This window comes from Pseudomonas sp. GW821-FHT02H09, assembly GCF_059421425.1.
Genome location: NZ_JBWKVA010000002.1, coordinates 56,996 through 111,236 on the forward strand (window position 1 = coordinate 56,996; position 54,241 = coordinate 111,236).

Genomic DNA, 54,241 nt, shown 5'->3' on the forward strand with positions numbered 1-54,241 from the left:
CTCGAACTGCTAATTACCCGGGTCGAGCAACTAAAGAGCCAAAACGGACTCCTATTAGCTCAGGAAAAGACCTGGCGCGAGGAACGCGCGCACCTCATTGAAAAAAACGAAATCGCCCGGCGTAAGGTCGAATCGATGATTTCGCGCCTGAAGGCCCTGGAGCAAGACTCATGAGTTCAAGCAATAGCGTTACCGTGCAGATCCTCGACAAAGAATATTCAATCATCTGCCCCCAGGAAGAGCGCAGCAATCTGGTGAGTGCCGCCCGTTATCTGGACGGCAAAATGCGCGAAATCCGCAGCAGCGGCAAAGTCATCGGTGCCGACCGCATTGCCGTGATGGCCGCGCTGAACATCACCCATGACCTGCTGCATAAACAGCAGCGCCCTGAAGTGCAGGTCAGCGGTTCGACCCGCGAACAGGTGCGCGACCTGCTCGATCGCGTCGATCTGGTGCTCGCCACCGATCCGGATGTCAGCAAGGGCTGATTCCTGAAGGTGGTTGCGCTATACTCGCGCCACTCCCTGGGGTGCTTGCCAGTTGGCGATGTCCCTGAGCCGATTCGCACTACCCTGGAGGTTGCACGTTGGGCCGGTGTGCATGTCCGCTAGACGGAAAGCCTTAAGGTCTACTGCATCTTCCACCTTGAACTTTCGGGTTCAAGGGCTAAGTCGACAGCGGTTCATCCGGGGAGCCTGAATTCCAGTCCAATGCCAGTTTCTTCAAACTGGCATTGGTTTTTTACGAGTGCGCCATCCTGCCGCGCTCGATCCTGATCAGCCAGAATCCATGACCGAACCTGCGCCGCTATCCCGCCCGCAACTTCGACGCATGCTGCGCAAAGCCCGCCGCGAACTCACACCCAGTGAACAACGCGAGGCGGCCCGCGGACTTTATCGCCAACTGGCACAGCACCCGCTGTTTCGCCGGGCCAGACATATCTCTCTTTATCTACCCACCGACGGTGAAATCGATCCGCGCTTGCTGCTGCGTGCCGCTCAGCGTCGGGGTAAGGCCACCTATCTGCCGGTACTCAGCGCCTGGCCGCGCACCAAAATGGTGTTCCAGCGCATTCGCCCCGGGGAAAAGTTGCAGCCCAACCGCTTCGGCATTCTCGAGCCACGGATCAACGCGGCCCGGCAACGCAAGGTCTGGGCGCTGGATCTGGTGTTGTTACCGCTGGTTGGCTTTGATGAGTTTGGCGGACGTCTGGGGATGGGCGGCGGTTTCTACGACCGCAGCCTGGCGTATCTGGCGCGTCGCAAAACCTGGCGCAAGCCGACACTGTTGGGGCTGGCCCATGAATGTCAGAAAGTCGAACGACTGGCTCAGGCGAGCTGGGATGTACCGATGCAAGGAACGGTCACGGACAGGAAGTGGTATATCGCCGGGTAGACGCCACTTGAGTCAGCGGCGCCCGGTGAACACTATCAGCGCTTGAAGGGTTTTTGCTGAGCGACTTCAATCGGTGCATTGGCCTGGTTCGACCACAGGCTCTGCGCATAACCCGTGGTCACGACGCCCAAACCGAACAAAATAACCAAAATCCAGAGTAAATCCGGTTTGCGTTTCATCGATTGCCCCCCTTCAGGCATATCACACACGATGACAGCAACGGTTTCCGATATAGGCCGTGCAGCAGCGTCAAGCTTAAAAGCCCGGCATTTTGCGGTAACGTGAACCGACACGCAAACGGTGGCGTCAACCGACTGTCGGTTAGTCATAAAGTTGCCCGACAACGTGCCCAACCCCACTCCAGGAGCAAAAAAGATGGCCTATTGGCTAATGAAATCCGAGCCGCAAGAGCTCTCGATCAAGGGCCTGGAGAAGCTCGTTGAAGCGCGCTGGGACGGCGTGCGCAATTACCAGGCGCGTAACTTCTTGCGGGCGATGGCGGTGGGCGATGAGTTTTTCTTTTATCACTCCAGCTGCCCTGAACCAGGCATTGCCGGGATCGGGCGAATCGCCGAAGCGGCGTACCCGGACCCCACGGCCCTGGAGCCGGAAAGCGTGTATTTCGACCCGAAAGCCAACGCTGAGAAAAACCCCTGGAGCGCGATCAACGTCGCTCATGTCCAGACCTTCCCCAAAGTGCTCGGGCTGGGTTACCTGAAACAACAAACAGCACTGGCTGAGTTGCCGCTGGTTCAAAGAGGCAGTCGCCTGTCGGTGATGCCGGTAACCGCCGAGCAATGGGCAGCGGTTATGGCGCTTCGTTGATCGCGGCGCGGAGCACGGCTTGTCGGGGACCACGCCTTTTGTAGGAGCACGGCTTGCCGGCGATGGCGGTCTGAAGGCCACGCACGTTGTAGGAGCACGGCTTGCCGGCGATGGCGGTCTTGGGGCCGCTATCGCGAGCAAGCTCGGCTCCTACAGGATCCAGCATTACTGGATAATCAAATTGTTGAACAACAGGTCATCAACCATCGGCTTGCCGGTTTCGTCGTTCATCACTTGCTGTGTCTGCTTCAAGGCTTCCTGGCGGAGCTTTTCCTTGGCTTCGACGTTACTCATGCTCTCGGTGGTTTGCTGGGAAAACAGCGCCACCAACTGATTACGGATCAACGGTTCGTTGGCCTTCACCGCTTGTGCCGCTTCATCGCCCGTCACACGCAAGGCCACGTCAGCTTTGAATACCTTGAGTTTCGGACTGCCATCCAGACCATAGTTGCCAACGAATGGCGGAGTCAGGCTGATGTAGCTGACTTTCGGTGCTGCACCCTCTTTGGCTTCTTCGGCCATCGCTGCCATTGGCAGAGACAGGGCCAGCATCAACATGATCCACGCTTTCACAATTCGCTCCTTATCCGGTTTGCAGTCTAGTGGCCAGTATGGCCACCAGGATACTGACCCGCCTGCCCGAGCCCAAGCACAAAGCTTATGGCTGACTATCAGGGCGGGGCATGCTCGTTGACCGCTTGATTCACACACCTACACTTATCGGCCATCACTCCCAAAGGAATAGCCCTGATGAAAGCCGTGCTGTGCAAAGCCTTCGGCCCCGCCGAAACGCTGGTGCTGGAAGAAGTCGCCAGTCCTCAAGCAAAGAAAAACGAAATCCTGCTGGACGTGCACGCGGCCGGAGTGAATTTCCCGGACACGCTGATCATCGAGGGCAAGTACCAGTTCAAGCCACCCTTCCCGTTTTCACCCGGTGGAGAAGCGGCCGGCGTGGTCAGCGCGGTGGGCGAAAAGGTCAGCCACCTCAAGGTCGGCGATCGGGTAATGGCGCTGACGGGCTGGGGCAGCTTCGCCGAGCAGGTCGCGGTGCCTGGCTACAATGTATTGCCGATTCCAGCGGCCATGGACTTCAACACCGCCGCCGCGTTCAGCATGACCTATGGCACCTCGATGCACGCGCTCAAACAACGCGGCAATCTGCAACCCGGCGAAACCCTGTTGGTACTCGGAGCATCCGGCGGCGTCGGCCTCGCCGCCGTGGAAATCGGTAAAGCCATGGGCGCCCGCGTCATCGCCGCCGCCAGCAGCGCCGAGAAACTCGCCGTCGCCAAGGCCGCCGGGGCCGATGAACTGATCAACTACACCGAAACCAATCTGAAAGACGAAATCAAACGCCTGACCGACGGTCAGGGCGCCGACGTCATCTACGACCCGGTCGGCGGCGACCTGTTCGACCAGGCCATTCGCGCCATCGCCTGGAACGGCCGCCTGCTGGTAGTCGGCTTTGCCAGCGGACGCATCCCCGAATTGCCGGTCAACCTTGCGCTACTTAAAGGCGCCGCCGTAGTCGGCGTGTTCTGGGGTTCGTTCGCCCAGCGCCAACCGCAGGACAACGCGGCGAACTTCCAGCAGTTGTTCAGGTGGTTTGCAGAGAGCAAGTTGAAGCCATTGGTGTCGCAGGTTTATCCATTGGCGCAAGCGGCAAATGCCATTAATGATCTTGGCCAGCGCAAGGCAGTTGGGAAGGTTGTTGTTCAAATTCGGTAAGTACAGGAATGATTACCCGAAAGGCTACGATGCCAGCCATGAAGACGAATTCAGCGCCAAGGCAATTTTCGTCAAATACGTGCTGCGCAACAAAATGCTCTGGTACGTGGCCATGGCCAACGTCTTCGTCTATCTGCTGCGTTATGGCGTACCGGACTGGGCACCGACCTTGTGGCACACAAGCCGCCAGTCAGGGCCGCGAAGCGCTCGCTTAATGCGAGCCTGATCTACAGCGCTTGAGCCGCGCCTCCAGATTCCGGTCTGGCATGGCGTGGCTACGCAGGGCGTTGACGGTCTGCTCGACATAGTCGCGAGTGGTGCCGTAACGCCCGCAAGCGCTCTCGAACACCTGGCTCAGTACATGGTCCGGCAAGTTGCCGGCATAGCTGGGCAGGTGCCGCTCCAGCACAAATCCCAGGGCCTGTACCTGGCTTCCGTCTTCGAGACGGCAGCTGAGCCAGTGTGGGCGATAGGAGGGATAGGGCATTTCGCGTTGCCACAAGGCATACAGCGAGGCTTCCAACTGTTCGTCCGGCAGCCGATAAGCAAAGCCGCTGCAAGAGCCGCCGCGATCCAGGCCGAACACCAGCCCCGGCATTTCCGGCGTGCCACGGTGCTCGTGGGACCACAGGTACAAGCCGCGATGGTAACCATGCACTCGCCCGCGCATCCGCTCGACCGCCGTGCACTCAGGGCGCCAGATCAACGAGCCATATGCAAACAGCCAGACTGGCCCACCCTTGTGCCGGGCCATGGTGGCCTGCATTGAGCTGAGCAATTGCTCGTGAGTCAGCTGCACGCCCAGATCAAGCCGCGGAGGGTAAGCCAGATTCAAAAAAGCAGATTCAATGGCTGTCATGGCAAATGGTGTTCGGCCCCACAAGTATTACAAGATGTAAGTAACTTTAGCCTAATAGAACATATAGCAGTAACCATAAAACGGAAAGTGCTAAAGGACGTATGACCCCGATACATCACGGCAGAGGCTAAACTCTGCACATCAATGCCCTGCGTATATAGCCTAATACCCTTTGATAATTATCTTAAATACCAGAATGAAATATGCATAAGCATTGCGCCCGTTTAGGATAAAGGACCATTGAGCAGCATTTTCCCCGCCTATTACCGGGATACCCTGCTTATCTGCTCTTCGGACGCCCGCGTACGACGGCCTCCCACAGGCGCAAGCCTATCTGTTTAATAGCGGCCACATGATGAAAAACCTATGGTTTTACGGTCTGCTGTCAATGACCCAGGCCTCCCACGCCCTTGCACTGGATAACTCAACGCCAGAAGACAAAGGCTTCTGGTACGTGCAGACCAGCATCTACACCAAACACTATTCGCCAGACCCCGATCACAATGACAACCAGGACCTGCTCGGCCTTGAACGCAATGACGCTAGCGGCTGGGTATTTGGCGCGGCGACCTTCCGTAACTCGTTCAGCCAGCGCTCGTACTACGCCTATGCAGGCAAGCGTTACGAAAGTGCTAACTATCCGGTGTATATCAAACTGACCGGTGGATTACTCGAAGGTTACAGCGGCCAGCATCAGGACAAGATTCCCCTCAACCGCTTCGGCGTGGCGCCAGTGATCATCCCGTCGCTGGGCGCCCACTACGGCCCGGTGGCCACCGAGCTGGTGTTGCTCGGCGCCAATGCCGCGATGATCACCACCGGCGTACGCTTCTAGGCTGGATCAACCGGTCAAGGCCGGGGCGCGTAGGCAAACACGTCGGCGCGCATCTGATGTGCATCCATCCCGGCCTCCACCAGCGCATCGAGCGTGGCGTAGATCATTGCCGGCGAACCGCTGGCGTAGACGTACACGGCGGACAGGTCGCTGATATCTTCACAGACGGCTTCATGCAGCATGCCGCAACGCCCCTCCCAGCCGCAGAGATCGCTGACCACTTTGTGCAGATAGAGGTTGGGCGTTTGCTGCCATTGCTCCCAATGTTCGATCTGGTAAAAATCTTCCGGCCGACGCACGCCCCAGTACAGATGCACCGGATGCTTGAAGCCCCTGGCCCGGCAATGCTCGATCAAGCTGTGCATTTGCGCCATGCCGGTACCGGCGGCGATCAGCACCAGCGGCCCGTCGGGTAGTTCACACAGATGAGTGTCGCCAAAGGGCAACTCGACCCGCACCATCGGGCTGCGCTGCAGTTGCTCGAGCAGGGCTTGAGCACTGGTTTCTCGAACCAGTACGTGCAGCTCCAGATCACGCCCGGAATGCGGTGCGGAGGCCAGCGAAAATGCGGCTTTTTCGCCGCTATCACGCTCCAGCATCAAGTATTGGCCCGCATGATAACGCGGCGGTTTACCCGCCGGCGCCCGCAGCCGGACCCGCCAGACATCGCCGCCGACTTCAACACATTCACTCACCTGACACGACAGGCTGCGCACCGGCAGTTCTCCCAGCGCAAGGACGCCATCCCAGAGCACGATGCAGTCTTCCAGCGGCTCTGCAATGCAAGTGTAGAACTCACCGTGATCACGAACATCACCCGCCTGTTCGACCCGGCCCTCGACCAGCAGCGCACCACACACATGGCAATTGCCGTTGCGACAGCTCTGCGGGCATTCATAGCCCAGGCGTCGCGCCCCATCGAGAATCCGCTCGCCGGGCAATATCTCAAGCACTGCTCCGGACGGCTGCAAGGTTACACGCATCAATCTATTCCTAACTGATTCCAGATGGCATCGACCCGGCGGGTGACCGCCTCATCCTTGACGATAACCCGGCCCCACTCACGAGTGGTCTCACCGGGCCATTTATGCGTGGCATCGAGTCCCATTTTCGACCCCAGGCCGGAAACCGGCGAGGCGAAGTCGAGGTAGTCGATTGGCGTGTTGTCGATCATCACCGTGTCGCGCTTGGGATCCATGCGCGTGGTAATGGCCCAGATCACGTCGTTCCAGTCGCGTGCGTTGATATCGTCGTCAGTGACGATAACGAACTTGGTGTACATGAACTGTCGCAAAAACGACCAGACACCCAGCATTACCCGCTTGGCATGGCCGGGGTACTGCTTCTTCATGGTCACCACCGCCATGCGGTACGAACAACCTTCGGGCGGAAGGTAGAAGTCGGTGATCTCCGGAAACTGCTTCTGCAGGATCGGCACGAAGACTTCGTTCAGCGCCACGCCGAGAATCGCCGGCTCATCGGGCGGACGACCGGTGTAGGTGCTGTGGTAGATCGGTTTGATGCGATGGGTGATGCGTTCGACGGTGAACACAGGGAAGCTGTCGACTTCGTTGTAGTAGCCGGTATGGTCGCCGTAAGGACCTTCGTCGGCCATCTCGCCTGGGTGAATCACGCCTTCAAGGATGATCTCGGCAGTCGCCGGAACTTGCAGGTCATTGCCACGGCACTTCACCAGCTCGGTACGGTTGCCGCGCAGCAGGCCTGCGAAAGCATATTCGGAGAGGCTGTCCGGCACCGGCGTGACCGCACCGAGAATGGTCGCTGGATCCGCACCCAGCGCCACGGACACCGGGAACGGCTGTCCCGGATGCTTCTCGCACCACTCACGGTAGTCCAGCGCGCCGCCTCGATGACTCAACCAGCGCATGATGACTTTATTGCGGCCGATGACCTGCTGGCGGTAAATGCCGAGGTTCTGCCGGTCCTTGTTCGGGCCTTTGGTAACCGTCAGGCCCCAGGTGATCAGCGGACCGACATCGCCAGGCCAGCAGGTCTGCACTGGCAACATGGCCAGATCGACGTCATCACCTTCGATGACCACTTCCTGGCAGACCGCGTCTTTGACGACTTTCGGCGCCATGGCAATGATCTTGCGAAAGATCGGCAGCTTCGACCAGGCGTCCTTCAAACCTTTTGGTGGCTCTGGCTCTTTCAGAAACGCCAACAGTTTGCCGATCTCCCGCAACTCGCTGACTGCCTCGGCGCCCATGCCCAGCGCTACGCGCTCAGGGGTACCGAACAGGTTGCCGAGCACCGGAATGTCATAACCGGTAGGGTTTTCGAAGAGCAGGGCCGGGCCTTTGGCACGCAAGGTGCGGTCGCAGACCTCGGTCATTTCCAGCACTGGGGACACCGGAACCTGGATGCGCTTGAGTTCGCCGCGCTTTTCCAGGCCGCTGATAAAGTCGCGCAAGTCGCGATACTGCATGCGTGAGCCTCGTTGTGGCCGTGGCGTTCGGGGGCCTGAGTTTAGCGCCGAACCCACCTGTTCAGAATAGTGACCTGCCAGATCATCAATGGTCAGATAGCAAAAAGCCGGGTTTCCCCGGCTTTTGCTGACTTCCGCGATTTACTTGCGCTTCATCGACAGGAAGAACTCATCGTTGGTCTTGGTCTGCTTGAGCTTGTCGACCAGGAACTCGATGGCCGCGACTTCGTCCATCGGGTGCAGCAGCTTGCGCAGGATCCACATGCGCTGCAACTCGTCGTCAGCGGTCAACAACTCTTCACGGCGGGTGCCGGAACGGTTGATGTTGATCGCCGGGAAGACGCGTTTTTCAGCGATCTTGCGATCCAGAGGCAGCTCCATGTTGCCGGTGCCTTTGAATTCTTCGTAGATCACTTCGTCCATCTTCGAGCCGGTTTCAACCAGCGCGGTGGCGATGATGGTCAGCGAACCGCCTTCTTCGATGTTTCGCGCGGCACCGAAGAAACGTTTCGGTTTCTCCAGGGCGTGAGCATCGACACCACCGGTCAGGACCTTGCCGGAGCTCGGGATCACGGTGTTGTAGGCGCGAGCCAGACGAGTGATGGAGTCGAGCAGGATCACCACGTCTTTCTTGTGTTCGACCAGGCGCTTGGCCTTCTCGATCACCATTTCGGCAACCTGCACGTGGCGGGTTGGTGGTTCGTCGAACGTCGAGGCAACCACTTCGCCGCGCACGGTGCGCTGCATTTCGGTGACTTCTTCCGGACGCTCGTCGATCAGCAGAACGATCAGATGAACTTCCGGGTTGTTACGGGCAATGTTCGCTGCGATGTTTTGCAGCATGATCGTTTTACCGGCTTTCGGCGGCGCGACGATCAGGCCGCGCTGGCCTTTACCGATCGGCGCGCACAGGTCGATCACACGGCCGGTGAGGTCTTCAGTGGAACCGTTGCCGGCTTCCATCTTCATCCGCACGGTCGGGAACAGCGGGGTCAGGTTCTCGAAGAGAATCTTGTTCTTCGCGTTCTCTGGACGATCGAAGTTGATCGTATCGACCTTCAGCAGGGCGAAATAACGCTCGCCTTCCTTCGGAGGGCGGATCTTGCCGACGATGGTGTCACCGGTGCGCAAGTTGAAGCGACGGATCTGACTCGGCGAGACGTAGATATCGTCTGGGCCGGCGAGATAGGACGCGTCTGCAGAGCGGAGGAAGCCGAAGCCGTCCTGGAGAATCTCCAGCACGCCATCACCGGAGATTTCCTCGCCGCTTTTAGCGTGCTTTTTGAGCAGAGAGAAAATCACGTCCTGCTTGCGCGAACGGGCCATATTTTCTATGCCCATCTGTTCGGCCAATTCGAGCAGTTCGGTAATCGGCTTTTGCTTGAGTTCAGTCAGATTCATATAGGAATGACGTAATCATTTATGGAGGGGGGAAATTAAGCTTTTGGCTTAATGAGGCCGCGCCGCAGAGAAGGCGACAGGATCGCGTACTAATCGAAAAGGAGAGCGTCGGCGACGGCTTGCAGGGGGCAATGGAGAAACCAGTGCGGGGCCGAATGTACCACCTGAGTTTCAGAGCGTCTAGCCCTCTTTCATTAAAAAGCCCCGCGATTTGCGGGGCTTTTTATTAGGCAACTTGCAACGACACTCAGATGTTGGCGTCGAGGAATGCAGCCAGTTGCGACTTCGACAGTGCGCCGACCTTGGTGGCTTCGACGTTGCCGTTCTTGAACAGCATCAGCGTCGGGATACCGCGCACGCCGTGCTTGGCCGGAGTTTCCTGGTTTTCGTCGATGTTCAGCTTGGCGACGGTCAGTTTGCCAGCGTAGGTGCCAGCGATTTCGTCCAGAACCGGGGCGATCATTTTGCAAGGGCCGCACCACTCAGCCCAGTAGTCAACGAGCACTGGGCCAGCAGCCTGAAGTACTTCTGCTTCGAAGGTAGCGTCGGTGACGTGCTTGATAAGATCGCTGCTCATGGATGTCTCCGGGGGTTGTAAGCAAAAAAAAACGTTGCCCATCATAGCCGCCCTTCCCCCGTTCAGGAAGCCGCAGGTGATTGACTCTAACTATGGTGACGCATGAGTTTGGGTATAGCTCAACTCAGGACGTCGTGGGGGTCACGATGGCAATCCCGGTGCGCAGGGCTGCATTACGCACGTGCTCCTGCATGGCCTTCTGCGCGGCACCGGACGCACGACGAGCCAAGGCACGGAGGATCTTGCGGTGCTCCTGCCAGGTTTCCATAGCGCGTTCGGGCCGGATGAACGGTAACTTCTGACTCTCCAGAAACATCTCGGCACTGGTACTGAGAATGCTCAGCATCGCCTGATTACCACAGGCCAGCAGGATGCGCCGGTGAAACTCGAAGTCCAGCCGCGCCGCCGCGTCGAAATCTTCGGCGCGCAATTGGTTGCGCATCGCCTCGACATTGTCCTGCAACGCATCCAGCTCATCCGCCGTCAGTGTCACCGCCGCCAGACCCGCCGCAAAACCTTCCAGGGCATAGCGCAACTGGAAGATATCCACAGGCGACGCCTGGGCCGCGAAGGGCCAAAGTATCCCCGACTCGCTACGGGGCAGGTCGATGAGCGACTGCACGAACACCCCTTTTCCCGGCTGCACACTGATCACCCCCAGCGCGCTCAAGGACGACAACGCCTCACGCAACGACGCCCGGCTGACACCCAGTTGCAACGCCAGATCCCGTTGCGAGGGCAGCATATCCCCCGGCCCGAAGCCTTGTTCGGCGATCAGTTTTCGAATGGCTTGCAAGGCCACTTCAGGTACGGCGCGGGAGATCGAATTCATGGTTTTTTTTGAGGAATCAGGCCTGAGACCGGCTAGTTGTAAAGCTATTGACGACGCACGGCAAGTCACGCCCCAAGCGGGTTCAGGCGTGCCGATGGACGCTCGATAACGGGGCAAAAAGCACTTCAACTGTTCAGACCAGTAAGACCGACAAACCCCAGATAAACCCTGCCTTCCAAAGCATTTAGAGGCTGCTGGCATGGGCTGTGCACTGTCCGAACGCAGAAATCACTTCCCTGGATTCGGAGAGTTGCCATGACCAAGCGTTACAGCGCCCTGCTCACCGCCCTGTTTGCCAGCCTGATGCTGAGCCAGGCGCCCGCCCATGCCGACGGCCTGGACGATGTCGTCAAACGCGGCACCCTCAAAGTCGCCGTGCCGCAGGACTTCCCCCCCTTCGGTTCGATCGGGCCAGACATGAAACCCCGAGGCCTGGACATCGACACCGCTGCGCTGTTGGCCAAGCAACTCAAGGTCAAACTCGAGCTGACCCCGGTCAACAGCACCAACCGGATTCCATTTCTGACCACCGGCAAGGTCGATCTGGTGATTTCCAGCCTCGGCAAAAACCCTGAGCGCGAAAAAGTCATCGACTTCTCCCGCGCCTACGCGCCCTTCTATCTCGCGGTGTTCGGCCCGCCCGATGCGGCCATCAACACCCTGGATGACCTCAAAGGCAAAACCATCAGCGTCACCCGTGGCGCCATCGAAGACATCGAGCTGACCGCCGTGGCTCCGCAAGGCGCGACCATCAAACGCTTCGAAGACAACAACTCGACCATCGCCGCCTACCTGGCCGGCCAGGTGGATCTGATCGCCAGCGGCAACGTAGTGATGGTCACCATCAGCGAACGCAATCCCAAGCGCACTCCTGTCCTGAAAGTGAAACTCAAGGATTCGCCAGTCTACGTCGGCGTAAACAAGAACGAGCCGGCGCTGCTGGAGAAGGTGAATCAGATCCTGGCCAGCGCTAAAACCGACGGCAGCCTGGAAAAAAATTCGCAGCTGTGGCTCAAGCAGCCACTGCCGGCTGATCTCTGATCGCTGTCACGGAGGTTAGCCATGGCTTATCAGTTCGACTTTTTACCGGTGCTGGACAACACCGGCCTGCTGCTTCGCGGTGCGCTGTTCACCCTTGAGCTGACAGCCATCGGCGCGGTACTCGGGGTCAGCCTGGGGACCGTCGGCGCGGTGGTTCGGGCCTGGCAGATCAAGCCATTTGCAGCGATATTCGGGGTATATGTCGAGTTGATCCGCAATACGCCGTTTCTGGTGCAGCTGTTTTTCATTTTCTTTGGCCTGCCGTCACTCGGCGTACAGATTTCCGAATGGCAGGCCGCCGTGCTGGCGATGGTGGTCAACCTCGGCGCCTACTCCACGGAAATCATTCGCGCGGGCATTCAAGCGATTCCGCGCGGCCAGCTGGAAGCGTCGGCGGCTCTAGCGATGACTCGCTTCGAAGCCTTGCGTCATGTGGTGCTGCTGCCGGCGCTGGGTAAAGTCTGGCCGGCGCTGAGCAGCCAGATCATCATCGTCATGCTCGGCTCGGCGGTGTGTTCGCAAATTGCCACCGAAGAGCTGAGCTTCGCCGCCAACTTCATTCAATCGCGCAACTTCCGTGCCTTCGAAACCTATGCCCTGACCACCATGGTTTACCTGTGCATGGCGCTGATGATCCGCCAATTGCTGAACTGGATCGGCCGCCGGTATATAGCAAGAAGCAGCGCGAGGAACAGCCGATGAGCGATTTCACATTCCTGGACATCGTGCGCAACCTGCTCACCGGCCTGCAGTGGACGCTGGCGCTGTCGCTGGTGGCATTCATTGGCGGCGGACTGATCGGCTTGCTGGTCATGATTCTGCGAATTTCCGACAAGGCGTTCCCCAGTGCATTCGCCCGCACTTACATCGAACTGTTCCAGGGCACGCCGTTGTTGATGCAGCTGTTTCTGGTGTTCTTCGGCATCGCGCTGCTCGGCATCGACATTTCGCCATGGCTGGCGGCCGCGATCGCGTTGACGCTGTTCACCAGTGCTTACCTGGCGGAGATCTGGCGCGGCTGCGTCGAATCGATTCCCCATGGTCAGTGGGAGGCCTCATCGAGCCTGGCACTGACTCCACTTGAACAACTGCGCTACGTGATCCTGCCGCAAGCCTTGCGTATTGCCGTGGCGCCGACCGTGGGCTTCTCGGTGCAAGTGGTCAAAGGCACTGCCGTGACATCGATCATTGGCTTCACCGAACTGACCAAGACCGGCGGCATGCTCGCCAACGCCACCTTCGAGCCCTTCATGGTCTATGGCCTGGTGGCGCTCGGTTACTTCCTGCTCTGCTACCCCTTGTCCCTCAGTGCGCGCTACCTGGAAAGGAGACTGCATGCCTCTGCTTAGAATTTCCGCCCTGCATAAATATTACGGCGACCACCATGTGCTCAAAGGCATCGATCTGAGTATCGACGAAGGCCAGGTCGTCGCGATCATTGGTCGTAGTGGCTCGGGCAAAAGCACCCTGCTGCGAACCTTGAACGGCCTGGAGTCGATCAACGACGGGGTGATCGAAGTCGACGGCGAATACCTGGACGCCACTCGCGCCGACTTGCGCAGCCTGCGGCAAAAGGTCGGGATGGTGTTCCAGCAGTTCAACCTGTTCCCTCACCTGACCGTCGGCGAAAACGTGATGCTCGCGCCGCAGGTGGTGCAGAAAGTGCCGAAAGCCAGGGCTGCCGAACTGGCGCGGCAGATGCTTGAACGGGTCGGCCTCGGGGAAAAGTTCGATGCCTTCCCGGAACGCCTGTCCGGCGGCCAGCAACAGCGTGTGGCGATTGCCCGGGCGCTGGCCATGTCGCCAAAAGTGTTGCTCTGCGACGAGATCACCTCGGCGCTGGACCCGGAACTGGTCAACGAGGTGCTCAGCGTGGTCCGGCAACTGGCCAGGGATGGCATGACGCTGATCATGGTCACCCACGAAATGCGCTTCGCCCGGGAGGTTGGCGACAAACTGGTGTTCATGCACCAGGGCAAGGTGCATGAGGTCGGGGATCCGAAGATTTTGTTCGCCAATCCGCAGACGGCGGAACTGGCAAATTTTATCGGGACGGCTGAACACACGGTCTGAAGCAGACGATCGTTCCCACGCTCCCGCGTGGGAATGCAGCCCGTGACACTCCGCGTCACTGCCCAAGCGGGACGCAGAGCGTCCAGTGAGGCATTCCCACGCAGAACGTGGGAACGATCAACAGGCTCTTGTGTAGGAATGATCAATCAAAAGATCGCAGTCTTCTACAGCGCCTACGCGTTGGCGGCAGCGGTTGATCGTGGCAGGATGACAAGGTTATCGACCGAGACCCTTTGACCATGCCGCAATCCCAAGCCATTAATCTTTCGCTGATCGCCGCTATCGACCTGGGCTCCAACAGCTTCCACATGGTCGTGGCCAAGACCCAGAACGACGAAGTACGCCTTCTGGAGCGGCTCGGCGAGAAGGTTCAGCTGGCCGCCGGGATCGACGAGGAGCGTCAACTCTCCGAAGAATCCATGCAGCGCGGGCTCGATTGCCTGAAACGTTTCGCTCAACTGATCAACGGCATGCCCCCGGGCGCGGTGCGTATCGTGGGCACCAACGCCCTGCGCGAGGCGCGCAATCGTGGCGAATTCATCCGCCGCGCCGAAGAAATTCTTGGCCACCCGGTAGAGGTCATCTCCGGTCGTGAAGAAGCACGCCTGATCTACCTCGGCGTCTCCCACACCCTTGCGGACACTCCGGGCAAGCGCCTGGTGGCCGATATCGGCGGCGGCAGTACCGAATTCATCATCGGCCAGCGCTTCGAACCGCTGCTGCGTGAAAGCCTGCAAATGGGCTGCGTCAGTTATACCCAGCGCTATTTCCGCGACGGCAAGATCACCCCGGCCCGTTACGCCCAGGCTTACACGGCGGCGCGACTGGAGATCATGAGCATCGAACATGCCCTGCATCGCCTGACCTGGGATGAAGCTATCGGCTCCTCAGGCACCATCCGCGCCATTGGCCTGGCGCTCAAGGCCGGCGGTTACGGTACTGGCGAGGTCAACGCCGAAGGCCTGGCCTGGCTCAAACGCAGACTTTTCAAGCTTGGCGACATCGAGAAAATCGACTTCGAAGGCATCAAACCCGATCGCCGGGCGATCTTTCCGGCGGGTCTGGCGATTCTTGAAGCAATTTTCGATGCCCTCGAACTGCAACGCATGGACCACTGTGAAGGCGCCCTGCGCGAAGGCGTGCTCTATGACCTGCTGGGACGTCATCATCACGAAGACGTCCGTGAGCGCACTCTCAGCTCGCTGATGGAGCGTTACCACGTCGATCTGGAACAAGCGGCCCGGGTTGAGCGCAAGGCGCTGCATGCCTTCGATCAGGTCGCTATGGATTGGGATCTGGATGACGGAGTCTGGCGCGAACTACTGAGCTGGGCAGCCAAAGTCCACGAAGTCGGGCTGGACATCGCCCATTACCAATACCACAAGCACGGCGCCTACCTGATCGAGCACTCCGATCTGGTCGGCTTCTCCCGCGAAGACCAGCAAATGCTGGCGCTACTGGTGCGCGGCCACCGGCGCAATATTCCCAAGGACAAGTTCGCCGAATTTGGCGATGACGGCATGAAGCTGATTCGCCTGTGCGTGTTGCTACGCTTTGCGATTCTGTTCCACCACATCCGCGGCACCCAGGAAATGCCTCAGGTGGTGCTGCACGCCAACGGCGACAGCCTGGATGTGCTGTTCCCACAGGATTGGCTGGACGAGAACCAGCTGACCCAGGCTGACTTCGCCCTGGAAGCCGAGTGGCTGACCCGCGTAGGCATCGTGCTTAACGTTCGCTGAAAACAAAATGGCGATCCGCAAGGATCGCCATTTTTTTACGTCTCTCAACCCTCGCCGGCGTTATCGAACGCTCAGCACTGGATTGCTCAAGCGCTCCAGCAATGTTGCCTGGGCGCTGCGCGGGTTCTGGTTACCGGTCGGTGTGTTGCGAATGTATCGACCGTCCGACTGCAGGCTCCAGCTATGGGTGTTATCGGTGAGATAACTTTCCAGCTCTTTCTTGACCCGCAGAATCAATTTCTTGCCCTCGACCGGGAAGCAAGTCTCGACGCGCTTGTCGAGGTTGCGCTCCATCCAGTCGGCGCTGGACAGGAACATCTGCTCTTCGCCACCGTTGAGGAAGTAGAACACCCGCGTGTGCTCCAGGAAGCGACCGATGATCGAGCGCACATGGATATTGTGCGAAACCCCGGCGATACCCGGCCGCAGGCAGCACATGCCACGTATCACCAGATCAATGCGCACCCCGGACTGACTGGCCTTGTACAGCGCGCGGATGATCTTCGGATCGGTCAGCGAGTTGAACTTGGCAATGATGTGCGCCGGTTTGCCGTCGAGGGCGAACTGGGTTTCCCGGGCAATCATGTCGAGCATGCCCTTCTTTAGGGTGAACGGCGCATGCAGCAGCTTTTTCATACGCAGGGTCTTGCCCATGCCGATCAACTGACTGAACAGCTTGCCGACGTCTTCGCACAAGGCATCGTCTGAAGTCAGCAGACTGTAGTCGGTGTAAAGACGGGCGTTGGCGGCGTGATAGTTGCCGGTACCCAGGTGGGCGTAGCGGACGATTTCCCCGGCTTCACGACGCAGGATCAGCATCATCTTGGCGTGGGTCTTGAAGCCGACCACGCCATAGATCACCACCGCACCGGCCGCTTGCAGACGGCTGGCCAGTTGCAGGTTGGATTCCTCATCGAAACGCGCACGCAACTCGATCACCGCAGTGACCTCTTTGCCGTTACGCGCCGCGTCGACCAATGCATCAACGATTTCCGAGTTGGCGCCGCTGCGGTACAGCGTCTGACGGACCGCCAGTACATGCGGATCCTTGGCGGCCTGACGCAGCAGGTCGACCACCGGTGTAAAGGATTCGAACGGGTGCAGCAGCAGGATGTCCTGCTTGCTGATCACGCTGAAAATGTTCTCGCTGTTTTGCAGCAGTTTCGGAATCTGCGGCGTGAACGGCGTGTATTGCAGCTCTGGATGGCTGTCCAGGCCAGTAATGCTGAACAGACGCGTCAGGTTGACCGGACCGTTGACCTGATACAACTCGGTCTCATTCAGGTTGAACTGCTTGAGCAGGTAGTCGGACAGGTGTTTCGGGCAAGTGTCAGCCACTTCCAGACGCACTGCATCACCGTAGCGACGGGAGAACAGCTCGCCACGCAGAGCGCGGGCCAGGTCTTCCACATCTTCGGTATCGACCGCCAGGTCAGCGTTTCGGGTCAGGCGGAACTGGTAGCAGCCCTTGACCTTCATGCCCTGAAACAGGTCATCGGCATGCGCGTGGATCATCGACGACAGGAATACATAGTTGTCGCCCGCACCGCCGACTTCTTCCGGAACCTTGATAATCCGAGGCAGCAGACGTGGCGCCGGGATGATCGCCAGACCGGAATCGCGACCGAAGGCGTCGATGCCTTCGAGCTCGACGATGAAATTCAGGCTCTTGTTTACCAGCAGCGGGAACGGATGCGTCGGGTCGAGGCCGATCGGGGTGATGATCGGCGCGATCTCGTCGCGGAAATAGCGGCGCACCCACGTCTTGAGTTTGGTCGTCCAGTAGCGGCGACGAATGAAGCGGACCTGATGTTTCTCCAGCTCCGGCAACAGTATGTCGTTGAGGATTGCGTACTGGCGGTCGACCTGACCGTGTACCAGTTCGCTGATGCGCGCCAGCGCCTGATGCGGTTGCAGACCATCGGCCCCGGCCTGTTCCCGGGCGAAGGTGATCTGTTTCTTCAGACCGGCGACGCGAATCTCGAAGAACTCGTCCAGGTTACTGGAGAAGATCAGCAGAAATTTCAGCCGCTCCAGCAACGGGTAGGACTCATCCAGCGCCTGTTCCAGAACGCGGATGTTGAATTGCAGCTGCGACAGCTCGCGATGGATGTACAGGCTGCTGTCATCCAGGCTGGGAAGCACAATCGCCGGCACCGGTTGATGCGGCTCGAACACTACCGACGGCGGGGCTTCCTGCTCCGGCGGGGTTTCGACGATTGGCTCGACCACAGGTTGAGCCTCATTTACTGCAACTTCGGTGAGTCCTTCGGTATTCATCGAGTGTTCCTGGGAGGGCTATTTTTGCTCTCGTAGCAATTGAGCAGCACGAACGGCAAAGTACGTCAGGATGCCATCAGCGCCTGCACGTTTAAAGGCGGTAAGGGATTCAAGAATAACCCCTTCACTCAACCAGCCATTCTGGATCGCCGCCATGTGCATGGCGTATTCACCACTGACCTGATAGACAAAGGTCGGCACTTTAAATTCTTCTTTGACCCGAAAAAGGATGTCCAGGTACGGCATGCCTGGCTTGACCATGACCATATCTGCGCCTTCCGACAAGTCAGCCGCCACTTCATGCAGGGCTTCGTTGCTGTTGGCCGGGTCCATTTGATAGGAGGCCTTGTTGGCCTTGCCCAGGTTCAGCGCAGAGCCGACAGCATCGCGGAACGGGCCGTAATAAGCACTGGCGTACTTAGCGGAATAGGCCATGATCCGCACATTGACGTGATCGGCCAGCTCAAGGGCTTCGCGGATCGCCTGGATCCGACCGTCCATCATGTCCGATGGCGCGACCACCTGAGCACCGGCTGCGGCGTGGGATAGCGCTTGTTTGACCAGCGCATCGACGGTGATGTCGTTCTGCACGTAGCCTTCTTCGTCGAGGATACCGTCCTGTCCGTGGGTGGTGAACGGGTCCAGCGCCACGTCGGTGATTACACCCAACTGCGGGAAGTGCTCACGCAGCGCACGGGTCGCACGCTGAGCGATGCCATCCGGGTTCCAGGCTTCGGCGGCGTCGAGGGATTTGAGCTCCGGTGGCGTTACCGGGAACAGTGCCAACGCAGGAATCCCCAGCTCGACCCACTTGGCAGCTTCTTCGAGCAGCAAGTCGATGGTCAGGCGTTCGACCCCCGGCATCGAAGCGACTGACTCGCGACGGTTTTCACCGTCCAGCACAAAAACCGGGAGGATCAGATCGTCGACAGTCAGAACGTTTTCACGAACCAGACGGCGGGAAAAATCATCACGACGATTGCGACGCAGGCGGGTAGCTGGAAACAAACGGTTGGCGGGCGTGAAGCTCACGGCAAACTCCTGAGCCCGCGCTGGCGGGCGAGTGTGACAGTTATAAGCGGCCATTATGACGAACAGATTACAGTCGTGCTCACCCCTGTGACCGGTAGTCGCTGGCATTGTCCTTGTAGGAAATGTTCACGTCGAGACACATTTCGATACTTTCCTGAATGTGCCTGAAGGGTTAGGCTGCGCGTTCATTTCGCCAGCATCCAGACAATGCTCCAACAATTTCTTCAGGATTTCGGCTACTTCGCCCTATTTCTCGGCACGTTCTTCGAAGGCGAAACCATTCTGGTTCTCGCAGGCTTCCTCGCGTTCCGCGGATACATGGATATCAACCTGGTCGTGGTCGTGGCTTTCTTCGGCAGCTATGCCGGCGATCAGCTGTGGTACTTCCTGGGGCGCAAACACGGCCGCAAATTGCTGGCGCGCAAACCGCGCTGGCAATTGATGGGTGATCGGGCGCTGGAGCATATCCGCAAGCATCCGGACATCTGGGTACTAAGCTTTCGCTTCGTCTATGGCTTGCGCACCGTCATGCCAGTAGCGATAGGCCTGTCCGGCTATCCACCGGGGCGCTATCTGCTGCTCAACGGGATTGGTGCCGCCATCTGGGCCGCGGCCCTGGCTGCGGCGGCTTACCATTTCGGCGCGGTACTGGAAGGGATGCTGGGCAGCGTCAAGAAGTACGAGCTGTGGGTACTGGGCGCGCTATTGCTGCTCGGCTTCGCCCTATGGCTGCGTCGGCGCTTCAAGAACGCCCGCCTCGCAAAAAAAATCTACGAAGATGAACAGGTCCAAAAGGCCGAACACGCCGAACACGCCAAAACCAACAAACCTACGACGCCAGTCGAGTGAGTCGGTTTCTACAGCAGTAGAGACCGATGCCACTGAGCAAGCTGTAACTCAGCAGGCCGACCCAGCCCACCGCGTTGGCCGGCCAAAGCCCCAGGATCGGCGCCAGCCACACCAGTGGCACGTTCAGCGCAAGGCGCAGCAGTTCCAGCTTGAACGCCCACGGGCGATTCTCCAGGGCCACACCCAGCACAAACAAACCAAACGCCATGTAACTCCAGCCCAGCACCAGCGCGGCCGTCGGCAAACTTTCGCCCAGGTTCAGCAGATAGCTACCGAGCGCCGTGTACACAGCGAACTGCATCGCGACATACAGCTGCTGTCGCCCGTCCAGCGGCACCTCGAACTTGCGGAACTGGTTCAAGTCCGGCTTGGTCATCGGGTGCTTCGCTGCCACATCCGCCGGCCGCCAGCCGGTAGGCATGAACCAGATCCGCAGTTTGTCCCACCCGCTTTCGGTACGCCGTGCGTCACTGAGCAGCTGCGCATAAAACTGCAGATTGGCCCACAACGGGTTCCAGCTCGCCAGCGGCGTGGTCACGCCGAAAATCACTGGCTCGTTGTCGTCCTCTTCCTGGAATGAGCCGAACAAGCGGTCCCAAATAATAAACACCCCACCATAGTTGCGATCCATATAGAGAGCGTTCTGCGCATGGTGGGCCCGATGATTGGAAGGCGTGACGAAAAACCACTCGAACCAGCCAAGCTTGGGTATGTGCCTGGTATGTACCCAGAATTGATAGAGCAAATTCAACGCCGCGACACTGACGAACACCAGCAGCGGCACGCCGAGCACAGCCAGTGGCAGGTAGAAAATCCAGCTCAGCAGAAATCCCGTGCTGGTCTGGCGCAGCGCCGTGGACAGGTTGTAGTCCTCGCTTTGGTGATGCACCGAATGCGCCGCCCAGAGGATGTTGCGCTCATGGCCCAAGCGATGCAGCCAGTAGTAGCAAAAGTCATAGAAGACGAAGGCAAACACCCAAACCTGGACGCTCTCGGCCGACAGCTCGATCACCGCCAGATGCTTCAAGGCAAAAGCATAGGTGATCAGCCCTACACCTTTGGTCAACAGGCCCGTAGTGGTCGACAACACGCCGGTACTGAGGCTGTTGATCGCGTCTGCCACGCGATAATTACTCACGCCACGCCAGCGGTCAGCCAGTAACTCGACAACGATCAACACAAAGAAAAACGGCACTGCATAAAGGATGAAGTTCATGACGCGACCTGATCAGAATCGTTATCCAAAGATTAGGTGGAGTCGCGCAATAACCCTATGGCAACGAGTGACAAATTAGTGGACATTTAACGCCATGAATCTGGAGAAAAACCCATGAGCAAAAAAGTTGCAGTGATTCTTTCCGGCTGTGGCGTGTATGACGGCGCCGAGATCCACGAAAGCGTGATCACCCTGCTGCGCCTGGATCAGCGCGGTGCGCAGGTGCAGTGCTTCGCCCCTGATATTGCCCAATTACACGTGATCAACCACCTGACCGGCGACGAAATGCCGGAGTCGCGCAACGTGCTGATTGAATCGGCGCGCATTGCCCGTGGCCAGGTAAAGGATATTCGCGAAGCCAGCGCAGAAGACTTCGACGCACTGATCGTGCCCGGCGGTTTCGGTGCGGCGAAAAACCTCTCCAACTTCGCCATCGAAGGTGCCAGCTGCTGCGTCCAGACTGAAGTCCTGGCCCTGGCAGAAGCCTTTGCCGAGGCCGGCAAACCGGTCGGGCTGATCTGCATCTCGCCTGCATTGGCGGCAAAGATCTACGGTCCAGGCGTGATCTGCACCATCGGCAACGACGCCGATACGGCGGCAGCAATGAACAAGATGGGCGCCACCCATGAAGAGTGTGCCGTGAGCGATATCATCGAAGACAAAGCACGCAAACTGGTCAGTACCCCGGCCTATATGCTCGCGCAATCCATCAGCGAAGCGGCTTTGGGCATTAACAAACTGGTTGATCGGGTACTGGAGCTGACTGACGAAAACGAGGCGTAAAGCCGGCTGCATGATCGCTTGATCGTTCCCACGCTCTGCGTGGGAATGCAGCCCGTGACGCTGCGCGTCACATCCAGAGCATCCAGTGAGGCATTCCCACGCGCGAGCGTGGGAACGATCAAGTTCAGCGCATCAGCCGCGTGAGGATCCGGTCCAGCGCATTGGCGAACGCCTGCTTCTCGCGATCACCGTGGGGCGATGGACCGCCGCCCATCTGGCCCTGATCGCGCAGGTCAGTGAACAAGTTACGCACTGCCAGCCGCTCGCCCATGTTCTGCGGGTCGAACTCCTTGCCACGCGGATCAAGGGCAGCCACGCCCTTTTTGATCAAACGATCAGCCAGCGGTACATCGCTGCAAATTACCAGCTCGCCGGGCACTGCGTGTTCGACCAGATAATCATCGGCCGCATCCGGGCCGCTGGGCACCACAATCAGCTTCACGCAGGCATAGCCCGGCTTGATCTGGCTCTGCCCCGCCACCAGCAGCACTTCGAACTGGCGCTTCAAGGCAAACTTGATCACCTGATCCTTCGCCGCCTTGGGGCAGGCGTCGGCATCGATCCAGACACGCATTTTGTATGTCCCTCTAAAAGCATCGCGGGCAACGACTGGGCGCCCCTACGCTAGACGGTGGGAGCGAGGCTTGCCCGCGAAATGAGCGAAGCGAATGCGTCAAGAAGCCTGCAACCGCCGCGTCTCTGCCATGCGACTACGGCTGTAAAGCACGATGATCGCCAGTATCGCCACTGCCTGGGCACTCAGTGAATAGGCATCAGCGTGGATCCCCAGCCAGTCGAAGTCAAAGAACGGTACCGGCCGGGTGCCGAAGACTCCGGCTTCCTGCAAGGCTTTGACGCCATGTCCGGCAAACACCACCGACAGCGCGCACAGCAGACCGGCGTTGATCCCGAAGAACAGCGCCAGCGGCAGTTTCGCCGAGCCACGCAGAATCACCCAGGCCAGACCGACCAACAGCACCAGCGCCGTCGCACCGCCCGCCAGCACCGCATTGTGACCGGCCGCGCCGGCTTGCAGCCAGAGGGTTTCATAGAACAGGATCACTTCGAAAAGCTCGCGGTACACCGAGAAGAACGCCAGGATCGCAAAGCCGAAACGTCCACCGCCGCCGACCAGGCTGCTCTTGATGTAATCCTGCCAGGCAGCTGCGTGACGACGATCGTGCATCCATACACCCAGCCAAAGCACCATGACGCTGGCGAATAACGCCGTCGCACCTTCGAGCAATTCACGCTGGGCACCGCTGACATCGATCAGGTAAGCCGCCACCGCCCAGGTCGCCAGACCGGCCACCAGCGCCAAACCCCAACCGATGTTAACGCTGCGCACCGCCGACTGCTGGCCGGTATTACGCAGGAACGCCAGGACCGCAGCCAACACCAGAATCGCTTCCAGACCTTCACGCAGCAGGATCAGCAAGCCGGAGATATAGCTCAGGGACCAGCTCAGACCATCGCTGCCCAACAGACTGGCCGACTCCTTCAACCTGGCTTTTGCGATGTCCAGACGCTGCTCGACCTGAGCCATTGGCAAACCGTCCTGCAACGACTGACGGTAGGTCATCAGGGATTTTTCAGTGTCTTTGCGCACCTTGGCGTCGACGTTGTCCAGGGAGCTCTCGACCAGCTCGAAGCCTTCCAGATACGCCGCAACCGAGAGATCGTAAGCCTGTTCACGATCGCCAGCACGGTAGGCCGCGAGGCTCTTGTCCAGCGTCGCCGCGGTGTAGCCTAGCAACTGCGCCGGGCCGCGCTTGACCTGCGGCGGCTGAGCGCGCTGGGCACGGAAAGTCACCGCGGCCTCAGGGCCTTCGGCGGCCAGCACTTCACCCGGAGTCTGGCGGGCCAGATCGGCGAGGTTGAAGTTCTTCTGGCTTTTCGCCGCAGCCGGGGCGGCGCTGAAGCTGGCGATGTATGTCGCCAGATCCCAACGCTGGCGATCATCCAGTTGATCGGCGAAAGACGGCATGTCCGTACCCTCGATACCCAATCCGAGGGTGTTGTAGATCGCGTAAAGGCTCAAGCGATCCATCCACGCAGCATCGCGCAGGTTAGCCGGCGGTGGCGTCAGACCGACGCCTGCCGGACCGTCGCCAACGCCTGTGTCGCCGTGGCACACCGAGCAATGCTGGGCATACAGCGGTGCACCACGAGTCGGGTCCGGTGTGATGATCGGTGCCTGGCTGACCTCGTAGGCCACTGCCAGTCTGGCCCCCAACTGCCGTGCTTGACGGCTGACAGCGGCACCGTCCTGGCGAGCCGTGACGGCGGCGCGCAGGCTACCGACCCCCTGCTCCAACTCGGCCTGTTCCGGTTTGCCCGGCAAGGCAACGATCAGCCCTTGCAGAACACTCAGAAACTCAAGTTGTTCGCGATACTCGGGCTCATCAATGACCTTTCCCGCCTCAACCGTGGACGGGTAATCCGCTCCAATGTAGTCGAGCAAATGCAGCGCCTTTGGAGCGCCTTCCACGGTATCGGCCAGTAGATTGAAGCTGCATAACGCAAACACCGGCAGCACCAGCCAGGCCAGGAAACGGGACGGGGCAGTCATTAATGAATCTCAATTGAAAATACGAAGTAACATATTGTTCACTTCGAATGAGTTTCACTCAAGCGCTGTCATGCACTCATGCCTGAGGCCAAAAAGCCGAAAAATCCTCCTGAACCCTTGCCATACAGGGTGTAGCGCCATTTTTGCAGCGAGCACAAATAATCTGACTACCCCAAGTATCCCGTCGGCCAGCACTGCGAAAGTCCAGAAATATCGGAAGCCCTGATAGTGGCACCTGGCCAAAAAATGAAATTAAAAAGCCATTACATTGCCATCTTCGAAGTCTATAATGCCGTAGCCCGGTTATTCCTAAAGGGTATTCAAGCTCCTCTTCTAATGAGGAATTGGCAGGATAGTCTCTCTCCCTACCGATTGGTTCATCCAGCCCGACCAGCACGCTCGGCTGATTACGTTCAGGGAAGAAGTATTCCAAATGGCATCCCGCGCCCTCACTTCGCTCGCGCTCAGCGCAGTCACTTTGCTTGCCGGTTGTACGGCATTGCGCAGCTACGACACCGAGCTTCAGGAAACCAACCAGCAGTTGAGCACCGGTAACGTCGATGCCGCACTGACCTTGCTGGAAAAGAACAACCGCAGCGAAGACAAAGACCTGCTCTATTACTTCGAGAAAGGTGAACTGTTGCGTGCCAAAGGCGATTTGGCCGGTAGCCAGACCGCATGGAAAAGCGCCGATCAGGTGGTAGGGGCCTGGGAAGATTCGGTCAAGCTCGATACCGGCAAGTACCTGTCCCAGTTCGGCAGCTTTCTGGTCAACGACAAGGTCCGTCGCTACGAAGGCTATGACTACGAAAAAGTCATGCTGACCACCCAGATGGCGCTGAATCTGCTGGCCGTCAACGACTTCGACGGCGCCCGCACCGAAATAAAGAAGACCCACGAACGTGAAGCGGTCATCGCCGAACTGCGCGACAAGGAATACCTCAAGCGCGAAGACGAAGCCGGGAAGCAGGGGGTCAAGACCGAGTACAAAGACCTCAAAGGGTATCCGGTGGAAAGCCTCGATGCACCAGAGGTAGTCAATCTGAAGAACAGCTACCAGAGTGCTTTCAGCCATTACCTGGCCGGTTTCATCTACGAAGCCCTGGGTGAAAAAGACCTCGCCGCTCCGGGCTATCGTAAAGCCGCAGAATTGCGCCCCAATACCCCGCTACTTGAACAAGCGTTGCTGAACCTCGACAAACCGGCCGGCAAGACCGAAGAAAGCGACATCCTGATCGTCGTGCAAAGCGGCCTGGCGCCCGCCCGCGACTCCATCCGCATCCCGCTGCCATTACCGATCAGTGGCAATCTGGTCATCACTCCCCTGTCGTTCCCGGTGATCAAGCCGGACACCTCGACCGCGACCTTCGCCCAGATCGGCGTGGACGGCCAGCAACAGAACCTGACACCACTCAACAGCACCACCGCCATGTCCCGTCGCGCCCTGCGTGACGATATGCCGGGGATCATTCTGCGCACCACTGTGCGTGCCGTTACCCGCGGCGTTGCACAAAAGCAGTTGAACGACGTCAACCCGCTGGCCGGCCTGGCCTTGGGTATCACTTCGACAGTGATGGAAGGTGCCGATACCCGTACCTGGCGCACCCTCCCTGACGCTACCCAGGTCACGCGCCTGCGCCTCAAGAAAGGCGAGCATCTGGTGAGTCTGCCCAACGCCCTTGGCGGCTCTCAGGTGATGGTCAAAGTCGATCAACGCTATCAAGTCATCACCCTGCGTGTCGTAGGTCATCAGGTGTTCACCAGTGGCATCGCTGCCCATGTAACACCTGCTGCCAATCCGCAGGCCGTGGCCAGCCTCAAACAACCTTAAGCAGAGAGTCTTTCATGCGCTTCAAAATCATTGCTGTCGTCGCACTGGCCCTGCTGGCCGGTTGCGCCACCCCACCGCCGGAACCCGGCAGCGCGGCGAGCAAAGTCGTGACCATGGGCAAGCTGAACAACATCGTGGTCGGCGCCATGCGTGTCGCTCGCGAAAATGGCTTTCTGACCGTCAACGTTCAGCTGAGCAACACCAGCTTCAACAACAAGACCATGTACTACCGTTTCGCCTGGCTGGGACCAGAAGGCTTCCCGATCGGTGAAGAAGAAACCTGGAAAAGCCTGACCCTTTACGGCACGCAAACCAGCTTTCTGCCGGCCATTGCCCCTGTGGCGAAAGCTGTGGATTTCCGTCTGGAAATCAAAACGCCTTAAGTCATCCACCCGTTTCGTTCAGCTTTAGAGAGCATTCCCATGTTTGCACGCTTTTCGTTCCTCGCCGTTATCGCCCTTCTGGCCAGCGGTTGCGCCAACAATAATTCTCCGGTTCTGGGCGGAAAAAACATCGCTTACGGCGACAGCAAGGCTGTAGAGCTGGTAACCAACGAGTTCGGTTCCACCGACTTGCAGATGATCGCCGAAACCATGACCCGCTCCCTGGCCCAGTCCGGGATCCTGCAGGGGCGTCCGGTGGTACAGGTTTACGACGTGAAGAACAAAACCAGCGAGTACATCGATACCCGTGAAATCACCACCAGCATCAAGACTCAGCTGATGAAGTCCGGCACCGCCCGCTTCGCCAGCGACAACACCGCCATGCAGAGCCAGGTTGACCAGCTCAAGCTGCAAAACCAGAGTGGCCTGTACAAAAAAGGCACCGTGGCCAAGACCGGCAACATGATCGCCGCCAAATACCGTCTTGAAGGTTCGATCAGCTCGATCGTCAAGCGCAGCAGCGATTACAAGGACGTCTTCTACAAATTCAGCCTGCAATTGATCGACGTCGAAAGCGGTCTGGCCGAGTGGATGGACGAGAAAGAGATTCGCAAAACCACGGAGCGTTAAGCAATGCGTGCATGGATTGGCATCATCGGCCTGGCCTGCGCCTTTGGCGTTCAGGCGGCCCCGAAAATCGCGGTCACCGACCTCGCCTATCAGGAGCGGGTGGAGCAATACATCCACGTCGTTTCGGCGCAGAACAACTACCAGGCAGGCGTCTACCACGCCAGCGGTTCGTCGAGTTACAACGAGATCGAAGCCAGCAGCAGTTATATCGAGCAGGGTGAGCTGCGCAAATTCACCGGCGATATCAAGGGCGAGATTCTCAAGTCCGGGATGTTCCAGTTGGTGCAAGGTACGCCGCACACCGCCAAGTCCAGGGAAGACGTCTACGACGTGATCAAACGGATCAAGGCCGGTAACTACAAGGGCGCCGACTACGTGTTGTTCGGCACCTTGTCGGATATTGACTTCACCCGTGATATTACCTCGCTGGCCAACACCGACAGCTATTCGGCGATTCTCGGCCTGAGCCTTGTCGCCGATTTCAGCCTGATCAACACCCGGACCTTCGAAATCACCTCGGCGTTTACCGCCATGGGCGATGGGCAAGACACCAAACTGGTGAACAGCCAGGACGTCAAAGTCTCGCTGAACCGACCTCGAGTGGTTCGCGATGTGTCCAGGTCGCTGGGTGAAGATGTGGCCCGCCAGTTGAGCGAACAACTGGGTGGCCCCCGTTACGGGCAGCCAGGGCAAGCTCCATTGCAAAACAACCTGCCGCGGGATACGGCGCCAGTCATTCTGCGCTAAGCCCCAAACGAAAAAGGCGACCTCAAGAGGTCGCCTTTTTTGTGAGCTGAGTTTTTAAGTCGCGGCGCGGCGAATGGTCGCCAACAACCCGGCTGCGCCGATGAACAAACCGGCAAACGTGCGATTCATGCGACGCTGCTGCTTGGGTGTCCGCAGCAGGCGCAGCACCTTTGAAGCAAGACCGGTATAACCCGCCATCACGATCAAATCGACAATGATCATGGTCACGCCCAGGATCATGTACTGCGCCACCAGCGGCGCGTGCGGGTCGATGAACTGTGGCAACACCGCGAGCATGAATACCAGCGCCTTGGGATTGCTGACATTCACCAGAAAGCCACGGAATACCAGGGCCAGCGGTTTGCCGATCGGCCGAATCGCCGCATCGTCACTCATGTTGCTCGGCAGCGCCCGCCATTGCTTGACCGCCAGATAGACCAGATAGGCCACACCAAACCATTTGATCGCATAGAAGGCCGTGGCCGAGGCCGCGAGAATTGCACCGACACCGGCGGCAACAATCGCAATCTGCATCGCCAGCCCCAATTGCAGGCCCAGAGCGTTCCAGTATCCGCGCCAGAAACCGTACTGCAAACCGCAGGACATCGACGCAATGGCGCCAGCGCCAGGAGAAAGACTGATCACCCAGCAGGCGGCAAAAAACGCCAGCCATGTTTCAAGCACCATCGCACACCTCACTCAGACTCGTTATAGGTGTCTAAGCTAATGCGCCTTCTGGCGAATGACTATCGATTTTTTGCAGGACAGATGGCCGGCGCAGCGCCTTGCGGCAGCCTTGGGCAGCGGCTAGAGGTTGCTCGGCTACTTTTCGCCTGAGTTCGACGGCAACACATCACTGCCACGCCAGCGGCGCACGGAGCGCTGGAAGAACAGACTGTTGGGGACTTGCACCATCGCGCTGCCATTGCCGGCTTCAGCCGACTCGATCAACGTGGTGTAAAGCAGATTGATCGCCACCACCCGGCCCTTGACGCCTGGCTTGTCGGTGGTGTCCACCAGTTCGACCACATCACCCAAGCGAAACGGCCCAACGGTGAAAATCAGAATCGCGCAGAGCAGGTTGGAAAGTACGCTCCACATGGCGAAGAACGCCACCGCAGCCACCGCGACAAACCCCGACAAGGCAGTCCAGAGCACCGTCGCCGAGACGCCAAGGCGCTCCAGCACAAGGATCAGCGCGCTGCCCATGATCAGCCAGCGCAAACCTCCACGCAGCGGCATCAGCAACTGCGGCGGGAATGGGTAGCGCTCGCCCAGACGAGTCAGGCATTTGGCCACAAAACGCTGGGCCAGATAACCGGCCAGCAGGATCAGCAGAATTTGCCCGCCAAGCCACAGCGGCTCGACCCAGACCGCAGACAACGGGAGCTGGAACGCTCCCATCAGGACAGCGCCTCCAGCTCCGCCTGCATGCTCTCAAGCAGCTCCAGGGCTTGCATCCAGTTATCCTCCAGCTCGGCTTCACGCACCTTCAGCCTGGCTTGCTCAGCCAATAGATCGCGCAGCTCATCCTTGCGCGAGGCCTCATAGACCGCGCTATCACCGAGGCTGGTTTCGATCCTGGCGAGTTTTTCGTGGAGCTTGCCCAACTCAGCTTCAAGCTTATCGGCTTCACGCTTATGCGGCGCCAGTTGCTGACGCAACGCGGCAGCGGCCTGGCGCTGGGCTTTCTTGTCGGTTTTGTCGGCATTGACCGGCGTGTTGTTGACCGGCGCATTGCGCAGACGGTAGTCAATCAGCCAGCGAGCGTAGTCTTCCAGATCGCCGTCAAACTCCTGAACCTTGCCATCGGCAACCAGCAGGAACTCATCGGTGGTGCTTTTCAGCAAATGCCGATCGTGGGAAACCACCAGTACCGCACCACTGAATTCCTGCAAAGCCATGGTCAGCGCCAGACGCATTTCCAGGTCGAGGTGGTTGGTCGGTTCGTCGAGCAATAACAGGTTAGGTCGACCCCAGGCGATCAACGCCAGCGCCAGACGGGCCTTCTCGCCCCCGGAGAAATTCAGCACCGGCTCATCGATGCGCGCACCGCGGAAGTCGAAACCGCCGAGGAAGTCACGCAAGGTCTGTTCGCGCTCGGTTGGCGCCAGACGCTGCAAATGCAACAGCGGGCTGGCCTTGGCATCGAGCGAGTCCAACTGATGCTGAGCGAAGTAGCCCACCACCAGGTTCTCACCGCGCACCAGGCGACCAGCCAAAGGCTCCAGCTCACCGGAAAGGTTCTTGATCAGCGTCGACTTACCCGCGCCGTTCGGACCGAGCAGGCCGATACGAGCTCCCGGAGTGAGTTGCAGTTTGACCTTATCCAGCACGGTCTTTTCGCCGTAACCCAAGCGGGCGTCAGAGAGATCAAGCAACGGACTGGAGATTTTTACCGACTCGCGGAAAACGAAATCGAATGGAGAATCAACGTGGGCCGCGGACAACTCTTCCATGCGCTCCAGGGCCTTGATCCGGCTCTGGGCCTGACGGGCCTTGGTGGCCTGGGCCTTGAATCGCGCGATGTAGCTTTCCATGTGCGCACGTTGCGCCTGCTGCTTCTCGTAGGCCTGCTGTTGCTGAGCCAGACGTTCGGCGCGGGCGCGTTCGAAAGCACTGTAACCACCACGATAGAGGGTGATCTTGCGTTGATCGACGTGGGCCACATGGTCGACCACGGCATCGAGGAAGTCGCGGTCGTGGGAGATCAGCAGCAAAGTGCCGGGGTAACTTTTGAGCCAGTCTTCCAGCCACAGAATGGCGTCGAGGTCCAAGTGGTTGGTCGGTTCGTCGAGCAGCAGCAGGTCCGACGGACACATCAGTGCCTGCGCCAGGTTCAGGCGCATTCGCCAGCCACCGGAGAAATCGCCAACCTGACGATCCATCTGCTCGTTGGTGAACCCTAGACCCGCGAGCAGCTTTCGCGCCCGGGCGTCTGCGGTGTAACCGTCGGCGCTGTCCAGTTCGGCATGCAGGCGCGCCTGAGCGGCACCGTCATGGGCCGCTTCGGCATCCGCCAGCTCACGCTGCACCTGTCGCAAGCGCAGGTCGCCATCGAGCACGTAGTCGACCGCCACCCGTTCAAGGGTATCGACCTCCTGGCGCATGTGGGCGATACGCCAGTCCGCCGGCAGGAAGCAGTCGCCCGAATCAGGGGTCAATTCACCCTGAAGCAAAGCGAACAAGCTGGATTTACCGGCACCGTTGGCACCGATCAGGCCGGCTTTGTGGCCGGCGTGCAGGGTCAGCTCGGCGTCTTCTAGCAGACGTTGCGGACCACGCTGTAATGTTAGGCTTTGAAGTCGAATCATAATGGCGGCGGAGTCTACCAGCTTCGCTCGCAACTGGCGCGAGTAGGAATATGTCCTCTGACCTGTGGAGCTCCACCCTCACGACCTACGCCAGGCCCGGCGTCGAAAGCGCGTGCCTGGAACTGCAAGCGGCGGGCGCCAATGTCTGCCTGCTGCTGTGCGCGGTCTGGCTGGGCCAGCGAAACGTGGCGTGCAATGCACAACGCCTGCAGCAGCTGCATCAACTGGCCGGACCGTGGCATGGCGATGTTGTGCAACCACTCAGGCAACTGCGTATGCAATGGCGCTCAATGGCCCTTCAGGATGTGCAACTGAATATTCTGCGCGAGCGCGTCAAAGCGCTGGAGCTCGAAGCGGAACGGCAACTGTTGTTGCGTCTGGAGACAACGGCGCGAGATTGGCCAGAAGATGAAGCAAAGGATTTAACAGCCTGGCTGGAAGGACTGGCGCCGCAAGCCGCCAACCTGAACCGCGACGCGCTAAATAAACTGCGCGTCGCGGTAACCGGCGCTTAGGACGCGCTGGTTGAGGTGGTGACGCTCGCTGAGGCTGCTGGTGCTGCAGCAGGAGAGGCTGCTGGAGTGCTCGCAGTCGGTGATGGCGACGTGACTGGAGCTTGCATCGCTGGCTTGGCCACAGCTGGAGCCGTTGCCGGTTTAGCGGCGGCGACCGGCTTTTTCACGGCTGGTTTTGCAGCCGGCTTGGCGGCAGGCTTGGCTGTGGCTTTCGGTGCCGCTGGCTTGGCGGCAGGCTTGGCAGCAGCCGGTTTTGCGGCTGCCGAAGCGGCAGGTTTGGCTGCCGGTTTAGCTGCAGCTTTGGCAGGCGCTTTAGCCGCGACTGCTTTTGCAGCAGCAGGCTTGGCGGCAGGTTTGGCAGCAGCGGTTTTAGCAGCAGCCGGTCTGGTTGCAGGTTTGGCAGCCGCAGGCTTCGCGGCAGCCGTTCTGGCCGCCGGTTTTGCAGCAGTCGCTTTCGCGGCAGCAGGTTTAGCTGCAGCCGTTTTTGCAGCTGCTGGCTTGGCAGCGGCAGGTTTCGCAGCAGTCGATTTAGCGGCTGGTTTGGCAGCGGCTTTGGCAGGTGCCTTGGCCGGCGCTTTAGCTGCAACCGGTTTGGCCGCTGGCTGCTTCGCCGGGGCAGCGGCAGGCTTGGCGGAGCGCAGGGTCAACGCTTTGCTGACAGCGTCTTTCACGCGACCAACACCCTGGGCCAGCTTCAGGCTTTCCTGGGCATCGCGCTTGAGTTGAAGAATGTAGGTGCGGGTTTCGGATTGACGATCCTTGAGCGCATCAAGCAAATCTTCAAGCTCCGTCACTGCGTCCTTGGCTTTGGCTTGCGCCTTGGCCTTTCCGGCCGTCGCAGCGTCCTGCAATTTGGTACGAGATTTGTGCAGTTTTTCCTGCGCTTTTCCGCGCTGCTTTTCCAGTTTGGCGAGCAGTTTTTCAGCATCAGCCAAGGCTTGGGAACAAGCGTTTTCCAAATGTTCGAGCAGACTGCCCGAGAGCTGTTGAAGTAAGTGCAACGGAGTATTTACAGGCTTCTTATTGGCCGACATGGTTTACCTCCTGGCTGACGTGACTGCGGCTCATACTAGACCTCTGCTGCTACCGCCGCTAGGGCATGTTGACAGTATCGAATGCTCTACGTTGCAGCGAATTGAAAATGTTCTTCACACCCTTGAAAGTTGCTCAGTCATCAGCGCGTTCACGCTGGCATAATCCATCGCATCCCAGGCCGGAGAGCGCCCATGTCGCGTTATCTTTTTTTATCGTTATGCGTGTTTTTTTCTTTGGCTCAGGCTGCTGAAAAAATCAAAGAAAATGACTCCCACGATCTCGCTTACAGTCTCGGTGCCAGCCTCGGCGAACGCCTGCGTCAAGAGGTTCCCGATCTTGACATTCAAGCGTTGGTGGATGGCCTGCAACAGGCCTATCAAGGCAAGCCGTTAGCCCTCAAAGAGGAGCGAATCGAACAGATCCTTACGGAGCACGAAGCTCAAGTCACAGAGAAATCGGCGCTACCGCAAAGCGAAATTGCCCTCCAGGAGGAGCATCGGTTTCTTTCAGCTGAAAAAGCCAAGCCCGGTGTTCGCGAGTTGGCGGATGGAGTTCTGCTGACCGAGTTGATGCCTGGCAACGGTCCAAAGGCAGGACCAAACGGCAAGGTCCAGGTTCGCTATATCGGTCGCCTGCCCGACGGCACAGTGTTCGATCAGAACAATCAGCCGCAGTGGTTTCGCCTTGATAGCGTGATCAACGGATGGCGCAGCGCATTGCAACAGATGCCTACCGGCGCGAAGTGGCGATTGGTCATTCCATCAGCCCAGGCATACGGTGCCGACGGAGCGGGCGACCTGATTGCGCCCTTTACACCACTCGTCTTCGAAATCGAGTTGCTCGGCGCCACTGACTGAGCAGCAGCACAAACGAAAAACGGCGCGCATAGCGCACCGTTTTGGAGATCTTTTTTGCTGAAGCGAAACTCAGGCCTGAGCCGGAGCCTCTTCTTTGTGAGCCGTGTGCAGCACTTCGATCAGGCAGTCTTCCAGTTCGAAGCGTTCATGCAACAGACCGCCCAACTCTTGGAATTTTTCCGCAACGCATTTTCCCGCGTCACAGAGATCATTGAACGCCAACAATTTTTCGGTGATCACATCGATACGGGGATAAATCGTCTCGGCCAACTCCAGCCCACGTTTGTCACCAAACGCTTTGGCTTCGCCGGTCAGCTGTTCGTAGATCTCGAAATGCCCGGCCGAAACGTAATCGACCAGAACTCCGCAGAACTCCTGCAACGGCTTTCGGTTCTCGCCCAGCGCTTCTGGCTTGGCGCCGAGAGCATCGTAGGCCCGAACCAGTTCGTGACGCTCCTGCAACCAGCGATCGATCAGCAGATGCACTCCACCCCAGCGTTCCTGAGCATTCTGACAACTTTCGAGCATGGTGATCTCTCTTCCCTTATGGGTCGTACCGCCCTACACCCGCCGCAAGACTTGAAAGATCAAGATTCGGCCAAGCAGAGCGCCACTGAACAACATAATTCCAATAACACTTGCGGGCCAGATTATGCCCGCACGACATCGGCTTCAAGGTACGCAGGAGATAAAGTTCATACAAGCGTTTAATCTCGAACACATCGCACCAGGACGATCATTACCTGGCCGCTGTCCGGCAGGTAAAACGCAAGAGGTGCAGCAGCTGAACAACGCCCAGAATCGTCATCCCGACGAAGAACAGCAGGCTCCATTCGGGGATGCTCATATCGAACAGCGTCCATGTGATTTGTGTGCAGTCTGCCGTTCCCTGAAAGACCCGCTTCAAGACATACCACCAAGACATATTTCCAAGCATGTACTCAAGGCCGGGAGAACACTCCAGCCACCGTACCGGGGGGGCATCTTGCAGCAATACATGGCGCCATGCGGTGACCAGCCCGCCCAGACAACTGAAGATGCTCAACAACCAGTACACACAACAACCCGACCGTTTTGGCCCATGCACGGCTGCGATCAGGCAAATACCCGCGAACACCATCAGAAAAAACCGCTGCACCATACTCAACGAGCAAAGTTGGAGCCCGACCGCATATTCCAGATACAACGAAGCGCTCAAGGCCAGAGCACCTGCAATGAAAGCCATGAAGAACAAGGATCGTGAAGAGGCCAAAAGCATGGCTTATCCGTAACAGAAGAGACAGGCAGTTACGGTAGAGGAAAGCGCTCAACCCTTTCAAGACAGGTCGTAGCGGACACTTCCTCAAGACTGTAAGGAATTCCCGGCAGAAAAGAGAGGATTGGGTGTAGCTCCATGTAAGACGCTGCCATCACGGACATTCATGCGCAGAAATTCCAGCGTCTCTGAACGGCTGGCCCCCTTGGCGCCAGAGCCAGCCGTGCGTAGTGCGTCTTACACCTGAGCCGGAACTGGCAGAGGTGAGGCCAGTAAGCGCTTGTCCAAAAGACCCAGGCCCTCTTGAAAGAGCTGATTGCTGCGCTCGGTGTCACCCAATTGAGCCAGCAAGCGTGCAAGCTCGGCACAGGCCTCTGGATTACGCTGTACTCGCAAACTGCTCTCCAGATAATCACGCGCCTTACCCCACAGACTGCTCTGCAGGCAAAGGCGACCAAGGGTCAGCAGCAGACTTGAATCCGCCGGGTGATCTTTCAACCAACCCTCGGCGAATTGCAATTGCCGCGCAGGATCGCGGCCACGAAGCAGCCCATAGAGCCGGGCCAGATGGCTGTCGTATTTGCGCTTGAGCGCACCACGCAGAATCTCTTCGGCCTCAAATTCTGCACCCAGTTGGCGCAGCTGTTCGGCGTACGCCAGCACCAGTTGCGGCTCCTGGCGCTGAGCGGAAGACAGTTGTTCCCAGGCCCGATTGAGCGATTGCAAACCAACCGCGCCATCTTCTTCCCGCCGAGCTGCCAAAGTGAGATTTTCACCCCAGGCTCTGCGCTCCAGTTCGGCCAATTCGCCAGGGGGCAGAACCTTGTCTTTGCGTAGTTCCGGCAACAGACGGATCAGCGCCGACCAATCGCCCCGCTGCTGATGCAGGCGCTGCAACTGGCGCAGGACCTGAATGCTGCGCGGATGGCGCTCATGCATGGCTTGCAGTGTGACGAGCGCGCCTTGCGTATCATTGCGGTCGGTCTGCAGCTGTGCGTGGCTCAAGGCAATCGCCAACTCGGCCTGAGGCTGGCGCTCAAGGGCCCGCTCCAGCAGGCTGTCGCTTTCGTCATAAAGACCCTGCTCGTTCGCCGCTCGCGCAGCGCCGAGGTAGTACAGTAATGGCTGACGCTCGGCTTCGGCGGCACGATGCAAGTGCCGCTGAGCGCTGGCCCAGCGCCCTTCAGCGAGGTCCATCTGGCCATGCTCGATCGCCAGTTGCACACGGCGACTACGGTTGCGGCGCGACCATGGATTGACCACGCCACCGGACGTTGTCACCAACCCGACCAGCATGTTTATCCCCCAGACCACCAGCCAGATGACTGCCAGCAGCGCCAGGGTCGCCCACAGGCTCGACTCATAGCGAAAACTCTTGTAGGCAATCAGGACATAGCCTGCGTGCTCGGCGATCGCCAGCCCCAGCAACGCCGCAGCGGCGATGACCACGAACACAATCACATAGAGACGCTTCATGGGCTGGTCTCCTGCACAGTATTCGCGGCAGGCTTGGCGGAAGTCTTCAGCGACTCTTCGGCACTCAGACTCCGACGCTCGAGGTAGGCCTGGACCGTGCCTAAAGTCGTCGTCAGATCAGGGGTGGTCACCGTAACCGGCTGCTTGCTCAACTCGGCGACGCGCTCAAGCATCACTTTGCTTTGCGGGTTGTCCTGGCTGAAGCTGCTCTTGAGAACATCCCGGGCCTCAGCCAATGCCTGGGTATATACCGGTGCCTGCCCATTCAGCGCAGCCCATTGCGCCTGCTCGAGAGCCAGGCTGAGGGCCAGACGTACCTGGGTCAGGCTCTGCCCCGCGAGCAGCGGCCGAATGCTCTTGTCGGCATTGAAGTCGATACGGATATAACGCGAGATTTCATCCCACCACTGCGTCCAGCGACTGGCGCCGTCGCCATCAGAAGTCAGGCCCGACAGCGAATCGCCGCGGTTCTGATACTCAGGCGCCAATGCGCTGAGTTCGACCACCTGATCACGCAAGGCTCCCAGTTGCAGAAACAACCCGGTACGGTCCGGCTGTTCAGTACTGCGCAGCGCCGCAAGGCTTTTTGCCAACTGCTCACGGGCGGCGAAGGATGCGGGGTCATTCTGTTCGCGCAGGATCTCGTCGGCGCCTTGCACCAACGCCTGGGCGCTGCTGATATCTTGCAACGCCGACAGGCGAAGGCTGGCCAGACGCAGCAGGTGCTCGGCTTCGGCCAGGCGCCAGTCCTTGCGGCTGGCGCCTAACACGGTTTCCAGTCGCTGACTCAAGCGCTGCTGATCGCCTTGCAACTGAGCCACCAAGCGTCGCCGACTTTCCAGCTCCTCGGCAGCAGGCAATTGCTCCAACTGCGCCGTCAGACGCTGTTCGCTGAGTTTGAGGGTTTGAGCCTGATCGCCGAGCGCCTGCAACTGCCCAAGCTGCTGCTGGTTATTGGCTTGCAGGTTGCGAACCTGCCAAATCCCCCAACCGCCAGCGGCAACGCCCGCAGCCCCCAACAACAAGGCCAGTATCACCAACCCATTGCCTCGGCGTTGCGGGGCAATGGTCGCAGCTTCAGTCGGCGCGTCGAGCGCAGGCTGGATATCATCTTTAGGCAAGGTTGTTTCGCTCACGTATCCATCCTTTGCGTTAGAGAACGGGTACGGGGTGCTCCCGTAACGCCGTTAGCAATGCCGCGGCACTGGCACCACGACAATCCACAACTTTTCTGGCCCCGGCAGCTCGCGCCATCTCAGCGACCCGAGGGCTTGGAACAAACAACGGCAACCGCGCCAACTCGGGCCAGGCTGTGCCTGCCAATTGGTGCAGGTGCACAAAACCCTGCCCACTGCTGACCACCAGGCCGTTCAGGCGTTCCGAGGCAATCCGCGCAGGCAACGCTGCGGGGGCATACTGCGGCAGGCAGCGACGATAAAGCTCCAGATAATCGACACTAACACCTTGCTCGCGTAAACGCTCAGCCAGCAGCTCACGCCCGCCCTCGCCCCTGAGGATCAACACCCGCGCGTCAGGCCGCGAGATAGCCTCGCGCAACTGTGGCAGTTCAAGCAATGCTTCGCTGTCATCTCCCGCCTGGGGATTGCTCACATCAAGACCGTAATCGGTCAGAATTTGCGCGGTGGCCGCGCCCACGCTGAACCAGCGCTGGATCGGTGGCTGCGGCCAATACTGGTCGACCAGATCCACCCCCAACCGGGCAGCAGGTTTACTGACGACAATCACCGCACAGTAGAGATCCAGGTCGAGAATCCTGGCGCGCTGTGTGCCAGAGACCGGCAGCGCCTCGATTTCCAGCAACGGCAAGCTGCTGCTGAAAACACCGGCTTCAGTCAGGATTGCCGCCAGCGCTGCTGACTCATCCGTCGGCCGGGTCAGCAGCAGACGCCAACCCTTCACTCTTCGCCAGCCTCGCCGTAGACCGCTTGCAGAATGGCATCGGCCCCCTGGGCCAGGAGGTCTTCAGCCACTTGCACGCCCAGTGCCTGCGCCGCGCTTTGCGGGCCTCGGGCCTCGGCGCTCAGCAGCAGACCACCGCTCGGGTCGCCGACCAGGCCGCGCAACCAGATCTGCTCGCCTTCAAGCACCGCGTAGCAGGCGATCGGCACTTGGCAGCCGCCATTCAGGTGCTTGTTAAGAGCACGCTCAGCCGTGACCCGAATGGCCGTGTCCTGGTGATGCAGAGGCGCGAGCAGGGCATGTATTTCGGTATCGGCGCTGCGGCATTCAATACCGACTGCACCCTGACCGCCCGCCGGCAGGCTGTCGTCGACACTGATCGAGGATCTGATGCGATCTTCAAAGCCCAGGCGAATCAAACCGGCGGCCGCCAGAATGATTGCGTCGTACTCACCGGCATCCAGCTTGGCCAGACGCGTGTTGACGTTGCCGCGCAGGAATCGGATTTTCAGGTCAGGTCGGCGGGCCAGCAACTGAGCCTGGCGACGCAGGCTTGAGGTACCAACCACACTACCGTTGGGCAAGTCATCAAGACTGGCGTAGGTATTGGAGACAAATGCATCGCGCGGGTCTTCGCGCTCGCAGATGCAATACAGACCGAGGCCTTCAGGGAAGTCCATCGGCACGTCTTTCATCGAGTGCACGGCGATGTCGGCTTCATGCCCGAGCAGGGCGGTTTCCAGCTCTTTGACGAACAGGCCCTTGCCGCCAATTTTCGACAGCGGTGAGTCGAGCAGCTTGTCGCCGCGACTGACCATGGGCACCAACGTCACGAGCAAGCCAGGATGAGCCTCTTCCAGACGAGCTTTGACGTATTCGGCCTGCCACAAGGCCAGAGCACTTTTGCGGGTAGCGATGCGGATTTCGCGAGAGGACATGGATCAATCCGTACTGAATAGATACGGCAGATAATAACAGCTCAGCCAAATCAGCTTTGACTTGAATCAGAGTCTGCGCGACCTCCCTGGCCTTGTATACCCGGAGATAGGGTGTGAAATCCGTGCGCAAGCGCCGGGCTAAAGCTGTTGCATCATTTTGCGCACGCCGGCTACATGTCGTCGGCTGACGATCAGGGCATCGCCGTTGAGGCCTTTGAGATACAGCTGAAAATGTCCAAGAGGTGTGCGCTGCAGGCGTTCGATTCGCTCGCGGGCCACCAGCGCGTTGCGGTGGATGCGCACGAAACGCTCGCCAAACTCGTCTTCGAGGGCTTTCAGCGGTTCATCCAACAGAACTTCGCCACCTTCATGGCGCAAGGTCACATACTTGTGATCGGCAATGAAATAGACAACCTGATTCAGCGGGATCAGCTCGATGCCTTTTCGGGTTCGTGCGCTGATGTGGCTGCGCGGACCATTACCACTTTCTGCAGCCGGACGGGTCAGGGCTGCAAGCTGGATGCGGTTGGGTCGCTCAGCCTTTTTCAGCGCTTCGAGCAGAAGCTCGGCGCGTACTGGCTTGACCAGATACCTCACCTCACTGACCTGAAAAGCCTCTAGGGCAAACTCGTCATGGGCAGTGCAAAACACCACCGCAGGTGGCGTCTCACGCTCGCACAGCCTGGCGGCCACTTGCAAGCCGTCGAGGCCAGGCATCCGGATGTCCAGCAACACGACATCCGGCTTAAGACTGTCAATCAGGGCCAGAGCCTCTTCGCCATTGGTGGCGCTCGGCTCCAGGACACTGTAACCCTCGAGCTCGCTGACCATACGGCTCAGTCTCTCTCGGGCTAGGGGTTCGTCATCAACGATCAGGACATTCATATTGCGCTGGATTCCTGCGTGAGTCTCGCACAAGGATAGCGTAGACAGGTGACGTGACATCCGTCACGGCGATCCACGCTAAGACTAGCGCGAGGGCCAAAAAGTGCCTCGGGTCGGGCACCTATATTTACCAGTGTCCGCTGATTACCGCTCCAAGCCCGTTCTGGCGCGGCATCGTCGTAGGAATTGCTGATACACAATACGAACACTTCCTCTTTATAGCTGGCTTCTACTCTGACCGCATCGTCCCCGGTTCGCGGTGCGACTCCTCGGATCAGAGCGGATCAGAGCCTTTTCCAGGAACGGTTGCAAGGTCAGTTGCGCGACAGGCAAATCATCTGCTGCGCCTACCCTCTAGTCCAACTGTAGACGCTCGCCAAGACGACATTGCCCAATCGACAAATATCGTTTTGTCAGCGCAAGCCCGTCACGCCAAAACATCAGCCTTCCAGGCTCGCCAGATTTGCCCGGAACAGCCCGCAAGGGTCGGTATCGCGTTCCCGCTCAGATACGGATTGACCACCAAGGTGGCAATCCGCCACAAACCAAGTCTCTGCGCACGCGGGCTCAACGGCAAGGTGCCAGGAGTCTCCTGGAGAAATAAAAAACGTACCGACCAGTGTCAACGACAGGATTGGCAACCCTGTTATTATCCGCAGCAACTTTTCACGCCATTTTCCTTCAGCAAATCACGAGCGAATTCATGAGCACTGACAAGACCAATCAGTCCTGGGGCGGCCGCTTCAGTGAGCCCGTCGACGCCTTTGTCGCCCGCTTCACCGCCTCCGTCACATTCGACCAGCGCCTCTATCGCCACGACATCATGGGCTCGATTGCACACGCCACGATGCTGGCCAAAGTCGGCGTCCTGACCGACGCCGAGCGCGACAGCATCATCGACGGTCTGAAGACCATCCAGAGCGAAATCGAAGCTGGCACGTTCGACTGGCGCATCGACCTGGAAGATGTGCACATGAACATCGAAGCCCGCCTGACTGACCGCATCGGTGTCACCGGCAAGAAATTGCACACCGGTCGTAGCCGTAACGATCAGGTGGCGACCGATATCCGTCTGTGGCTACGTGATGAGATCGACCTGATCCTGGCGGAAATTACCCGCCTGCAAAAAGGCCTGCTGGAACAGGCCGAGCGCGAAGCCGGCACCATCATGCCCGGCTTCACCCACCTGCAAACCGCACAACCCGTGACCTTCGGGCATCACCTGCTGGCCTGGTTCGAAATGCTCAGCCGCGATTACGAGCGTCTGGTGGACTGCCGCAAACGCACCAACCGCATGCCGTTGGGCAGCGCCGCACTGGCCGGCACCACCTACCCGATCGATCGCGAACTGACCTGCAAGCTGCTGGGCTTCGACGCCGTCGGCGGCAACTCGCTGGACAACGTTTCCGATCGCGACTTCGCTATCGAATTCTGCGCTGCCGCCAGCCTGGCGATGATGCACCTGTCGCGCTTCTCTGAAGAGCTGGTGCTGTGGACCAGCGCACAATTCCAGTTCATCGATTTGCCTGATCGTTTCTGCACCGGCAGTTCGATCATGCCGCAAAAGAAAAACCCTGATGTTCCTGAACTGGTTCGCGGCAAGAGCGGTCGAGTGTTCGGCGCGCTGATGGGCCTGCTGACCTTGATGAAAGGCCAGCCTCTGGCTTACAACAAGGACAACCAGGAAGACAAGGAGCCGCTGTTCGACGCCGCCGATACGCTGCGTGATTCGTTGCGGGCCTTTGCCGACATGATTCCCGCGATCAAGCCCAAACACGCCATCATGCGTGAAGCGGCATTGCGTGGCTTCTCTACCGCCACTGACCTTGCCGACTACCTGGTGCGTCGTGGCCTGCCCTTCCGTGACTGCCACGAAATCGTTGGCCATGCCGTTAAATACGGCGTGGACACCGGCAAGGATCTGGCGGAGATGAGCCTGGAAGAACTGCGCAAGTTCAGCGACCAGATCGAGCAAGACGTGTTTGCAGTGTTGACCCTGGAAGGCTCGGTCAATGCACGCGACCATATCGGCGGTACCGCGCCGGCGCAGGTGAAGGCAGCCGTGGTTCGCGGCCAGGCGCTTCTGGCCAGCCGTTAAGCAATCAAAAGCATCGCGAGCAGGCTCGCTCCCACAGGTTCAGCGTGATCCTTGTGGGAGCGAGCCTGCTCGCGATGACTGACTTCAGATCACTACAAGACTTACTTCTTGGCGCTGATCATCGCCAAAAACCCTGGCATCGCCGCTTCCTTGTCTGCCGCGATGCGCTTGGCATGCGGTGTCTGCTGCAATTGTTCAAGCAATGCCTTGGCCGCTGGCAGCTCGGCCAGCAGATCCAGATCGAAGAGCTTATGGCCAACCGCACAGGCTATGCTGACGCTGTACAGAAAGTACAAATCCGCCACGCTCAGTGTTTCGCCCGCCACATACGGCGCAAACTTGCCGTGACGTCCCAGCGATGCAATCCCCAACAACAGCTCGGCCTTGGCTTTTTCCTTGATCGCTTCCGGCACTGACATGCCGAAGAAGGCCTCAGGGAAACAGGCGCGAGCCGGCAGCTCGATGTACAGCTCGATTTCCTTGGCCAGCGCCAGAACCTGGGCCCGCTCGAACGGTCTTTTGGGTAGAAGCGCCGGCCCCGTTTGCGTGTCTTCGAGGTACTGAAGAATCACGCTGGTCTCGTTGATGAAACCTTGCTCGACACCCAGCACCGGAATCTTGCCGCGCGGACTGATGGCCAGCGCCTCAGGGCTTTGACCGGCGTAAAACGCTACTTCCTCAAAGGGCAGGCCCTTCTCCAGCAACGCGTGTTTGACCATGTTGTAGTAGTTGCTGACGGAAAATCCATAAAGTTTGAGCATTACATGGCCTCCAGGCCGTGCAGGGGGTTGGCAGCGACTGTTATAGAACGTCGGGAGCACTCTCGCCAGCAGCATCGCACGGCTGAATGCAGGTAAACTGGCGACCTTTCCTTGAGGAGCCTGCCATGAGCGAGCCAGCCGATATCGACAACGACAACGACGAAGAAGAGTTCGCCGAAACCACCCTGATCGAAGCGATCGAAAACCAGATCGAAAGCGACAACCCGCCAGCGGCCAAGGCAACGTTCAACAAACTGACCCTGGTCGGTTACGAGCGTGAAGAAATCTTGAACCTGATGGCCCATGTGCTGGCCGTTGAAATCGACGCACTCCTCGAAGAAGACCGCGCGTTCAATACCGAATGGTATGAAGCCGCCCTGCGCGCACTGCCAGAGCTGCCGCCAGAGAAGAAATAACCCCTGTTCCAACTGTGAGGTGCCAATCAACCCGGCATTCCTCCAGACCCTGACTACACTGTTTACCACCCCGCTGTCGCACGACCCACGGGGTGATGCTGTCCCGGGCAAAAAAAGCCCTCAGTCAACACTGGACAGGCTGCATGAGTGCGGTCACCTTAGAGGCGCTACTGTCTAATTCCTAGAAAGTCTGGAGTCCTTATGTCGTATACCCCTGAGTTGGTTGCCGAACTGGAAATCCTTGCACTCTTTAACCTGGGGAGCTCCCAGGAAGGCCTGAAAATTCATCAGACCGCTGCCCCGAAAGCCATCGCTGCCGCACAACGCCTGTTCGACAAAGAGCTGATCACTCAACCCGATGGCGGTTATCTGACCAGCCTGGGCCGGGATGCTGCCGAGCATGCCCAAGGGCTGCTGACGATTCTGGCCGTTCAAGAAGCCGCATAAACACCCGCGTATTGCCCACGGGATCCCCTCAAACGGATTCCGCGGGCGCACTTTCGCCACCCAATAAAATCTGACGCCAAAAATAAAATTCAGCTTAAAGGTCGAAGTCTTGAGCCTGTAAACTGCTAGCCGCCCTGAGACCTCCCACATTCGAGCTCCGCGAGCCGGTTTGAGTTTGACATGACCCGCACCCATGAAATCCGCCCCGATCTGGACGAGGGAATCGATCGCAAGGTTCTCAGCCAGCTGCGCGCGCGGTTTCTGAAACTCAACGAGGGCCGCATGGCCCGCGCGATGGAGGGATTGTCGCCACGCCAGCAAGTGGTTTTGACTCTGTTGCCACTGTTCTTTCACGTCAACCATCCGCTGTTGCCGGGCTATGTTTCGGGCAGCACGCCGGCCGGGCTGTCGAATTTCGAGCCTGACGCCACAGTACTTGCCGAAGCGCAACGCCTGACCCGCTCCTTTTCGTATAAGCCCCGCCACGGTAATCCGTCGCGGCCGATTCACGGTTTGTTCCTGATGGGCAGCCTCGGCACCCTCGCTCAGGCCGATCAGAGCGACATGGACGTGTGGGTCTGTCACGCCTCGGACTTGAGTGAAAGCGAACTCACTGAGCTGCGTAAAAAGTGCCAGTTTCTGGAAGTCTGGGCCGCCAGTCAGGGTGCCGAGGCGCATTTCTTTCTGATCGACCCGCAACGCTTCGTCTGCGGCGAACGCGACACCCAATTGAGCTCCGACAACTGCGGAACCACGCAGCATTATTTGCTGCTGGACGAGTTCTATCGCACGGCCATCTGGCTCGCCGGACGCACGCCGATCTGGTGGCTGGTGCCGGTGTACGAAGAGTCCGGTTATGATCAGTACACTCATACGCTACTGTCCAAACGCTTTATCCGCGCCGACGAAACCCTCGATCTCGGCCACCTGGCACACATTCCGCCCGGCGAGTTCATCGGGGCCGGGCTCTGGCAGTTGTTCAAAGGTATCGAGTCACCCTACAAATCAGTGCTCAAACTGCTGCTGACCGAGGTCTACGCCAGCGAACACCCGAACGTCGAATGCCTGAGCCTGCGCTTCAAGCAAGCAGTGTTCGCCAACCGCCTTGATCTGGATGAGCTCGACCCGTACATCGTGGTCTACCGGCGCATCGAGGAGTACCTCACGACCCGAGGCGAGCCAGAACGGTTGGAGCTGGTTCGGCGCGCCTTGTACCTCAAGGTCAATCGCAAGCTGACCGGCAACAGCGGCCAGCGCAGCAAAAGCTGGCAGCGTCTGCTGCTGGAGCGGCTGGCTCAAGAGTGGGGCTGGGATCACCGGCAATTGGCGATGCTCGACAGCCGTAGTCAATGGAAGGTCCGTCACGTCAGTTCCGAGCGCCGCGCACTGGTCAACGAGCTGAACTACAGCTACCGCTTCCTGACCCAGTTCGCCCGCACCGAACAAACCGTCAGCCTGATCAACAAACGCGACCTCAACGTACTGGGTCGCAGGCTGTACGCGGCCTTCGAACGCAAGGCCGACAAGATCGAGTTCATCAATCCCGGCATCGCGCCGGACCTGGCCGAAGACACACTGACCCTCGTCCAGTCAGCGAACAAGAAAGAATCCGGGCAGACCCACTGGGGCTTGTACAACGGCAACCTGGGCAATCTGGAGTGGGAGAATTTCGCGCCGATCAAGCGCAGCCGCGAACTGCTGGAACTCCTGACCTGGTGCCACCGCAACGGCGTGATCGACAGCAGCACTCGCCTGGCCTTACACCCCGGCAGCAGCGACCTGAGCGAGTTCGAGCTGTTCAACCTGCTGGGCAGCCTGCAACAGACCATCGCCCGGCCCCTGACCAGCGTCAGCGAAGAACAGCTGCTGCGCGCCAGCGTGCCGAGCGAGGCGCTGATTCTGGTGAACGTTGGCGTCGACCCACTCAAGCACCACCGCGACCTGAACATCCTGATGACCACCGAGCGCACAGACTCGCTGAGCTACGCCGGGGTACGCGAGAACCTGGTGCTGACCCTCGATCAGGTCACGCTCAACAGCTGGAACGAAGTGCTGGTCAGTCGCTACGACGGCGCCCACGCCCTGCTCGACTGCCTGCGCGATTACCTCAACAACCTGCCGAGCGGCCCGGAGCAACCTCGACTGCGAGTGCGCTGCTTCTGCCATAACCGTGCGCAGTTCATCGCCCAACGTGTCGAAGAAGTCCTCGATACCGCGCAGAACCTGCTGCTCAGCAAGCTCAATCATCGCTACCTGATTCAGGTCCAGCAGCATTACCACGTGTTGGAACTGGTTCCCGGTCAGGTCAACCATGTCGCGCTGGCGAGCCTGCCGGCGCTGCTCAATTACCTGAGCGAAGACCTGACCCGTTACAGCCCGCTGCAACTGGACCCAATGGCGCTGGAGGATCACGATCTGGCGTTGATCCTGCCGATGGGCCAGCCCGACTGCATTCAGGTGTTCTACCGCATCAACGATGCCTGTGCCGAGTTGTACGTGCTCGATGAGTTCAATGCCCTGTGGCAACAGCGCCAGCCATATCACGACGAACAAAGCCTGCTGGTGCCACTGCAACGTTTCCTGCAATCGATCCTGTATCGCCGTGACGCGCTGCTGCCGATGGATGCCGCTCAACCGATGACGGTGCTGGGAACCCTGTACTACCAACTGCTGCCGTCGGGCACCAACCGTGCACGCCGGGTCGAACCACGGCCGGCGCCGCAGACACCGGTGAACAAGCCGTTCTACGACGTCCAGGCGATTGTCGGCAAAGCCGTACCCGGGCAAGGTCAGGTCACCCTGTATTGCAATCAGCGAGAGTTTTGCGAATTGGAGCACGGCGACCGGCTATTTGCCGTGGTCGCACAGGAGATCGTCGGGCAGCGTCGCGAGGCGCAACAGTATCGCTGCTACATCACCGACCTGGACCTGTCCGGCCTGCTCGGTGATGGTCAGAGCTCAAGCAATCTTTACCTGCGCTACAAGGCAGACCTGGAGCGCGCATTGAACAAGGCGCTCGAACAGGTCTGAGGTGTTGTCAGAATGAGCAGTCACCGCCATTCTTTGGCTGCGACTCAACCTCAAGCAGTGTGAGCTTCAGAGTCTTGCCGCCTGGTGCCGGCCAATCGATGTGCTGGCCAACCTTCAAACCGAGCAATGCGCTGCCTACCGGCGCAAGAATGGAAATCCTGCCTTCGTCGGCATTGGCGTCCTGTGGATAAACCAGGGTCAGGTGATAGTCCTTGCCGCTGCTTTCTTCACGGCAATGCACACGCGAGTTCATGGTCACGACATCGGCTGGCACTTCATCGTGACCGACCAGCGTATCGGCGCGATCCAGTTCGGTTTGCAGCGCGATAACACCTGGCAGCGAGTCATCCAGGCTGTCGATCAAACGCTCCAGACGTTGCACGTCCAGGCGGGTAAGGATGATGGAAGGTGCGGTCATGATTGAGGCAGGCTCCTTTTTTCTGCACGACAAAAGCAAAACCCCGCCAGAAATAGGCGGGGTTTTCACGGGCCTCGATGAGTTGAGGCGTATCTGGACACTATCACAGCTCAAAAAATATACAAGCCAATGCCGGACAGCCCGCACGATCCCTGTAGGAGCTGCCGCAGGCTGCGATCTTTTCGGCGCGACGCGACTGGAGCAGATGTCTGAACAGGCAAGATCAAAAGATCGCAGCCTGCGGCAGCTCCTACGGGTGGCTTGCGGTCTTGCGTAGCTGGGCCTGGGCGCAAATCACCCGTCGCCGCTCGTCATCGGCCGAGCGCCATTCGCGGATATCTTCGACGTGGCGGAAACAGCCCAGGCAGACTTTCTGCTCGTCCAGTCGACAGACGCTGGTGCATGGCGACGGCACAGCCGCGCTGACATTGCTGTACAGCGGTTTGGGCGCACGGGTGGGAGCTGCCTCGCTCACAAGATCACAGCCCTTCGAAATCGAGTTCGACGTCGGCCTGCTGCTTGACGATGCGCTCAAGCATCTCACCGAGCTGCTCTTCGCTCTTGTCACACATCCAGCGCTCGCTTTCTTCGTCGTAGTCGAAATGGAAGCCGCCGGACACTGCCGCCAGCCACAGCTGACGCAGCGGTTCCTGACGACTGAAGATCAACTGGCTACCGCCTTCGAACTTGACGGTGAGTACACCGGCCGAGCTTTCCAGATCAACATCCAGGCCACTCTCGTCGAAAATATCCTCCAGCGTCTGCTGGGTGGCATCGACCAGATCGTGGAAACGGGCTTCAGTCAAACTCATCGCAGGAACCTCAAAAAGTGTCTACTCACGCTCAAGCGCCGCAAGATACGGCCGAGCCCCAGCGATTGCAAAGGATACTGACCAAGCACCGGTATCCACGCGCCTCGCACTGCTTGACCACCTGCCACAGGCAAAGGCCCGCCGGACGGGTGGTCCGTCGCATAGGCAAGCTGCCGGGTGGCCGGTATACTCCGGCGCAATTAACGCATTTTCAAGGATTTCGCCATGAAGCGCCTGATCTCTTCCCTTGCTGCGCTCGTCGCGGTTGCCTGCCTTGTGGCTGCCTGTGGTCAAAAAGGTCCGCTGTATCTTCCCGATGACAGCAAATCTCCTGAAGACCAGGCAAAGTCGTCGCAGTCAAAAGCGCACCAGCACAGCACCGGTACCAGCACCTACTAAGGGAACATCATGGACGCTTTTAACTACCGTGACGGCGAGCTGTTCGCGGAAGATGTTGCCCTGTCTGCCATCGCCGAACGCTTTGGCACACCCACCTACGTCTACTCCCGCGCGCACATCGAAGCCCAGTACCTGGCGTACGCCGATGCCCTGGCCGGCACGCCGCACCTGGTCTGCTTTGCGGTCAAGGCCAACTCCAACCTGGGCGTACTGAATGTCCTGGCGCGTTTGGGCGCCGGTTTCGATATCGTCTCCCGTGGCGAACTGGAACGCGTTCTGGCCGCTGGTGGCCAGGCTGACAAGATCGTCTTCTCCGGCGTCGGCAAGACCCGTGATGACATGCGCCGCGCCCTGGAAGTCGGCGTGCACTGCTTCAACGTCGAGTCGACCGACGAACTCGAGCGCCTGCAAGTCGTCGCTGCCGAACTCGGTGTTCGCGCGCCGATCTCGCTGCGGGTCAACCCGGACGTCGATGCCGGCACACACCCCTACATTTCTACCGGTCTTAAAGAAAACAAGTTCGGCATCGCCATTGCCGACGCCGAAGACGTGTACGTCCGTGCCGCCCAACTGCCTAACCTGGAAGTGGTCGGCGTCGATTGCCACATCGGCTCGCAACTGACCACCCTCCCGCCCTTCATCGATGCCCTCGACCGCCTGCTGGCGCTGATCGATCGCCTGAGCGATTGCGGAATCTACCTGCGCCACATCGACCTCGGTGGCGGTTTGGGTGTGCGTTATCGCGATGAAGAGCCGCCATTGGCTGCCGACTACATCAAAGCCGTGCGCGAACGCATCGACGGCCGCGACCTGGCGCTGGTGTTCGAACCGGGCCGCTTCATCGTCGCCAACGCCGGGGTGTTGTTGACCCAGGTCGAGTACCTCAAGCACACCGAACACAAAGACTTCGCCATCGTCGACGCGGCCATGAACGACCTGATCCGTCCGGCGCTGTATCAGGCCTGGATGGACGTCACGGCCGTGCGCCCGCGTGCAACCCCGGCGCGCGCCTACGATATCGTCGGGCCGATCTGCGAAACCGGCGACTTCCTCGCCAAGGATCGTCAGCTGGCGCTGGAAGAAGGTGACTTGCTTGCCGTGCATTCGGCCGGTGCTTACGGTTTTGTCATGAGCTCCAACTACAACACTCGTGGCCGTTGCGCCGAAGTGCTGGTTGATGGCGATCAGGCTTTTGAAGTGCGTCGCCGCGAGACGGTAGCCGAGTTGTTTGCTGGCGAAAGCCTGCTGCCGGAGTAAAACCATGCTGCTGCGTTTTACCAAAATGCACGGCCTGGGCAATGACTTCATGGTCCTCGACCTGGTCAGCCAGCACGCGCATATTCTGCCCAAGCACGCCAAGCAATGGGGCGATCGGAACACCGGTGTCGGCTTCGATCAACTGCTGATCGTCGAAGCGCCGAGCAACCCGGACGTGGACTTCCGCTATCGGATCTTCAACGCCGACGGTTCCGAAGTGGAACAATGCGGCAACGGTGCGCGCTGCTTCGCGCGCTTCGTGCTGGACAAACGCCTGACCGCAAAACGACAGATCCGCGTCGAGACCAAAAGCGGCATCATCGAACTGGATATCCGCAGCGACGGCCAGATCAGTGTCAACATGGGCCCGCCGCGCCTGGTTCCGGCCGATATTCCATTTGAAGCCCAAGCTCAGGCCTTGAACTATCCGGTCGAAGTCGACGGCAAGACCGTCGAGCTCGCCGCGGTGTCCATGGGCAACCCGCACGCCGTGCTGCGCGTGGACGATATCAACAACGCGCCGGTGCATGAACTGGGGCCGAAAATCGAAAACCACCCGCGCTTCCCGGCACGGACCAACGTCGGTTTTCTTCAGGTCATTGACCGCCAGCGTGCGCAGTTGCGCGTCTGGGAGCGCGGCACAGGGGAAACCCAGGCCTGCGGGACCGGTGCCTGTGCAGCAGCAGTGGCCGCGATCAGCCAGGGGTGGATGGATTCACCACTGTTGATTGACCTGCCGGGTGGGCGTCTGTCCATTGAGTGGGCCGGCCCCGGCCAACCGGTGATGATGACCGGACCGGCAGTGCGCGTATACGAAGGACAGGTGCGTCTATGAGTGAGCGAAATCCATGACCGATCAGCCTCAGGTTCCAGCCCAACAGCCCGACGAATCACCTTCTGAAAGCCTTGAGGCGGCGGCCATTGCCGCGTACCTGGAGGCTCATCCGGATTTCTTCGCCGAGCACGAAGAACTGCTCCTGGCATTACGCATCCCCCATCAGCGCGGCGATACCATTTCACTGGTCGAGCGCCAGTTGAAGATGTTGCGCGAACGCAATATCGAGATGCGTCATCGCCTCTCACAACTGATGGACGTCGCTCGCGACAATGACCGGCTGTTTGACAAGACCCGCCGACTGACGCTCGCGCTCATGGACGCCAGCAGCCTGGAAGACGTGGTGATCAGCGTTGAAGACAGCCTGCGACAGGACTTTCAGGTGCCTTTTGTCAGTCTGATTCTATTCAGCGACAGCGCCCTGCCCGTCGGCCGCTGGGTCACCAGTGCCGAAGCGCAGCAGACCATCGGCGGCTTGTTGTCGAACGGCAAAACCGTCAGCGGCAGTCTGCGTGAGCACGAACTGGACTTCCTGTTCGGCGAAGAACAGCGCAAGCAAATTGGCTCCACGGCCGTCGTCGCCCTCAGCCACCAAGGCCTGTACGGCGTCCTGGCCATTGCCAGCCGCGATCCGCAGCATTACAAAAGCTCGGTGGGCACGCTGTTCCTGAGCTACATCGCCGAAGTCATGGGCCGCGTACTTCCGCGCATCCACAACTCTCTACGCTCGGTACGCTAACCATGGAACGACAACTGGACGCCTACTGCGCTCACCTGCGCAGTGAGCGCCAAGTGTCACCCCATACGCTGGAAGCCTACCGCCGCGACCTGAACAAAGTGCTGGCGTACTGCGAGAAACAGCAGATTTCAAGCTGGGCCACGCTGGATATTCAACGCCTGCGTAGCCTGATCGCCCGCCTGCATCAGCAGGGCCAGTCCTCCCGCAGCCTGGCGCGCCTGCTTTCGGCGGTTCGCGGGCTCTACCACTACTTGAACCGCGAAGGCCTCTGCGACCACGATCCAGCCAATGGTCTGGCACCGCCCAAAGGCGAACGTCGGCTACCCAAAACCCTGGATACCGACCGCGCGCTGCAACTGCTCGACGGCGCTGTCGAGGACGACTTCCTGGCTCATCGTGATCAGGCGATTCTGGAGCTGTTCTACTCCTCCGGCCTGCGCCTCTCCGAGCTGACCGGGCTCAATCTAGATCAGCTTGATTTAGCGGATGGCCTGGTTCAAGTCCTTGGTAAAGGCAGCAAAACCCGGGTTCTACCCGTCGGCAAGAAGGCTCGGGAGGCATTGCAGCTGTGGTTGCCACTGCGCGCCCTGACCAACCCGGCAGACGACGCAGTATTCGTCAGCCAACAGGGCCGGCGCCTGGGACCGCGAGCCATCCAGCTGCGCGTTAAAGCCGCTGGCGAGCGCGAACTGGGGCAGAACCTGCATCCGCACATGCTTCGGCACTCCTTCGCCAGCCACCTGCTGGAGTCCTCGCAAGACCTGCGCGCCGTGCAGGAGTTGCTCGGTCACTCGGACATCAAGACCACGCAGATTTACACTCATCTGGATTTCCAGCATTTGGCGTCGGTCTACGACAGCGCCCATCCTCGGGCCAAACGCAACAAAGGCGGTGAGTAATGACGATCAAACTGATCACTTTCGACCTCGACGACACCCTGTGGGACACCGCCCCGGTCATCGTCGGCGCGGAAGCGGTACTGCGCCAGTGGCTGGCCGAGCACGCGCCAGACCTCGGCGGTGTAGCTGTCGAACACCTCTGGGCGATCCGTGAGCGTGTCCTGAGCAACGAACCTGGCCTCAAGCACCGGATCAGCGCCTTGCGGCGCAGAGTGTTGTTCCACGCACTGGAGGAAGCCGGTTACGCCCATCAGCAAGCGTCGGAACTGGCCGATCAGGGCTTTGAAGTGTTTCTGCACGCGCGGCATCAGCTCGAGATATTTCCTGAGGTGCAACCGACCCTTGAAGTCCTCGCCAGGCACTACACGCTTGGGGTCGTCACCAACGGCAATGCTGATGTCCGCCGCCTGGGCCTTGCTGACTACTTCAAGTTTGCCCTTTGTGCCGAAGACATCGGCATTGCCAAACCGGATTCGCGCCTGTTTCACGAAGCCTTGCAACGTGGTGAGGCGACAGCGCAAACCGCCGTGCATATCGGCGATCATCCCGGGGATGACATTGCCGGCGCGCAGCAAGCCGGACTGCGGGCGATCTGGTTCAACCCGGCGGGTAAAGTGTGGGAAGCCGAGAAGGCGCCGGATGCCGAGATTCGCAGTTTGACTGAACTGCCTGCGTTGCTGGCACGGTGGAGCGCCCAACACTGAACCTGAATATCACATACCCCCTGTGGGAGCGAACTTGCTCGCGATAGCGGAGTGTCAGCCGATATCAATTCCGAATGTTACGCCCTCATCGCGAGCAAGCTCGCTCCCACAGGGTATCGCGCCAAGCCCAAGACCATTTCCTTACGCCCATGAAAAAGCCCGCAGCGACGGCGGGCTTTTTCAGCAAGCAAGTAACCGGCGCGCTTAGATAGGACGGCTGCCGTACTTGTTGTCAGGCTTTTTTGGTGGATCGGCCACCACGTTGGCCTCGACTTCCTGCACTTTGCCGCCTTTGGAGAGAAACTCCTCCATAGCGCGCGCCAGAGCATCACGCTCTTTGTTCTTGGCTTCGACACTCGGCAGCTCATCGACTGAAATAGCAGCCTTGGCCTTGCCTTTAGCGGTCGGAACAGGCACATCGCTGCTGTCGTCGTCAGCAACGTCTTCGGCCGCCGTTTCGAGACCTTCTTCGGTCTCGTCTTCGTCACCTACTTCGAGGTCGTCGTTTTCCAGATCATCGTCGCTCATGTTCTACCTCATGACTTGCGAAAAGCAGATTAGTTATAGCCCAGCTACGCCGACTGTCGACGGCTGCCGGAAAAAAATCAATATCCGCTGGTAACCAGCGGTTTATGCCCCATCGCCGTGCAAGGTGACAAGGACTTTACGAGCACCACCATGATCACGATGCTCGCCCAGATAAACACCTTGCCAGCTACCTAACGCCAGTCGACCTGCCGTCACCGGCAAACTCAACTGACAGCCAAGCAAGCTGGCCTTGAAGTGCGCCGGGAGATCATCCGCGCCTTCGTCCTCATGTTCATAGCCGGCCATGCCTTGTGGGATCAGCCGATTGAAAAAACGTTCGAAGTCGCGACGTACCGCCGGGTCGGCGTTCTCGTTGATGGTCAACGACGCCGAGGTATGCTGCAGCCACAAATGCACCAGACCGACCCGACATGCCTTCAATTCAGGCAGGCCGGCGAGTAACTCGTCCGTTACCAGATGAAAGCCCCGAGGCCTTGCCCGCAGGGTAATCAGAGTCTGTTGCCACATACAGTTCTCCGCACATTCGGCGCGCATTCTAGCGCGCTCAGGGAAAAAACAAAGGGTCTAATATTCCTTCAATGCTGTAAGTCATTGGCCCAAAA

General features: G+C 59.2%; 60 protein-coding genes, 1 other RNA gene and 2 pseudogenes (1 of these 63 only partly in view). 31 read left to right on the forward strand and 32 right to left on the reverse strand.

Going from position 1 to position 54,241, the window contains the following annotated elements; all coding sequences use genetic code 11:
* The 4 genes from AC07VR_RS02650 to AC07VR_RS02665 all read left to right on the forward strand — a co-directional run.
* Positions 1–174: the 3' portion of a TIGR02449 family protein gene (locus AC07VR_RS02650; RefSeq protein WP_007982902.1), read on the forward strand. The gene continues 36 nt to the left of window position 1, outside the view; 174 of the gene's 210 nt are visible here — the last part of the coding sequence; the start codon falls outside the window, past its left edge; its stop codon occupies positions 172–174.
* Positions 171–488 carry a cell division protein ZapA gene (locus AC07VR_RS02655; protein ID WP_494990815.1) on the forward strand — a complete coding sequence of 106 codons (318 nt, stop codon included), beginning with the start codon at positions 171–173 and terminating at the stop codon, positions 486–488. Before AC07VR_RS02650 ends, AC07VR_RS02655 begins: the two co-directional genes overlap by 4 nt.
* A gap of 30 nt (positions 489–518) precedes the next feature.
* Positions 519–697: non-coding RNA, 6S RNA (gene ssrS / locus AC07VR_RS02660), on the forward strand.
* Between the two features lie 92 nt (positions 698–789).
* A complete protein-coding gene (locus tag AC07VR_RS02665) occupies positions 790–1,395 on the forward strand; it encodes a 5-formyltetrahydrofolate cyclo-ligase (protein WP_494990816.1) in 606 nt (201 codons plus the stop codon).
* Between the two features lie 35 nt (positions 1,396–1,430).
* Here the strand turns inward: AC07VR_RS02665 and AC07VR_RS02670 are convergent, their stop codons facing one another.
* On the reverse strand, positions 1,431–1,574 hold the full coding sequence (locus AC07VR_RS02670; protein WP_494990817.1) for a hypothetical protein: 144 nt from the start codon (positions 1,572–1,574) through the stop codon (positions 1,431–1,433).
* Positions 1,575–1,770: 196 nt separating this feature from the next.
* Here AC07VR_RS02670 and AC07VR_RS02675 point away from each other — a divergent pair, with 196 nt between their 5' ends.
* Positions 1,771–2,220 carry an EVE domain-containing protein gene (locus AC07VR_RS02675; protein ID WP_495010401.1) on the forward strand — a complete coding sequence of 150 codons (450 nt, stop codon included), beginning with the start codon at positions 1,771–1,773 and terminating at the stop codon, positions 2,218–2,220.
* Here the strand turns inward: AC07VR_RS02675 and AC07VR_RS02680 are convergent.
* Together AC07VR_RS02680 and AC07VR_RS02685 are read right to left on the reverse strand one after the other, a co-directional pair.
* The gene (locus AC07VR_RS02680; RefSeq protein ID WP_495010402.1) at positions 2,204–2,386 is read right to left on the reverse strand and encodes a hypothetical protein; all 183 of its coding nucleotides are present in this window, start codon (positions 2,384–2,386) and stop codon (positions 2,204–2,206) included. The two genes, AC07VR_RS02675 and AC07VR_RS02680, sit on opposite strands and share 17 nt — an antisense overlap.
* Positions 2,386–2,793, reverse strand: coding sequence for a flagellar basal body-associated protein FliL (locus AC07VR_RS02685; protein ID WP_494990820.1), 408 nt, complete (start codon positions 2,791–2,793; stop codon positions 2,386–2,388). The genes AC07VR_RS02680 and AC07VR_RS02685 overlap by 1 nt, the downstream gene beginning before the upstream one ends.
* A 177-nt stretch (positions 2,794–2,970) precedes the next feature.
* Here AC07VR_RS02685 and AC07VR_RS02690 point away from each other — a divergent pair, with 177 nt between their 5' ends.
* On the forward strand, positions 2,971–3,948 hold the full coding sequence (locus AC07VR_RS02690; RefSeq protein ID WP_495010403.1) for an NADPH:quinone oxidoreductase family protein: 978 nt from the start codon (positions 2,971–2,973) through the stop codon (positions 3,946–3,948).
* A pseudogene (gene glpT / locus AC07VR_RS02695) lies at positions 3,947–4,117 on the forward strand (glycerol-3-phosphate transporter); the annotation flags it as partial. The gene AC07VR_RS02690 and the pseudogene glpT, both read left to right, overlap by 2 nt.
* Positions 4,118–4,159: 42 nt before the next feature.
* On the opposite strand, the gene AC07VR_RS02700 reads toward glpT, so the two are convergent.
* Positions 4,160–4,807 (reverse strand): gamma-glutamylcyclotransferase, encoded by a 648-nt coding sequence (locus AC07VR_RS02700; RefSeq protein ID WP_495010404.1) that lies wholly within the window; start codon positions 4,805–4,807, stop codon positions 4,160–4,162.
* Between the two features lie 355 nt (positions 4,808–5,162).
* Here AC07VR_RS02700 and AC07VR_RS02705 point away from each other — a divergent pair, with 355 nt between their 5' ends.
* A complete protein-coding gene (locus tag AC07VR_RS02705) occupies positions 5,163–5,642 on the forward strand; it encodes a sn-glycerol-3-phosphate transporter (RefSeq protein WP_495010566.1) in 480 nt (159 codons plus the stop codon).
* Positions 5,643–5,656: 14 nt separating this feature from the next.
* On the opposite strand, the gene AC07VR_RS02710 is transcribed toward AC07VR_RS02705, so the two are convergent.
* The 5 genes from AC07VR_RS02710 to AC07VR_RS02730 all read right to left on the reverse strand — a co-directional run bounded on the left by AC07VR_RS02710 (position 5,657) and on the right by AC07VR_RS02730 (position 10,901).
* Positions 5,657–6,625 (reverse strand): CDP-6-deoxy-delta-3,4-glucoseen reductase, encoded by a 969-nt coding sequence (locus AC07VR_RS02710; RefSeq protein ID WP_494990823.1) that lies wholly within the window; start codon positions 6,623–6,625, stop codon positions 5,657–5,659.
* Complete coding sequence (ubiD, locus tag AC07VR_RS02715) at positions 6,625–8,091, reverse strand: 4-hydroxy-3-polyprenylbenzoate decarboxylase (RefSeq protein ID WP_495010405.1); 1,467 nt, start codon at positions 8,089–8,091, stop codon at positions 6,625–6,627. The genes AC07VR_RS02710 and ubiD overlap by 1 nt, the downstream gene beginning before the upstream one ends.
* 141 nt (positions 8,092–8,232) lie before the next feature.
* Positions 8,233–9,492: a transcription termination factor Rho gene (gene rho, locus AC07VR_RS02720; protein WP_025216061.1), complete on the reverse strand. Its 1,260-nt coding sequence runs from the start codon at positions 9,490–9,492 to the stop codon at positions 8,233–8,235.
* A 247-nt stretch (positions 9,493–9,739) separates the two neighbouring features.
* The gene (gene trxA / locus AC07VR_RS02725) at positions 9,740–10,069 is read right to left on the reverse strand and encodes a thioredoxin TrxA (protein WP_064680366.1); all 330 of its coding nucleotides are present in this window, start codon (positions 10,067–10,069) and stop codon (positions 9,740–9,742) included.
* 124 nt (positions 10,070–10,193) lie between these two features.
* Complete coding sequence (locus tag AC07VR_RS02730) at positions 10,194–10,901, reverse strand: FadR/GntR family transcriptional regulator (RefSeq protein ID WP_494990825.1); 708 nt, start codon at positions 10,899–10,901, stop codon at positions 10,194–10,196.
* Positions 10,902–11,156: 255 nt separating this feature from the next.
* Between AC07VR_RS02730 and AC07VR_RS02735 the strand changes: the two genes are divergently transcribed.
* From AC07VR_RS02735 to ppx, 5 genes are all read left to right on the forward strand, one after another.
* Positions 11,157–11,942 carry a transporter substrate-binding domain-containing protein gene (locus AC07VR_RS02735; protein ID WP_495010406.1) on the forward strand — a complete coding sequence of 262 codons (786 nt, stop codon included), beginning with the start codon at positions 11,157–11,159 and terminating at the stop codon, positions 11,940–11,942.
* A 21-nt stretch (positions 11,943–11,963) separates the two neighbouring features.
* Positions 11,964–12,644 carry an amino acid ABC transporter permease gene (locus tag AC07VR_RS02740; protein ID WP_495010407.1) on the forward strand — a complete coding sequence of 227 codons (681 nt, stop codon included), beginning with the start codon at positions 11,964–11,966 and terminating at the stop codon, positions 12,642–12,644.
* A complete protein-coding gene (locus AC07VR_RS02745) occupies positions 12,641–13,291 on the forward strand; it encodes an amino acid ABC transporter permease (RefSeq protein WP_495010408.1) in 651 nt (216 codons plus the stop codon). The genes AC07VR_RS02740 and AC07VR_RS02745 overlap by 4 nt, the downstream gene beginning before the upstream one ends.
* Positions 13,278–14,015, forward strand: a complete 738-nt coding sequence (locus tag AC07VR_RS02750) for an amino acid ABC transporter ATP-binding protein (RefSeq protein WP_494990829.1) — start codon at positions 13,278–13,280, stop codon at positions 14,013–14,015. Before AC07VR_RS02745 ends, AC07VR_RS02750 begins: the two co-directional genes overlap by 14 nt.
* A 239-nt stretch (positions 14,016–14,254) precedes the next feature.
* Positions 14,255–15,757: an exopolyphosphatase gene (gene ppx / locus AC07VR_RS02755; RefSeq protein ID WP_494990830.1), complete on the forward strand. Its 1,503-nt coding sequence runs from the start codon at positions 14,255–14,257 to the stop codon at positions 15,755–15,757.
* Positions 15,758–15,817: 60 nt separating this feature from the next.
* Here ppx and ppk1 read toward each other — a convergent pair whose 3' ends face one another.
* Positions 15,818–18,037: a polyphosphate kinase 1 gene (gene ppk1 / locus AC07VR_RS02760; RefSeq protein ID WP_494990831.1), complete on the reverse strand. Its 2,220-nt coding sequence runs from the start codon at positions 18,035–18,037 to the stop codon at positions 15,818–15,820.
* 18 nt (positions 18,038–18,055) lie between these two features.
* Entirely contained in the window at positions 18,056–19,069 is a 1,014-nt protein-coding gene (gene hemB, locus AC07VR_RS02765; protein ID WP_494990832.1) for a porphobilinogen synthase, read from the reverse strand.
* A 207-nt stretch (positions 19,070–19,276) separates the two neighbouring features.
* Between hemB and AC07VR_RS02770 the strand changes: the two genes are divergently transcribed.
* On the forward strand, positions 19,277–19,918 hold the full coding sequence (locus AC07VR_RS02770) for a DedA family protein (protein ID WP_494990833.1): 642 nt from the start codon (positions 19,277–19,279) through the stop codon (positions 19,916–19,918).
* Here the strand turns inward: AC07VR_RS02770 and AC07VR_RS02775 are convergent.
* The gene (locus AC07VR_RS02775) at positions 19,899–21,134 is read right to left on the reverse strand and encodes a sterol desaturase family protein (RefSeq protein ID WP_495010409.1); all 1,236 of its coding nucleotides are present in this window, start codon (positions 21,132–21,134) and stop codon (positions 19,899–19,901) included. The two genes, AC07VR_RS02770 and AC07VR_RS02775, sit on opposite strands and share 20 nt — an antisense overlap.
* A gap of 114 nt (positions 21,135–21,248) precedes the next feature.
* Here AC07VR_RS02775 and elbB point away from each other — a divergent pair, with 114 nt between their 5' ends.
* Positions 21,249–21,917: an isoprenoid biosynthesis glyoxalase ElbB gene (gene elbB, locus AC07VR_RS02780; protein WP_495010410.1), complete on the forward strand. Its 669-nt coding sequence runs from the start codon at positions 21,249–21,251 to the stop codon at positions 21,915–21,917.
* Positions 21,918–22,041: 124 nt separating this feature from the next.
* On the opposite strand, the gene AC07VR_RS02785 is transcribed toward elbB, so the two are convergent.
* The gene (locus AC07VR_RS02785) at positions 22,042–22,491 is read right to left on the reverse strand and encodes a YaiI/YqxD family protein (RefSeq protein ID WP_494990836.1); all 450 of its coding nucleotides are present in this window, start codon (positions 22,489–22,491) and stop codon (positions 22,042–22,044) included.
* Positions 22,492–22,590: 99 nt separating this feature from the next.
* Entirely contained in the window at positions 22,591–24,489 is a 1,899-nt protein-coding gene (locus AC07VR_RS02790) for an FTR1 family protein (RefSeq protein WP_495010411.1), read from the reverse strand.
* Between the two features lie 433 nt (positions 24,490–24,922).
* On the opposite strand from AC07VR_RS02790, the gene AC07VR_RS02795 reads away from it, so the two are divergent.
* The 4 genes from AC07VR_RS02795 to AC07VR_RS02810 are packed head-to-tail and all read left to right on the forward strand — an operon-like array spanning position 24,923 to position 28,080.
* Positions 24,923–26,320: a COG3014 family protein gene (locus AC07VR_RS02795; RefSeq protein WP_495010412.1), complete on the forward strand. Its 1,398-nt coding sequence runs from the start codon at positions 24,923–24,925 to the stop codon at positions 26,318–26,320.
* 14 nt (positions 26,321–26,334) lie between these two features.
* The gene (locus AC07VR_RS02800) at positions 26,335–26,703 is read left to right on the forward strand and encodes a YcfL family putative periplasmic lipoprotein (protein ID WP_494990839.1); all 369 of its coding nucleotides are present in this window, start codon (positions 26,335–26,337) and stop codon (positions 26,701–26,703) included.
* Between the two features lie 39 nt (positions 26,704–26,742).
* On the forward strand, positions 26,743–27,333 hold the full coding sequence (gene lpoB / locus AC07VR_RS02805; protein WP_494990840.1) for a penicillin-binding protein activator LpoB: 591 nt from the start codon (positions 26,743–26,745) through the stop codon (positions 27,331–27,333).
* Between the two features lie 3 nt (positions 27,334–27,336).
* Positions 27,337–28,080, forward strand: coding sequence for a penicillin-binding protein activator LpoB (locus AC07VR_RS02810; RefSeq protein ID WP_494990841.1), 744 nt, complete (start codon positions 27,337–27,339; stop codon positions 28,078–28,080).
* A gap of 54 nt (positions 28,081–28,134) precedes the next feature.
* Here AC07VR_RS02810 and AC07VR_RS02815 read toward each other — a convergent pair whose 3' ends face one another.
* The 3 genes from AC07VR_RS02815 to AC07VR_RS02825 all read right to left on the reverse strand — a co-directional run bounded on the left by AC07VR_RS02815 (position 28,135) and on the right by AC07VR_RS02825 (position 31,394).
* Positions 28,135–28,767 carry a LysE family transporter gene (locus AC07VR_RS02815; protein WP_495010413.1) on the reverse strand — a complete coding sequence of 211 codons (633 nt, stop codon included), beginning with the start codon at positions 28,765–28,767 and terminating at the stop codon, positions 28,135–28,137.
* 135 nt (positions 28,768–28,902) lie between these two features.
* Positions 28,903–29,484, reverse strand: coding sequence for a mechanosensitive ion channel domain-containing protein (locus AC07VR_RS02820; protein WP_494990843.1), 582 nt, complete (start codon positions 29,482–29,484; stop codon positions 28,903–28,905).
* Positions 29,484–31,394, reverse strand: a complete 1,911-nt coding sequence (locus AC07VR_RS02825; protein WP_495010414.1) for an ATP-binding cassette domain-containing protein — start codon at positions 31,392–31,394, stop codon at positions 29,484–29,486. The genes AC07VR_RS02820 and AC07VR_RS02825 overlap by 1 nt, the downstream gene beginning before the upstream one ends.
* Positions 31,395–31,444: 50 nt before the next feature.
* Between AC07VR_RS02825 and AC07VR_RS02830 the strand changes: the two genes are divergently transcribed.
* Positions 31,445–31,909 carry a TIGR02444 family protein gene (locus AC07VR_RS02830; protein WP_494990845.1) on the forward strand — a complete coding sequence of 155 codons (465 nt, stop codon included), beginning with the start codon at positions 31,445–31,447 and terminating at the stop codon, positions 31,907–31,909.
* On the opposite strand, the gene AC07VR_RS02835 is transcribed toward AC07VR_RS02830, so the two are convergent.
* Positions 31,906–32,943, reverse strand: coding sequence for an AlgP family protein (locus AC07VR_RS02835; RefSeq protein WP_495010415.1), 1,038 nt, complete (start codon positions 32,941–32,943; stop codon positions 31,906–31,908). The genes AC07VR_RS02830 and AC07VR_RS02835 overlap by 4 nt on opposite strands.
* Positions 32,944–33,135: 192 nt before the next feature.
* Between AC07VR_RS02835 and AC07VR_RS02840 the strand changes: the two genes are divergently transcribed.
* A complete protein-coding gene (locus tag AC07VR_RS02840; RefSeq protein ID WP_494991179.1) occupies positions 33,136–33,801 on the forward strand; it encodes an FKBP-type peptidyl-prolyl cis-trans isomerase in 666 nt (221 codons plus the stop codon).
* 69 nt (positions 33,802–33,870) lie between these two features.
* On the opposite strand, the gene rsd is transcribed toward AC07VR_RS02840, so the two are convergent.
* The 8 genes and pseudogenes from rsd to AC07VR_RS02880 all read right to left on the reverse strand — a co-directional run.
* Positions 33,871–34,329, reverse strand: coding sequence for a sigma D regulator (gene rsd / locus AC07VR_RS02845; protein WP_494990847.1), 459 nt, complete (start codon positions 34,327–34,329; stop codon positions 33,871–33,873).
* A 211-nt stretch (positions 34,330–34,540) separates the two neighbouring features.
* Complete coding sequence (locus tag AC07VR_RS02850) at positions 34,541–35,059, reverse strand: disulfide bond formation protein B (protein WP_494990848.1); 519 nt, start codon at positions 35,057–35,059, stop codon at positions 34,541–34,543.
* A 234-nt stretch (positions 35,060–35,293) separates the two neighbouring features.
* Entirely contained in the window at positions 35,294–36,532 is a 1,239-nt protein-coding gene (locus AC07VR_RS02855) for a heme biosynthesis protein HemY (RefSeq protein ID WP_494990849.1), read from the reverse strand.
* Positions 36,529–37,668: a uroporphyrinogen-III C-methyltransferase gene (locus AC07VR_RS02860; RefSeq protein ID WP_494990850.1), complete on the reverse strand. Its 1,140-nt coding sequence runs from the start codon at positions 37,666–37,668 to the stop codon at positions 36,529–36,531. The genes AC07VR_RS02855 and AC07VR_RS02860 overlap by 4 nt, the downstream gene beginning before the upstream one ends.
* A gap of 16 nt (positions 37,669–37,684) precedes the next feature.
* Entirely contained in the window at positions 37,685–38,452 is a 768-nt protein-coding gene (locus AC07VR_RS02865; RefSeq protein WP_494990851.1) for a uroporphyrinogen-III synthase, read from the reverse strand.
* Positions 38,449–39,390, reverse strand: coding sequence for a hydroxymethylbilane synthase (hemC, locus tag AC07VR_RS02870; RefSeq protein WP_494990852.1), 942 nt, complete (start codon positions 39,388–39,390; stop codon positions 38,449–38,451). The genes AC07VR_RS02865 and hemC overlap by 4 nt, the downstream gene beginning before the upstream one ends.
* 138 nt (positions 39,391–39,528) lie before the next feature.
* Complete coding sequence (locus tag AC07VR_RS02875; RefSeq protein ID WP_494990853.1) at positions 39,529–40,275, reverse strand: LytR/AlgR family response regulator transcription factor; 747 nt, start codon at positions 40,273–40,275, stop codon at positions 39,529–39,531.
* Positions 40,272–40,763: pseudogene (locus AC07VR_RS02880) on the reverse strand (sensor histidine kinase); the annotation flags it as partial. The pseudogene AC07VR_RS02880 and the gene AC07VR_RS02875, both read right to left, overlap by 4 nt.
* A gap of 215 nt (positions 40,764–40,978) precedes the next feature.
* Between AC07VR_RS02880 and argH the strand changes: the two are divergent.
* Positions 40,979–42,373: an argininosuccinate lyase gene (argH, locus tag AC07VR_RS02885; RefSeq protein WP_495010416.1), complete on the forward strand. Its 1,395-nt coding sequence runs from the start codon at positions 40,979–40,981 to the stop codon at positions 42,371–42,373.
* A gap of 101 nt (positions 42,374–42,474) precedes the next feature.
* On the opposite strand, the gene AC07VR_RS02890 is transcribed toward argH, so the two are convergent.
* Positions 42,475–43,134: a glutathione S-transferase family protein gene (locus AC07VR_RS02890; RefSeq protein ID WP_494990855.1), complete on the reverse strand. Its 660-nt coding sequence runs from the start codon at positions 43,132–43,134 to the stop codon at positions 42,475–42,477.
* Positions 43,135–43,259: 125 nt separating this feature from the next.
* Here AC07VR_RS02890 and AC07VR_RS02895 point away from each other — a divergent pair, with 125 nt between their 5' ends.
* The 3 genes from AC07VR_RS02895 to AC07VR_RS02905 all read left to right on the forward strand — a co-directional run bounded on the left by AC07VR_RS02895 (position 43,260) and on the right by AC07VR_RS02905 (position 47,027).
* A complete protein-coding gene (locus AC07VR_RS02895; RefSeq protein ID WP_494990856.1) occupies positions 43,260–43,550 on the forward strand; it encodes a hypothetical protein in 291 nt (96 codons plus the stop codon).
* A 201-nt stretch (positions 43,551–43,751) separates the two neighbouring features.
* Positions 43,752–43,997: a TIGR02647 family protein gene (locus AC07VR_RS02900; protein WP_494990857.1), complete on the forward strand. Its 246-nt coding sequence runs from the start codon at positions 43,752–43,754 to the stop codon at positions 43,995–43,997.
* 180 nt (positions 43,998–44,177) lie between these two features.
* Complete coding sequence (locus tag AC07VR_RS02905; RefSeq protein WP_495010417.1) at positions 44,178–47,027, forward strand: class I adenylate cyclase; 2,850 nt, start codon at positions 44,178–44,180, stop codon at positions 47,025–47,027.
* A gap of 7 nt (positions 47,028–47,034) precedes the next feature.
* Here the strand turns inward: AC07VR_RS02905 and rnk are convergent, their stop codons facing one another.
* From rnk to cyaY, 3 genes are all read right to left on the reverse strand, one after another.
* Entirely contained in the window at positions 47,035–47,445 is a 411-nt protein-coding gene (gene rnk / locus AC07VR_RS02910; RefSeq protein WP_123426208.1) for a nucleoside diphosphate kinase regulator, read from the reverse strand.
* A 250-nt stretch (positions 47,446–47,695) separates the two neighbouring features.
* Positions 47,696–47,920, reverse strand: a complete 225-nt coding sequence (locus AC07VR_RS02915) for a DUF1289 domain-containing protein (protein WP_494990859.1) — start codon at positions 47,918–47,920, stop codon at positions 47,696–47,698.
* Positions 47,921–47,924: 4 nt separating this feature from the next.
* Complete coding sequence (gene cyaY, locus AC07VR_RS02920; protein ID WP_145014178.1) at positions 47,925–48,257, reverse strand: iron donor protein CyaY; 333 nt, start codon at positions 48,255–48,257, stop codon at positions 47,925–47,927.
* Between the two features lie 225 nt (positions 48,258–48,482).
* On the opposite strand from cyaY, the gene lptM reads away from it, so the two are divergent.
* Genes lptM through AC07VR_RS02950 form a run of 6 tightly spaced genes read left to right on the forward strand, consistent with a single transcriptional unit; the run spans position 48,483 to position 53,090 of the window.
* Entirely contained in the window at positions 48,483–48,656 is a 174-nt protein-coding gene (gene lptM, locus AC07VR_RS02925; protein ID WP_494990860.1) for an LPS translocon maturation chaperone LptM, read from the forward strand.
* 9 nt (positions 48,657–48,665) lie between these two features.
* On the forward strand, positions 48,666–49,913 hold the full coding sequence (gene lysA / locus AC07VR_RS02930; protein ID WP_495010418.1) for a diaminopimelate decarboxylase: 1,248 nt from the start codon (positions 48,666–48,668) through the stop codon (positions 49,911–49,913).
* A 4-nt stretch (positions 49,914–49,917) separates the two neighbouring features.
* The gene (gene dapF / locus AC07VR_RS02935) at positions 49,918–50,748 is read left to right on the forward strand and encodes a diaminopimelate epimerase (protein WP_495010419.1); all 831 of its coding nucleotides are present in this window, start codon (positions 49,918–49,920) and stop codon (positions 50,746–50,748) included.
* A 13-nt stretch (positions 50,749–50,761) separates the two neighbouring features.
* Positions 50,762–51,487, forward strand: a complete 726-nt coding sequence (locus AC07VR_RS02940) for a DUF484 family protein (protein WP_494990863.1) — start codon at positions 50,762–50,764, stop codon at positions 51,485–51,487.
* Positions 51,488–51,489: 2 nt separating this feature from the next.
* The gene (gene xerC / locus AC07VR_RS02945) at positions 51,490–52,386 is read left to right on the forward strand and encodes a tyrosine recombinase XerC (protein ID WP_494990864.1); all 897 of its coding nucleotides are present in this window, start codon (positions 51,490–51,492) and stop codon (positions 52,384–52,386) included.
* Positions 52,386–53,090, forward strand: a complete 705-nt coding sequence (locus AC07VR_RS02950; RefSeq protein ID WP_495010420.1) for an HAD family hydrolase — start codon at positions 52,386–52,388, stop codon at positions 53,088–53,090. Before xerC ends, AC07VR_RS02950 begins: the two co-directional genes overlap by 1 nt.
* A gap of 204 nt (positions 53,091–53,294) precedes the next feature.
* Here the strand turns inward: AC07VR_RS02950 and sutA are convergent, their stop codons facing one another.
* Both sutA and AC07VR_RS02960 read right to left on the reverse strand, forming a co-directional pair.
* Complete coding sequence (gene sutA, locus AC07VR_RS02955; RefSeq protein ID WP_494990866.1) at positions 53,295–53,618, reverse strand: dormancy-specific transcriptional regulator SutA; 324 nt, start codon at positions 53,616–53,618, stop codon at positions 53,295–53,297.
* Between the two features lie 102 nt (positions 53,619–53,720).
* On the reverse strand, positions 53,721–54,146 hold the full coding sequence (locus AC07VR_RS02960) for a secondary thiamine-phosphate synthase enzyme YjbQ (protein ID WP_494990867.1): 426 nt from the start codon (positions 54,144–54,146) through the stop codon (positions 53,721–53,723).
* Positions 54,147–54,241: the final 95 nt, after the last annotated feature.

Excerpts from the sequence above, each read along its gene's own strand:
- ppx (WP_494990830.1), top strand. The coding sequence starts at position 14,255 with ATGCCGCAATCCCAAGCCATTAATCTTTCGCTGATCGCCGCTATCGAC.
- AC07VR_RS02705 (WP_495010566.1), top strand. The coding sequence starts at position 5,163 with ATGAAAAACCTATGGTTTTACGGTCTGCTGTCAATGACCCAGGCCTCC.
- rho (WP_025216061.1), bottom strand. The coding sequence starts at position 9,492 with ATGAATCTGACTGAACTCAAGCAAAAGCCGATTACCGAACTGCTCGAA.
- AC07VR_RS02850 (WP_494990848.1), bottom strand. The coding sequence starts at position 35,059 with ATGCTTTTGGCCTCTTCACGATCCTTGTTCTTCATGGCTTTCATTGCA.
- xerC (WP_494990864.1), top strand. The coding sequence starts at position 51,490 with ATGGAACGACAACTGGACGCCTACTGCGCTCACCTGCGCAGTGAGCGC.
- AC07VR_RS02655 (WP_494990815.1), top strand. The coding sequence starts at position 171 with ATGAGTTCAAGCAATAGCGTTACCGTGCAGATCCTCGACAAAGAATAT.
- AC07VR_RS02825 (WP_495010414.1), bottom strand. The coding sequence starts at position 31,394 with ATGATTCGACTTCAAAGCCTAACATTACAGCGTGGTCCGCAACGTCTG.
- AC07VR_RS02785 (WP_494990836.1), bottom strand. The coding sequence starts at position 22,491 with ATGCGTGTCTGGATCGATGCCGACGCCTGCCCCAAGGCGGCGAAGGAT.
- AC07VR_RS02890 (WP_494990855.1), bottom strand. The coding sequence starts at position 43,134 with ATGCTCAAACTTTATGGATTTTCCGTCAGCAACTACTACAACATGGTC.
- AC07VR_RS02735 (WP_495010406.1), top strand. The coding sequence starts at position 11,157 with ATGACCAAGCGTTACAGCGCCCTGCTCACCGCCCTGTTTGCCAGCCTG.
- AC07VR_RS02795 (WP_495010412.1), top strand. The coding sequence starts at position 24,923 with ATGGCATCCCGCGCCCTCACTTCGCTCGCGCTCAGCGCAGTCACTTTG.
- AC07VR_RS02840 (WP_494991179.1), top strand. The coding sequence starts at position 33,136 with ATGTCGCGTTATCTTTTTTTATCGTTATGCGTGTTTTTTTCTTTGGCT.
- lysA (WP_495010418.1), top strand. The coding sequence starts at position 48,666 with ATGGACGCTTTTAACTACCGTGACGGCGAGCTGTTCGCGGAAGATGTT.
- AC07VR_RS02820 (WP_494990843.1), bottom strand. The coding sequence starts at position 29,484 with ATGGGAGCGTTCCAGCTCCCGTTGTCTGCGGTCTGGGTCGAGCCGCTG.
- ppk1 (WP_494990831.1), bottom strand. The coding sequence starts at position 18,037 with ATGAATACCGAAGGACTCACCGAAGTTGCAGTAAATGAGGCTCAACCT.
- AC07VR_RS02675 (WP_495010401.1), top strand. The coding sequence starts at position 1,771 with ATGGCCTATTGGCTAATGAAATCCGAGCCGCAAGAGCTCTCGATCAAG.
- AC07VR_RS02665 (WP_494990816.1), top strand. The coding sequence starts at position 790 with ATGACCGAACCTGCGCCGCTATCCCGCCCGCAACTTCGACGCATGCTG.
- AC07VR_RS02855 (WP_494990849.1), bottom strand. The coding sequence starts at position 36,532 with ATGAAGCGTCTCTATGTGATTGTGTTCGTGGTCATCGCCGCTGCGGCG.
- argH (WP_495010416.1), top strand. The coding sequence starts at position 40,979 with ATGAGCACTGACAAGACCAATCAGTCCTGGGGCGGCCGCTTCAGTGAG.
- AC07VR_RS02750 (WP_494990829.1), top strand. The coding sequence starts at position 13,278 with ATGCCTCTGCTTAGAATTTCCGCCCTGCATAAATATTACGGCGACCAC.
- lpoB (WP_494990840.1), top strand. The coding sequence starts at position 26,743 with ATGTTTGCACGCTTTTCGTTCCTCGCCGTTATCGCCCTTCTGGCCAGC.
- AC07VR_RS02830 (WP_494990845.1), top strand. The coding sequence starts at position 31,445 with ATGTCCTCTGACCTGTGGAGCTCCACCCTCACGACCTACGCCAGGCCC.
- AC07VR_RS02710 (WP_494990823.1), bottom strand. The coding sequence starts at position 6,625 with ATGCGTGTAACCTTGCAGCCGTCCGGAGCAGTGCTTGAGATATTGCCC.
- AC07VR_RS02835 (WP_495010415.1), bottom strand. The coding sequence starts at position 32,943 with ATGTCGGCCAATAAGAAGCCTGTAAATACTCCGTTGCACTTACTTCAA.
- AC07VR_RS02905 (WP_495010417.1), top strand. The coding sequence starts at position 44,178 with ATGACCCGCACCCATGAAATCCGCCCCGATCTGGACGAGGGAATCGAT.
- AC07VR_RS02775 (WP_495010409.1), bottom strand. The coding sequence starts at position 21,134 with ATGAACTTCATCCTTTATGCAGTGCCGTTTTTCTTTGTGTTGATCGTT.
- sutA (WP_494990866.1), bottom strand. The coding sequence starts at position 53,618 with ATGAGCGACGATGATCTGGAAAACGACGACCTCGAAGTAGGTGACGAA.
- AC07VR_RS02730 (WP_494990825.1), bottom strand. The coding sequence starts at position 10,901 with ATGAATTCGATCTCCCGCGCCGTACCTGAAGTGGCCTTGCAAGCCATT.
- lptM (WP_494990860.1), top strand. The coding sequence starts at position 48,483 with ATGAAGCGCCTGATCTCTTCCCTTGCTGCGCTCGTCGCGGTTGCCTGC.
- AC07VR_RS02770 (WP_494990833.1), top strand. The coding sequence starts at position 19,277 with ATGCTCCAACAATTTCTTCAGGATTTCGGCTACTTCGCCCTATTTCTC.
- AC07VR_RS02895 (WP_494990856.1), top strand. The coding sequence starts at position 43,260 with ATGAGCGAGCCAGCCGATATCGACAACGACAACGACGAAGAAGAGTTC.
- trxA (WP_064680366.1), bottom strand. The coding sequence starts at position 10,069 with ATGAGCAGCGATCTTATCAAGCACGTCACCGACGCTACCTTCGAAGCA.
- AC07VR_RS02810 (WP_494990841.1), top strand. The coding sequence starts at position 27,337 with ATGCGTGCATGGATTGGCATCATCGGCCTGGCCTGCGCCTTTGGCGTT.
- dapF (WP_495010419.1), top strand. The coding sequence starts at position 49,918 with ATGCTGCTGCGTTTTACCAAAATGCACGGCCTGGGCAATGACTTCATG.
- AC07VR_RS02680 (WP_495010402.1), bottom strand. The coding sequence starts at position 2,386 with ATGCTGGATCCTGTAGGAGCCGAGCTTGCTCGCGATAGCGGCCCCAAG.
- AC07VR_RS02790 (WP_495010411.1), bottom strand. The coding sequence starts at position 24,489 with ATGACTGCCCCGTCCCGTTTCCTGGCCTGGCTGGTGCTGCCGGTGTTT.
- AC07VR_RS02950 (WP_495010420.1), top strand. The coding sequence starts at position 52,386 with ATGACGATCAAACTGATCACTTTCGACCTCGACGACACCCTGTGGGAC.
- AC07VR_RS02670 (WP_494990817.1), bottom strand. The coding sequence starts at position 1,574 with ATGAAACGCAAACCGGATTTACTCTGGATTTTGGTTATTTTGTTCGGT.
- AC07VR_RS02960 (WP_494990867.1), bottom strand. The coding sequence starts at position 54,146 with ATGTGGCAACAGACTCTGATTACCCTGCGGGCAAGGCCTCGGGGCTTT.
- rsd (WP_494990847.1), bottom strand. The coding sequence starts at position 34,329 with ATGCTCGAAAGTTGTCAGAATGCTCAGGAACGCTGGGGTGGAGTGCAT.
- elbB (WP_495010410.1), top strand. The coding sequence starts at position 21,249 with ATGAGCAAAAAAGTTGCAGTGATTCTTTCCGGCTGTGGCGTGTATGAC.
- AC07VR_RS02800 (WP_494990839.1), top strand. The coding sequence starts at position 26,335 with ATGCGCTTCAAAATCATTGCTGTCGTCGCACTGGCCCTGCTGGCCGGT.
- AC07VR_RS02900 (WP_494990857.1), top strand. The coding sequence starts at position 43,752 with ATGTCGTATACCCCTGAGTTGGTTGCCGAACTGGAAATCCTTGCACTC.
- AC07VR_RS02875 (WP_494990853.1), bottom strand. The coding sequence starts at position 40,275 with ATGAATGTCCTGATCGTTGATGACGAACCCCTAGCCCGAGAGAGACTG.
- AC07VR_RS02745 (WP_495010408.1), top strand. The coding sequence starts at position 12,641 with ATGAGCGATTTCACATTCCTGGACATCGTGCGCAACCTGCTCACCGGC.
- AC07VR_RS02700 (WP_495010404.1), bottom strand. The coding sequence starts at position 4,807 with ATGACAGCCATTGAATCTGCTTTTTTGAATCTGGCTTACCCTCCGCGG.
- AC07VR_RS02940 (WP_494990863.1), top strand. The coding sequence starts at position 50,762 with ATGACCGATCAGCCTCAGGTTCCAGCCCAACAGCCCGACGAATCACCT.
- rnk (WP_123426208.1), bottom strand. The coding sequence starts at position 47,445 with ATGACCGCACCTTCCATCATCCTTACCCGCCTGGACGTGCAACGTCTG.
- ubiD (WP_495010405.1), bottom strand. The coding sequence starts at position 8,091 with ATGCAGTATCGCGACTTGCGCGACTTTATCAGCGGCCTGGAAAAGCGC.
- hemC (WP_494990852.1), bottom strand. The coding sequence starts at position 39,390 with ATGTCCTCTCGCGAAATCCGCATCGCTACCCGCAAAAGTGCTCTGGCC.
- AC07VR_RS02740 (WP_495010407.1), top strand. The coding sequence starts at position 11,964 with ATGGCTTATCAGTTCGACTTTTTACCGGTGCTGGACAACACCGGCCTG.
- cyaY (WP_145014178.1), bottom strand. The coding sequence starts at position 48,257 with ATGAGTTTGACTGAAGCCCGTTTCCACGATCTGGTCGATGCCACCCAG.
- AC07VR_RS02690 (WP_495010403.1), top strand. The coding sequence starts at position 2,971 with ATGAAAGCCGTGCTGTGCAAAGCCTTCGGCCCCGCCGAAACGCTGGTG.
- AC07VR_RS02815 (WP_495010413.1), bottom strand. The coding sequence starts at position 28,767 with ATGGTGCTTGAAACATGGCTGGCGTTTTTTGCCGCCTGCTGGGTGATC.